Source organism: Pseudoalteromonas sp. S408 (genome assembly GCF_005886645.1).
In the GTDB taxonomy this organism is placed as follows: domain Bacteria; phylum Pseudomonadota; class Gammaproteobacteria; order Enterobacterales; family Alteromonadaceae; genus Pseudoalteromonas.
Genome location: NZ_PNDY01000004.1, coordinates 230,687 through 288,357, shown reverse-complemented (window position 1 = coordinate 288,357; position 57,671 = coordinate 230,687). Strand labels below are relative to the sequence as shown.

At 40.5% G+C, this 57,671-nt stretch carries 58 protein-coding genes and 1 riboswitch (2 of these 59 running past the window's edge); of the genes, 26 read left to right on the top strand and 32 right to left on the bottom strand.

The genetic code is table 11. From position 1 onward, the window contains the following. The 3 genes from recJ to xerD all read right to left on the bottom strand — a co-directional run. Positions 1-1,120, bottom strand: the 5' portion of a protein-coding gene (gene recJ / locus CWB62_RS05215; RefSeq protein ID WP_138529066.1) for a single-stranded-DNA-specific exonuclease RecJ. The gene continues 602 nt to the left of window position 1, outside the view; 1,120 of the gene's 1,722 nt are visible here — the first part of the coding sequence; it begins with the start codon at positions 1,118-1,120; its stop codon lies off the left edge, out of view. An 80-nt stretch (positions 1,121-1,200) separates the two neighbouring features. Then, positions 1,201-1,929 carry a bifunctional protein-disulfide isomerase/oxidoreductase DsbC gene (gene dsbC, locus CWB62_RS05210; protein ID WP_058405870.1) on the bottom strand — a complete coding sequence of 243 codons (729 nt, stop codon included), beginning with the start codon at positions 1,927-1,929 and terminating at the stop codon, positions 1,201-1,203. Between the two features lie 62 nt (positions 1,930-1,991). Further along, positions 1,992-2,918, bottom strand: a complete 927-nt coding sequence (gene xerD / locus CWB62_RS05205; RefSeq protein ID WP_138529068.1) for a site-specific tyrosine recombinase XerD — start codon at positions 2,916-2,918, stop codon at positions 1,992-1,994. A gap of 94 nt (positions 2,919-3,012) precedes the next feature. Between xerD and fldB the strand changes: the two genes are divergently transcribed. After that, the gene (fldB, locus tag CWB62_RS05200; RefSeq protein ID WP_138529158.1) at positions 3,013-3,534 is read left to right on the top strand and encodes a flavodoxin FldB; all 522 of its coding nucleotides are present in this window, start codon (positions 3,013-3,015) and stop codon (positions 3,532-3,534) included. A 92-nt stretch (positions 3,535-3,626) separates the two neighbouring features. Here the strand turns inward: fldB and CWB62_RS05195 are convergent, their stop codons facing one another. Both CWB62_RS05195 and CWB62_RS05190 read right to left on the bottom strand, forming a co-directional pair. Then, positions 3,627-5,636, bottom strand: a complete 2,010-nt coding sequence (locus tag CWB62_RS05195) for an alpha-amylase (RefSeq protein WP_138529070.1) — start codon at positions 5,634-5,636, stop codon at positions 3,627-3,629. Between the two features lie 151 nt (positions 5,637-5,787). Beyond that, complete coding sequence (locus CWB62_RS05190; RefSeq protein WP_138529072.1) at positions 5,788-6,489, bottom strand: tRNA1(Val) (adenine(37)-N6)-methyltransferase; 702 nt, start codon at positions 6,487-6,489, stop codon at positions 5,788-5,790. A gap of 75 nt (positions 6,490-6,564) precedes the next feature. Between CWB62_RS05190 and srmB the strand changes: the two genes are divergently transcribed. Both srmB and CWB62_RS05180 read left to right on the top strand, forming a co-directional pair. Beyond that, a complete protein-coding gene (gene srmB / locus CWB62_RS05185; RefSeq protein WP_058405865.1) occupies positions 6,565-7,791 on the top strand; it encodes an ATP-dependent RNA helicase SrmB in 1,227 nt (408 codons plus the stop codon). A 240-nt stretch (positions 7,792-8,031) separates the two neighbouring features. After that, entirely contained in the window at positions 8,032-8,352 is a 321-nt protein-coding gene (locus CWB62_RS05180) for a BON domain-containing protein (RefSeq protein WP_006793146.1), read from the top strand. Between the two features lie 770 nt (positions 8,353-9,122). Here CWB62_RS05180 and CWB62_RS05175 read toward each other — a convergent pair. Next, positions 9,123-10,079 carry a mechanosensitive ion channel family protein gene (locus CWB62_RS05175; RefSeq protein ID WP_058405895.1) on the bottom strand — a complete coding sequence of 319 codons (957 nt, stop codon included), beginning with the start codon at positions 10,077-10,079 and terminating at the stop codon, positions 9,123-9,125. A 125-nt stretch (positions 10,080-10,204) separates the two neighbouring features. Beyond that, entirely contained in the window at positions 10,205-10,984 is a 780-nt protein-coding gene (gene yaaA / locus CWB62_RS05170; protein ID WP_138529074.1) for a peroxide stress protein YaaA, read from the bottom strand. Positions 10,985-11,205: 221 nt separating this feature from the next. Between yaaA and tal the strand changes: the two genes are divergently transcribed. Together tal and CWB62_RS05160 are read left to right on the top strand one after the other, a co-directional pair. After that, on the top strand, positions 11,206-12,156 hold the full coding sequence (gene tal / locus CWB62_RS05165; protein WP_138529076.1) for a transaldolase: 951 nt from the start codon (positions 11,206-11,208) through the stop codon (positions 12,154-12,156). Between the two features lie 299 nt (positions 12,157-12,455). Beyond that, positions 12,456-12,644: a DUF3545 family protein gene (locus tag CWB62_RS05160; RefSeq protein ID WP_006793150.1), complete on the top strand. Its 189-nt coding sequence runs from the start codon at positions 12,456-12,458 to the stop codon at positions 12,642-12,644. A 69-nt stretch (positions 12,645-12,713) separates the two neighbouring features. On the opposite strand, the gene ung is transcribed toward CWB62_RS05160, so the two are convergent. The 8 genes from ung to CWB62_RS05120 all read right to left on the bottom strand — a co-directional run bounded on the left by ung (position 12,714) and on the right by CWB62_RS05120 (position 20,611). Continuing rightward, positions 12,714-13,376: a uracil-DNA glycosylase gene (gene ung / locus CWB62_RS05155; protein WP_138529078.1), complete on the bottom strand. Its 663-nt coding sequence runs from the start codon at positions 13,374-13,376 to the stop codon at positions 12,714-12,716. Continuing rightward, the gene (locus tag CWB62_RS05150; RefSeq protein WP_138529080.1) at positions 13,376-14,233 is read right to left on the bottom strand and encodes a cobalamin-binding protein; all 858 of its coding nucleotides are present in this window, start codon (positions 14,231-14,233) and stop codon (positions 13,376-13,378) included. The genes ung and CWB62_RS05150 overlap by 1 nt, the downstream gene beginning before the upstream one ends. Further along, positions 14,233-14,832: a cob(I)yrinic acid a,c-diamide adenosyltransferase gene (cobO, locus tag CWB62_RS05145; RefSeq protein ID WP_058405860.1), complete on the bottom strand. Its 600-nt coding sequence runs from the start codon at positions 14,830-14,832 to the stop codon at positions 14,233-14,235. The genes CWB62_RS05150 and cobO overlap by 1 nt, the downstream gene beginning before the upstream one ends. Beyond that, on the bottom strand, positions 14,825-16,306 hold the full coding sequence (locus CWB62_RS05140) for a cobyric acid synthase (RefSeq protein ID WP_058405859.1): 1,482 nt from the start codon (positions 16,304-16,306) through the stop codon (positions 14,825-14,827). Before CWB62_RS05140 ends, cobO begins: the two co-directional genes overlap by 8 nt. A gap of 2 nt (positions 16,307-16,308) precedes the next feature. Beyond that, a complete protein-coding gene (locus tag CWB62_RS05135; protein WP_138529082.1) occupies positions 16,309-17,313 on the bottom strand; it encodes a FecCD family ABC transporter permease in 1,005 nt (334 codons plus the stop codon). A 1-nt stretch (position 17,314) separates the two neighbouring features. Continuing rightward, the gene (locus CWB62_RS05130) at positions 17,315-18,115 is read right to left on the bottom strand and encodes an ABC transporter ATP-binding protein (RefSeq protein ID WP_058405858.1); all 801 of its coding nucleotides are present in this window, start codon (positions 18,113-18,115) and stop codon (positions 17,315-17,317) included. 76 nt (positions 18,116-18,191) lie between these two features. Further along, a riboswitch (cobalamin riboswitch) is annotated at positions 18,192-18,330 on the bottom strand. A gap of 311 nt (positions 18,331-18,641) precedes the next feature. Then, the gene (locus CWB62_RS05125) at positions 18,642-19,571 is read right to left on the bottom strand and encodes a porin (RefSeq protein WP_058405857.1); all 930 of its coding nucleotides are present in this window, start codon (positions 19,569-19,571) and stop codon (positions 18,642-18,644) included. Positions 19,572-19,756: 185 nt separating this feature from the next. Further along, positions 19,757-20,611, bottom strand: a complete 855-nt coding sequence (locus CWB62_RS05120; RefSeq protein ID WP_058405856.1) for a LysR family transcriptional regulator — start codon at positions 20,609-20,611, stop codon at positions 19,757-19,759. A gap of 91 nt (positions 20,612-20,702) precedes the next feature. Between CWB62_RS05120 and CWB62_RS05115 the strand changes: the two genes are divergently transcribed. Continuing rightward, entirely contained in the window at positions 20,703-21,077 is a 375-nt protein-coding gene (locus CWB62_RS05115; RefSeq protein WP_006793159.1) for a MaoP family protein, read from the top strand. 85 nt (positions 21,078-21,162) lie between these two features. Further along, positions 21,163-22,398 (top strand): GGDEF domain-containing response regulator, encoded by a 1,236-nt coding sequence (locus tag CWB62_RS05110; RefSeq protein ID WP_138529084.1) that lies wholly within the window; start codon positions 21,163-21,165, stop codon positions 22,396-22,398. 8 nt (positions 22,399-22,406) lie between these two features. On the opposite strand, the gene rarD is transcribed toward CWB62_RS05110, so the two are convergent. Then, a complete protein-coding gene (gene rarD, locus CWB62_RS05105) occupies positions 22,407-23,327 on the bottom strand; it encodes an EamA family transporter RarD (protein WP_058552426.1) in 921 nt (306 codons plus the stop codon). Between the two features lie 51 nt (positions 23,328-23,378). Continuing rightward, positions 23,379-23,834 (bottom strand): thioesterase family protein, encoded by a 456-nt coding sequence (locus CWB62_RS05100; RefSeq protein WP_006793162.1) that lies wholly within the window; start codon positions 23,832-23,834, stop codon positions 23,379-23,381. Between the two features lie 107 nt (positions 23,835-23,941). Between CWB62_RS05100 and recQ the strand changes: the two genes are divergently transcribed. The 4 genes from recQ to CWB62_RS05080 all read left to right on the top strand — a co-directional run bounded on the left by recQ (position 23,942) and on the right by CWB62_RS05080 (position 28,658). Further along, the gene (gene recQ / locus CWB62_RS05095; protein ID WP_138529086.1) at positions 23,942-25,765 is read left to right on the top strand and encodes a DNA helicase RecQ; all 1,824 of its coding nucleotides are present in this window, start codon (positions 23,942-23,944) and stop codon (positions 25,763-25,765) included. Positions 25,766-25,772: 7 nt separating this feature from the next. After that, positions 25,773-26,057 carry a DUF3630 family protein gene (locus CWB62_RS05090; RefSeq protein ID WP_138529088.1) on the top strand — a complete coding sequence of 95 codons (285 nt, stop codon included), beginning with the start codon at positions 25,773-25,775 and terminating at the stop codon, positions 26,055-26,057. Between the two features lie 198 nt (positions 26,058-26,255). Continuing rightward, the gene (locus CWB62_RS05085; RefSeq protein ID WP_138529091.1) at positions 26,256-27,965 is read left to right on the top strand and encodes a BamA/TamA family outer membrane protein; all 1,710 of its coding nucleotides are present in this window, start codon (positions 26,256-26,258) and stop codon (positions 27,963-27,965) included. A gap of 120 nt (positions 27,966-28,085) precedes the next feature. After that, positions 28,086-28,658: a mechanosensitive ion channel domain-containing protein gene (locus tag CWB62_RS05080; RefSeq protein ID WP_058405850.1), complete on the top strand. Its 573-nt coding sequence runs from the start codon at positions 28,086-28,088 to the stop codon at positions 28,656-28,658. 60 nt (positions 28,659-28,718) lie between these two features. Here CWB62_RS05080 and CWB62_RS05075 read toward each other — a convergent pair whose 3' ends face one another. The 3 genes from CWB62_RS05075 to CWB62_RS05065 form a co-directional block, all read right to left on the bottom strand. Continuing rightward, positions 28,719-29,777 (bottom strand): succinylglutamate desuccinylase/aspartoacylase family protein, encoded by a 1,059-nt coding sequence (locus CWB62_RS05075; RefSeq protein WP_058405849.1) that lies wholly within the window; start codon positions 29,775-29,777, stop codon positions 28,719-28,721. Then, positions 29,764-30,669, bottom strand: coding sequence for a 30S ribosomal protein S6--L-glutamate ligase (gene rimK / locus CWB62_RS05070; RefSeq protein ID WP_058405848.1), 906 nt, complete (start codon positions 30,667-30,669; stop codon positions 29,764-29,766). The genes CWB62_RS05075 and rimK overlap by 14 nt, the downstream gene beginning before the upstream one ends. Positions 30,670-30,742: 73 nt before the next feature. After that, a complete protein-coding gene (locus tag CWB62_RS05065; RefSeq protein WP_058552430.1) occupies positions 30,743-31,165 on the bottom strand; it encodes an ATP-dependent zinc protease family protein in 423 nt (140 codons plus the stop codon). A 268-nt stretch (positions 31,166-31,433) separates the two neighbouring features. Between CWB62_RS05065 and CWB62_RS05060 the strand changes: the two genes are divergently transcribed. Beyond that, on the top strand, positions 31,434-32,405 hold the full coding sequence (locus tag CWB62_RS05060; RefSeq protein WP_058405846.1) for a zinc transporter ZntB: 972 nt from the start codon (positions 31,434-31,436) through the stop codon (positions 32,403-32,405). A gap of 218 nt (positions 32,406-32,623) precedes the next feature. Here the strand turns inward: CWB62_RS05060 and rraB are convergent, their stop codons facing one another. The 9 genes from rraB to CWB62_RS05015 all read right to left on the bottom strand — a co-directional run bounded on the left by rraB (position 32,624) and on the right by CWB62_RS05015 (position 41,709). After that, entirely contained in the window at positions 32,624-32,959 is a 336-nt protein-coding gene (gene rraB, locus CWB62_RS05055) for a ribonuclease E inhibitor RraB (protein ID WP_006793171.1), read from the bottom strand. Then, positions 32,959-33,672: a 1-acylglycerol-3-phosphate O-acyltransferase gene (locus CWB62_RS05050; protein WP_058552433.1), complete on the bottom strand. Its 714-nt coding sequence runs from the start codon at positions 33,670-33,672 to the stop codon at positions 32,959-32,961. Before CWB62_RS05050 ends, rraB begins: the two co-directional genes overlap by 1 nt. A gap of 225 nt (positions 33,673-33,897) precedes the next feature. Continuing rightward, positions 33,898-36,195 carry a DNA topoisomerase IV subunit A gene (gene parC, locus CWB62_RS05045; RefSeq protein ID WP_058405844.1) on the bottom strand — a complete coding sequence of 766 codons (2,298 nt, stop codon included), beginning with the start codon at positions 36,193-36,195 and terminating at the stop codon, positions 33,898-33,900. A 10-nt stretch (positions 36,196-36,205) separates the two neighbouring features. Continuing rightward, on the bottom strand, positions 36,206-37,300 hold the full coding sequence (locus tag CWB62_RS05040; protein ID WP_138529093.1) for a PQQ-dependent sugar dehydrogenase: 1,095 nt from the start codon (positions 37,298-37,300) through the stop codon (positions 36,206-36,208). Between the two features lie 29 nt (positions 37,301-37,329). Then, positions 37,330-39,219, bottom strand: a complete 1,890-nt coding sequence (gene parE / locus CWB62_RS05035; protein ID WP_058552436.1) for a DNA topoisomerase IV subunit B — start codon at positions 39,217-39,219, stop codon at positions 37,330-37,332. Between the two features lie 42 nt (positions 39,220-39,261). Next, a complete protein-coding gene (locus tag CWB62_RS05030; protein ID WP_058405841.1) occupies positions 39,262-39,822 on the bottom strand; it encodes a YqiA/YcfP family alpha/beta fold hydrolase in 561 nt (186 codons plus the stop codon). Then, on the bottom strand, positions 39,807-40,592 hold the full coding sequence (locus CWB62_RS05025; RefSeq protein ID WP_138529095.1) for a metallophosphoesterase: 786 nt from the start codon (positions 40,590-40,592) through the stop codon (positions 39,807-39,809). Before CWB62_RS05025 ends, CWB62_RS05030 begins: the two co-directional genes overlap by 16 nt. Next, positions 40,579-41,037 carry a DUF1249 domain-containing protein gene (locus CWB62_RS05020; protein WP_058405839.1) on the bottom strand — a complete coding sequence of 153 codons (459 nt, stop codon included), beginning with the start codon at positions 41,035-41,037 and terminating at the stop codon, positions 40,579-40,581. The genes CWB62_RS05025 and CWB62_RS05020 overlap by 14 nt, the downstream gene beginning before the upstream one ends. A 33-nt stretch (positions 41,038-41,070) precedes the next feature. Continuing rightward, positions 41,071-41,709 carry an NUDIX domain-containing protein gene (locus tag CWB62_RS05015; protein ID WP_138529097.1) on the bottom strand — a complete coding sequence of 213 codons (639 nt, stop codon included), beginning with the start codon at positions 41,707-41,709 and terminating at the stop codon, positions 41,071-41,073. A gap of 151 nt (positions 41,710-41,860) precedes the next feature. On the opposite strand from CWB62_RS05015, the gene tolC reads away from it, so the two are divergent. The 3 genes from tolC to CWB62_RS05000 all read left to right on the top strand — a co-directional run bounded on the left by tolC (position 41,861) and on the right by CWB62_RS05000 (position 44,843). Next, a complete protein-coding gene (gene tolC / locus CWB62_RS05010; protein WP_138529099.1) occupies positions 41,861-43,201 on the top strand; it encodes an outer membrane channel protein TolC in 1,341 nt (446 codons plus the stop codon). 98 nt (positions 43,202-43,299) lie between these two features. Then, complete coding sequence (lpxL, locus tag CWB62_RS05005) at positions 43,300-44,226, top strand: LpxL/LpxP family Kdo(2)-lipid IV(A) lauroyl/palmitoleoyl acyltransferase (RefSeq protein WP_138529101.1); 927 nt, start codon at positions 43,300-43,302, stop codon at positions 44,224-44,226. A gap of 44 nt (positions 44,227-44,270) precedes the next feature. Next, complete coding sequence (locus CWB62_RS05000; protein ID WP_058405835.1) at positions 44,271-44,843, top strand: toxin co-regulated pilus biosynthesis Q family protein; 573 nt, start codon at positions 44,271-44,273, stop codon at positions 44,841-44,843. Between the two features lie 102 nt (positions 44,844-44,945). On the opposite strand, the gene glnE is transcribed toward CWB62_RS05000, so the two are convergent. Continuing rightward, positions 44,946-47,738 (bottom strand): bifunctional [glutamate--ammonia ligase]-adenylyl-L-tyrosine phosphorylase/[glutamate--ammonia-ligase] adenylyltransferase, encoded by a 2,793-nt coding sequence (glnE, locus tag CWB62_RS04995; protein ID WP_138529102.1) that lies wholly within the window; start codon positions 47,736-47,738, stop codon positions 44,946-44,948. Between the two features lie 77 nt (positions 47,739-47,815). Between glnE and CWB62_RS04990 the strand changes: the two genes are divergently transcribed. The 6 genes from CWB62_RS04990 to ruvX all read left to right on the top strand — a co-directional run bounded on the left by CWB62_RS04990 (position 47,816) and on the right by ruvX (position 52,429). Continuing rightward, positions 47,816-48,709, top strand: coding sequence for a DUF350 domain-containing protein (locus CWB62_RS04990; RefSeq protein ID WP_138529104.1), 894 nt, complete (start codon positions 47,816-47,818; stop codon positions 48,707-48,709). Between the two features lie 73 nt (positions 48,710-48,782). Continuing rightward, positions 48,783-49,259: a hypothetical protein gene (locus CWB62_RS04985; RefSeq protein ID WP_006793185.1), complete on the top strand. Its 477-nt coding sequence runs from the start codon at positions 48,783-48,785 to the stop codon at positions 49,257-49,259. A gap of 102 nt (positions 49,260-49,361) precedes the next feature. Further along, positions 49,362-50,096, top strand: a complete 735-nt coding sequence (gene rsmE / locus CWB62_RS04980; RefSeq protein ID WP_006793186.1) for a 16S rRNA (uracil(1498)-N(3))-methyltransferase — start codon at positions 49,362-49,364, stop codon at positions 50,094-50,096. A 76-nt stretch (positions 50,097-50,172) separates the two neighbouring features. After that, positions 50,173-51,123 carry a glutathione synthase gene (gene gshB / locus CWB62_RS04975; RefSeq protein WP_008132396.1) on the top strand — a complete coding sequence of 317 codons (951 nt, stop codon included), beginning with the start codon at positions 50,173-50,175 and terminating at the stop codon, positions 51,121-51,123. A 170-nt stretch (positions 51,124-51,293) separates the two neighbouring features. After that, positions 51,294-51,851, top strand: a complete 558-nt coding sequence (locus tag CWB62_RS04970; RefSeq protein WP_008132397.1) for a YqgE/AlgH family protein — start codon at positions 51,294-51,296, stop codon at positions 51,849-51,851. 128 nt (positions 51,852-51,979) lie between these two features. Continuing rightward, positions 51,980-52,429, top strand: coding sequence for a Holliday junction resolvase RuvX (ruvX, locus tag CWB62_RS04965; protein ID WP_006793189.1), 450 nt, complete (start codon positions 51,980-51,982; stop codon positions 52,427-52,429). A 73-nt stretch (positions 52,430-52,502) separates the two neighbouring features. On the opposite strand, the gene CWB62_RS04960 is transcribed toward ruvX, so the two are convergent. Both CWB62_RS04960 and CWB62_RS04955 read right to left on the bottom strand, forming a co-directional pair. Beyond that, a complete protein-coding gene (locus tag CWB62_RS04960; protein ID WP_138529105.1) occupies positions 52,503-53,633 on the bottom strand; it encodes a PilT/PilU family type 4a pilus ATPase in 1,131 nt (376 codons plus the stop codon). Between the two features lie 9 nt (positions 53,634-53,642). Continuing rightward, positions 53,643-54,683 (bottom strand): type IV pilus twitching motility protein PilT, encoded by a 1,041-nt coding sequence (locus CWB62_RS04955; RefSeq protein WP_006793191.1) that lies wholly within the window; start codon positions 54,681-54,683, stop codon positions 53,643-53,645. Positions 54,684-54,685: 2 nt separating this feature from the next. On the opposite strand from CWB62_RS04955, the gene CWB62_RS04950 reads away from it, so the two are divergent. The 5 genes in view from CWB62_RS04950 to CWB62_RS04930 are tightly spaced (at most 59 nt apart) and all read left to right on the top strand, a layout consistent with a single transcriptional unit that may run on beyond the window. Then, on the top strand, positions 54,686-55,399 hold the full coding sequence (locus CWB62_RS04950) for a YggS family pyridoxal phosphate-dependent enzyme (protein WP_138529107.1): 714 nt from the start codon (positions 54,686-54,688) through the stop codon (positions 55,397-55,399). Positions 55,400-55,416: 17 nt separating this feature from the next. Next, positions 55,417-56,238, top strand: coding sequence for a pyrroline-5-carboxylate reductase (gene proC, locus CWB62_RS04945; RefSeq protein ID WP_138529109.1), 822 nt, complete (start codon positions 55,417-55,419; stop codon positions 56,236-56,238). Between the two features lie 27 nt (positions 56,239-56,265). Beyond that, positions 56,266-56,799, top strand: a complete 534-nt coding sequence (locus CWB62_RS04940; RefSeq protein ID WP_006793194.1) for a YggT family protein — start codon at positions 56,266-56,268, stop codon at positions 56,797-56,799. 59 nt (positions 56,800-56,858) lie between these two features. Further along, positions 56,859-57,305: a DUF4426 domain-containing protein gene (locus CWB62_RS04935; RefSeq protein ID WP_138529110.1), complete on the top strand. Its 447-nt coding sequence runs from the start codon at positions 56,859-56,861 to the stop codon at positions 57,303-57,305. A 4-nt stretch (positions 57,306-57,309) separates the two neighbouring features. Further along, positions 57,310-57,671, top strand: partial view of an XTP/dITP diphosphatase gene (locus tag CWB62_RS04930; RefSeq protein ID WP_008132404.1) — the 5' portion only. 238 nt of this gene lie beyond the right edge of the window; 362 of the gene's 600 nt are visible here — the first part of the coding sequence; the start codon lies at positions 57,310-57,312; its stop codon lies beyond the right edge, outside the window.

The following is a 57,671-nucleotide window of genomic DNA, read 5'->3' as shown; positions in this document are numbered from 1 at the left end:
TTAAACGGCCAGCCAAAATACCAATAACGCCCTGATGCCAGTCATCTTGGAACAAACAGATAGCATCAGGAATGTTGTCGTCGGTAAAGGCGAGCCTATCAAGCACAGCTTGCGCTTCAGCTTGCATACCCTGCTCTATTTCACGCCTTGCATGGTTTAAGCTGTCGAGTTCGCCTGCAATACGCCTTGCTTGGTTTATATCGTTACTCAGTAAGCAGGCTATACCCAAGCTCATGTCGTCTAATCGCCCTGCTGCATTTAAACGCGGCGCAAGTGAAAAACCAAAATCGCTGGCACTTAGGCGTGCTGCATTTCGGTTAGCCACTTCAATAAGAGCTGTAATACCTGGGCGTGTTTTACCACTGCGAATACGCGCTAAACCTTGGTGTACTAGTGTTCGGTTATTTGCATCAAGCGCAACTACATCAGCTACTGTACCCAGCGCAACTATGTCTAATAAGTTTGCTAAGTTAGGCGGTGCTTGTTGCGTAAAATAACCTTGTTCGCGCATTAGGCTTCTTAGCGCAATTAATAAGTAAAACGCCACGCCTACACCAGCAATCGACTTTGACGGAAAGTTACATTCGTGCCTGTTTGGATTTACAATGGCGTCGGCATTTGGAAGCTGCTCACCTTGTAAATGGTGATCTGTAACCAACACTTTTATACCTACCGATTTTAAAATATCAATACCGGCAATACAGGATATACCGTTATCTACGGTGATCACTAAATCGGGTTTTATTTGTACTATTTGTTCGGCCAGTGCGGGGCTTAACCCATAACCTAAGCTAAAGCGGTCTGGAATGAGGTAATCTAAATTTTGAAAACCAAACATTTGCAACCCCTGCATTAAGGTTGCAGTACTGGTTGCGCCATCGGCATCAAAGTCGCCCACAATTAAAATCTGGCTTTGCGCCTTAAGCGCATCGACGAGTAATGCACTTGCCTTGTCGATGTCTTTAAACAATTTATAGTCGTGAAGCGTAGCAACACCGTTATCGAGCTCTTGGGCATCAACTACACGACGAGTCGCGTAAATTTGTTTTATAACCGGATGCAAATGGCTCGGTAAGTGCGAGTCGTTAACGTTTTCGCGCGCAATGATCAGTTTTTTCATGCAGGTTTTTTAACTTATTGAGTCGTACTAAAAAGACAAAAAAAGGCCATTAAGGCCTTTTTATAAACGTAAACACGTTATTAAGATGCTTTATTAGCATCTAACGCTGCTTTTAATGCAGCAGCAGGTTGGTAACCTGGGATCATTGTACCGTCATCTAAAATAATGGCTGGCGTGCCACTAATACCAAAGCTTTGGCCTAGCTGATAATGCTCAGCAATAGGCGCACTGCAACCTGCAACTACCGTGGTACTTTCACCTGCTTTAGCTTCTGTTAACGCCTCTTGTTGATCTTTCGCACACCATACATTCATTAAATCTGCGTAGCCCGAACCTTGTAAGCCACCACGTGGAAACGCTAAATACTTAACGGTAATACCCGCATCAAGCAAATCGTTTAGTTCACGGTGTAATTTACGACAATAACCACAGCTAATATCAGTAAATACAGTGATGCTGTGTTTTTCGTTTGGTGCTTTGTACACAATCATCGACTCTTCATAATCTGTAATACCTTCAGCACGCACGCTATTTAAAGCTTGCTCTGTTAGGTTACTACGATTTTCTAAATCGATTAACGTGCCTTGCATTAAAAACTGGCCGTCTGGGCTTGCGTATAACACGCCTTTGTTTGTGATTAGCTCTTTTAAACCAGCCACTGGGCTTGGATTTATTTGCTTAACTGTTACGCCAAGTGCCGCAAACTTAGTAACAATAGGATCATTAGCATTTGGCGTTACTGCAACGTCATTTGCCAATGCACTCATACTTGTGCACAACATGGCACCTGCTAACATTAATTTTTTCATAACTTCTCTCTATCCTAAAAATACTTAATATATTGACCGGCTTAATACTATTTTATTTCAAATTAAGCGCGCGGATGATGCTGCGCGTGTACCGATTTTAACCGTTCATTAGCAACATGAGTATAAATTTGCGTTGTTGATAGGTCGCTGTGTCCCAACATCATTTGTACGACACGTAAATCGGCCCCATGATTTAATAAATGCGTAGCAAATGCATGGCGCAATGTGTGGGGTGATAATGGCGATTCAACCGATGCCAAAATAGCATAGTGTTTGATTCTATGCCAAAAGGTTTGTCGAGTCATGCCTACACCACGCTTTGACGGAAATACAAAGTCGGTGGCGTGTTTGATCATTTGTGCACGCCCAACTTTTAAAAAAAGCTCAAGCCAATGCATGGCTTCTTCGCCCAGCGGCACTAAACGTTCTTTGTTGCCTTTACCTTTTACAAACACAACCGCTTGGCTTAAGTTAATTTGCTCCATACGTAGCCCAACCAACTCACTGACACGCAGGCCTGTGGCGTAAAGTAACTCAAGCATCGCCTTATCGCGCAGTCCCATTGGCTCTTCAGTATTGGGGGCGTTAAGAAGCGCTTCTACTTCGGCTTCAGAAAGTGTTTTAGGTAACGATTGCCCCGCTTTGGGTTGAGCAATGTTTAACATGGGTGTATCGGTAATCAGTTTTTCACGTACAAAATACTGATAAAACCGTTTTAACGCACTGATACTGCGCGCTGTACTGCGCGGCTTTAGGCCTAAGTCGACCCGGTGCGCTAAATAGCTTTCAATGTCGTGCCCTGTTACCGTCATTAAGTTTTCGCCTTTTAAAAACTGGCAAAACTTATCTAAATCGCTGCGGTAAGCACTTAATGTGTTTTCGCTTACACCTTGCTCTAAATAAAGGCTATCTAAAAAGGTTTCTAGGTAGTCGCTATTGGTGCTCATACTGCTTTTATTTTCTGAAAAATCGTCAGATAGCGTTGTCACATTATGCTCTCATGCTTTGCTAAGGTATCAATTAAAAATACCTTACGGTAAACTTGAGCCTATCATATCAGGCAATTACACAGTGATAAATACGATGCAAATTGGTTTATTTTTTGGCTCTACTACGTGCTACACCGAAATGGCAGCAGAAAAAATTCGTGACCTTATTGGTGACGATATAGTCAGCCTTCACAATATTAAAGACGAACCACTAAAAAATGCAGAGCAGTACGACTTTATCATCTTTGGTATTTCAACATGGGACTTTGGCGAAATACAAGAAGACTGGGAGTCAAAATGGGACGACATAAAAGATGTAAACCTACATGGTAAAACCATTGCATTATTTGGCATGGGCGACCAGCAAGGTTACGGACAGTGGTTTCAAGACGCTCTGGGTATGCTGCACGACGAAATAAACACACAAACATTTACACAACTTGGCCTTTGGCCAAACGACAGCAGCTACGAGTTTGAAGCTTCAAAGGCACTCACCCCCGATGGCAAACAGTTTGTAGGGCTCGCCCTTGATGAAGACAGCCAGTACGAGCTAAGCGATGAACGCATTGCGACTTGGGTTGAGCAAATAATGACCGAGTACGGCGAAACGCTTTAACTGCTTAAGCTCAATGGTTGCAGTAAAAAGCCAAACACGCTTAGGTGTTTGGCTTTAGTAGTAATGCACAAGGCTAAACTTAACGCATAAGTTTAAAAGCTACGAATATCTACATTTGAGCTGTTAAATTTAAACATATTAATTTTTCCGCACTGTGCCACATGGTTAGTGCTGGCATAGGGTGTATTGGCTTGGTTAATATTGCTTTCCCAACCTTGGCCATTTTTTACAAATGCTTTTACCTCAAACCACCCATTTACTGCTTTGCTGCAATCCATGTCTACATCTAGCATCCAATAGTGTTCGCCCCAAATATTAAGCGGTGTAACGCCAAAACCGTCGTTGGCCACTGTTTTTTGTGTACCATACGCATCTGGCCACACGTTTGTAGTCCAATCGGCTGCTGTCCCCTCTGCTTGCGTACTTTGCCCGCTTTCTATACCGTACCAATCTAGAAAGTTATCGTTTGCTTTCCATGGACTTGTAGTGGCATTTTTTAAATTGTTATGGCGAATAGGCATCGCGCATTCAACATTGGTTGTTTGGCAGTTTCTTCCTAAATTTGTATTGGCATAGGTATGATCTATTCCGCCACGTACAAACATATCTTGCCCACTTTGGGTTTGTGCGTTAATAAAAATAACAGTACGCTGCCAATCACCATTCGGGGTTGAAGTCGACCCTTGTGATAACTTAGCGTTTTTATGAATTGCCATGGCGTCCCACGGCGCCACATTTAAATTAATAGTGCCATTATTATTAACGGTTATAACCTCACCGCTACAACTTTTAGCATCGCCCGACAATTCACCTTTTAATACATTACAATATTGACCGGGTGCCATGTCTGTTTGCACAGTAGCATTAAGCGTTGAGTCTTCTTTGTTAATAGCCATATGACCTGAGCTACCGCGGCCAAATGAAATCTGATTATTCGTGTTATCCCACCAATTTGTCACAGCCCAGTTGTCGGCGGTGTTATTTCTAAAATCAACGCCACCAGCAATATATGACCACCGGTGTTCACACTTCCAATTGCTTGCAAAGCATTCTAAATTACCATTGTTATGAACGGGAACACTTGGCCCGCCTGCATCGGTATCACCATGAAAATCGTAACTCGACATCACTTTTGGGTAACCATACGGATACGCCAACATAAATACGTTAGCTAGGTCGTATAAACGGCCATCTTCAAAAGTAATTACATTACCCGCACCACCGTGCCCGCGCTGGTTATCGTGATTATCTACAAATACGACCGCCGATGAGCTTGGCATAAAGCCCCACCCTTCACCAAAATTACTTAGCCACGCAAGTGAGCCGTTTCTAAATGTATTACCAAGTTGTGTACTGTATTTAAACTCGGTAACAAGCCCTGTACTTAAATACTCAGAGGCATCAACGGCTTCTGTTCCCTGATCAATCACTTCATGAAAAACCAACGGCGAGCCGTTTATTTTAGCCATAAGGCTTTGAATATCGCTAGCGGCTACGTGTTTAGCCGCGTCAAACCTAAAGCCTTTTACTCCAATAGCTTGAAGGTCATTAATATAAGCCGCTATGGTATTTTGCACGTAATTTGAAGATGTGTTTAAGTCGGCAAGCCCTACCAGCTCACAGTTTTGAACGCGATAACGGTTATTACCGTAATCTTCTGGGTTAATTGAGCAGCTTTCGTGAAAATCTTGTGGGCTATAAATTGGGTATTGTTTATTCCCAAACGTGCTTCCCGCTACGCCATTCCCACTCCCAGCTGCCATGTGGTTAATTAGGGTATCTACATATATATCGACCCCTGCACTTTTACAACGGTTGACCATATCTATAAACTGCGTTCGGTTACCGCCTCGGCTTTGCAGTTGGTAGCTCACAGGTTGATAGCGAGTCCACCATTGGTTGCCTGTAATATGTTCGTTAGGTGGAGAAACCTGTACAGCAGCGTACCCTTTTGGTCCTAAAAACTGCTCACACTCTTGTGCGACATCGGGCCAACTCCATTCAAATAAATGAACAAACGTAGTGGGTGTAGCAGCTGCAAGGTTAGGTAAAAGCAAACCTAGGCTTAAACCGGCGGTGGTGACAATTTTATTCAGCTTCATAGTGTGTGTTTCCAAATGTTGGCGAGCTAAACAACATGCTCTTCGTTATTTACAAGTGGTTAACACTAGTCTTGAGATTGATTAAATAACAACTGAATACGTATGCATTATGGGTAAACTATCCTTTATTATTAGATAATCATCCATACAGTTACGTCATTTTTAAATAAAACGCCTTACACAAAGCAACGTAATCAGTGGTGTAATTGTTGTTTAACTCTCTAATGCATAGCGTTGAATTGTCGGTTTGTGATTGTAGGTAGCTAAATGTCATTAAACTGCGGCTTATAGGTTTACTAGGTGTCGCTTGCACTTGGCAATGTGCATTTAAATAAAGTCCATGTTTAACGGCAAGTTCAATAAATACCTCGGCCTCAGTGCTTGGCAGTATTAAACAAAATCGTGACTGTGAATGACTTAGTTGCCTAAACGCGTTAATTAACTCCTCAAAGCTTAAACCATCAGTGTGGCGTGCAGTGTTTCGGGCAGCATTATTGCCTTTTAGACTGTGATTAAAATAAGGCGGATTAGAAATGATTACGTCAAAGGGAGCATCACTATTAAAGCTTTGAATAGTTTGGTGCTGAATAGTTATATTTGGCCACGGACTATTTGCTACGTTTTGTAATGCTTGATTGTATGCGTTTTTATCTATTTCAATCGCGGTAATACTCAATGTTGGCCTGCGCTGCTTACACATTAACGCCAATAACCCTGTGCCTGTGCCAATATCTAATAACGTGTTTGCATCTGTTAAGTTTGCCCACGCGCCAAGCAAAATGCCGTCGGTTGAAACCTTCATTGCGCAATGGTCGTGTTCAACCTTAAATTGTTTAAATGCAAAACCAGACATTTTTTCACCTTTTCATTCACCAAGCGCAGCATAGCGCGTATAATCAACGTAATTGTCCACTATTTTAGACACTCTATGCAATTTTCTGAATTTGATCTTGATACCAAATTACTCGACGCCATTAATAAAATGGGTTACGAAACGCCGACCAGTATTCAACAGCAAGCTATTCCTGAAGCCCTTCAGGGACGTGATATTTTAGCGTCTGCGCCAACTGGCACAGGTAAAACAGCGGCATTTTTAATTCCTGCTATTCAATACTTATTGGATTTTCCGCGCCGTGAACCTGGTTTTGCTCGCGTATTAATAATGACCCCAACACGTGAGCTGGCTTATCAAATTCATGAGCAATGTGAGTTACTAGCAAAACGTACGCACCTGAAAATAGGTGTAGTAACCGGCGGTATTAACTACGGAACGCATAAAGAAATTTTTGAAAAAAATAACGACGTGTTAATTGCCACTCCAGGGCGATTAATGGAATACCTTGAAACTGAAAACTTTCATGCTGAACACGTCGAAATGCTTATTATTGATGAAGCCGACCGCATGCTAGACATGGGTTTCAAAAAAGAAATGAGCCGTATTTGTGACGAAGCTAAAAACCGCCGTCAGTGCTTTTTGTTCTCTGCTACCCTTGAGGGCGACAGCGTAGAGCGATTTGCAGAAACCACATTAAACGACCCAGCTCTATTAGAAGCTGAGTCGTCACGCAAAGAAAAAGCTAAAATTCACCAGTGGGTTCATCTTGCTGATGATTACCACCATAAACTAGAACTTTTAGTCAATACCCTTAACGGCCCAGACGTTAGTAAAGCTATTGTGTTTGTTAAAACCCGTGAGCGTTTAGAAACACTCATTGGTGAATTAACTAATAACGGCGTAAAAGCCGCCTGGCTGCGTGGTGAAATGCCCCAAGACAAGCGCATGAAAGCAATGGAAAACTTTCATAGCGGCCGCACTAAAATATTGATTGCAACAGATGTAGCCGCCCGAGGTATTGACGTATCTGACATTAGCCATGTTATTAACTTTGACATGCCACGAACAGCTGACGTATATGTACACCGAATTGGCCGTACGGGTCGTGCAGGTAAAAAAGGTATCGCTATATCATTAGTGGAAGCGCACGATATTGGTATTTTGTACAAAGTAGAACGCTACATTGAACAAAAGCTTAAACGTCGTGTAATTAAAGGCATAGAGCCGCAGCATAAAGAAGCTAAGCCACCCGCTAAAAAGCGTAAAGATCCGGTAAAAATGAAAGCGAAGAAAAAAGCGAAAGTTAAAAAGAAAAAATAACTTAGCATTTTTATCAAAGCCGGCGCATGCCGGCTTTTTAATACGCGTTACAAATGTAACCAGAGCATGTAACACCTACCCATTTAAATGTAATTATTGCCCACCTGAATTCCCACTTAATGAAATACCCTTATATTTCAATAAATTAACAATGGCACTGAACTTGTATTATTAGAGACAGAATAGCCAGAATACTTAATGGTTTGGCTAAATTTTTAATTGATATAAAAGGATTGAGTTATGAACCGCTTAAAGTTAACTATTGCTTTAGTTTCGTTTTGTTGTTTATTTTTGTTAGCATGTGCTACCAAAGTGAGTGCAGCAACGCACCTAGCCGTAGTGAGCAGCGTAGCAACTCAACCTAACCTACAACAAACCATTACCAGCACACTTCGTACTAACCCTAACTTTGCATTAAGCAATATTCGCGTTCAGGTTAAAGATGGCGAGGTAGTATTACATGGTCAAGCGCAAACAGGTTTTGAACGTGCGCTTGCACAAAAATTTTTAGAAAATATGGATGGGGTTAAAATCATTCGTAACAAAATTAGTGTTATTTAAATCACACTTTTATTAACTCAATTGATCCTAGGCGCAGCGCGCAACTCCGACACATGCTGCGCCTTTTTTGTGCCTGTAGTTACTTACAACTCACATTAACTACAAAAATAAACTTGCTTTAATTACCTCTTATTTACCGCCAAAGACCAATTGTAAATTGCATACCTTACAACCTGATATTTGCCTAAACAATTTACCCTTTAAATAATAAATTTATATTAAGGCTAGGCCTGTTTAACTGCCATTATTAAAGCGTGTTCTATCTAGGCGTAACATAACTAAGGTGCGCGATTTGTGACCCAGTAAGCTCGGTCCCTACTTCTGCATTATTTTAATGACTACGCCTATGTACTTATAACTTAAAGTCGTATACAGCTCATATGCCCTACTTGCTCTTTATGACCTATTCTTTAAGCAACAAGGAGAAGCAACCTATGGGGGGACCTCAAAGGTTACTGCATGTTTTATATTTATGCTGCGTTATCGTCGGTTTCGGGAAGTAACTACACAATAGCCTTAGCCTTATCGATATATTACATAGCCCGCTTCCAATTTCATCTCAAAAGGTAAGTAGACATAAATTTATAATTAGTTAACGTTGTTCTCACCTTCTCAAACATTTAAGTAGCCATAAAAAAATGCAGCTTTATAAAGCTGCATTTAGTTGTTGTGACTCGTAAGTCATTTTTTTCTTTAGCTAACGGCGCACATATAAATGTAAAAGTGCGCTAAGAGTGAGTAAATAATTCCCAATGGTATTAATGGCTCATTTATTCGTTTTGGCTTGAATCTGCTCCACTAGCGTTGCCTTTATTTGATGATTGCTGGCTTATTTTATCGCTGATCATGGCATCGAGTTTTTCACCGCCTTTAATACCAAAATCGAGCGTACGAATAGGAAATGGAATACTAATATCAGCTTCATCCAGCGCTTGTTTAACGGCGACTACACCTTTATGGCGCACTGTCATAAAGTCTGGTTCACCTGGGTATTTAATCCAAAACCACACCAATAAATTAATGCTACTGTCACCAAAGCCTTCGGCATAAACATCGGTTTCGTTTTTACGAATAACAAAGTCCAAATCGTTAATCTTATCTACAATAACTTCTTTCGCTTTTTCAATGTCGTCACCATACGAAATGCCTACCGGTACTTCTATGCGTCTAACCCCGAGTGTGGTGTAGTTTTTTAACACATTTCTAAATAATACCTTGTTAGGTACTAAGATTAACTGCCCGTAAAAGCTTTCTATTAGCGTGTTGCGCAGGTTTATTGAGTGTACTGAACCAAACACATCGTCGGTTTCTATTACGTCTCCTGTTTTAAAGGGTTTGCGTATACCCATTGCGATACCCGCAATCAAGTTTTCGGTCATATCTTGAAACGCAAAACCTATGGCTAAACCAACAATACCCGCACCGGCTAATAAAGAGGTAACCGTACCTTTTAACCCCACAAAATCCAGCGCTATAAACACCCCAACACACAGTACAATAACCTTAAATATAGAGGCCATTAAATCGGCTATTTGTTGTGAGTCGAGTGAACGGCGCAAAATGTTTTTCATTAGGTTGCCAGCAAAGCGCGCTAGCATTGAAAATATAATGGCAATAATAACCGCCACTATAAAATTAGGGATGTGACTTATAACAACATCAAACCAACCGCCGAGTTTTTCTTCGATAAGTTTTTCGGCTTCTGTTATCGAGGGTATGCTGATCATTTTTGTGCACCTATGAGTAAATAATAATGTGAATACTTTACTCATAGGTGCAAGTTTAGCGCCAGCATATAAAAAGCCATGCATTGCATGGCTTTTTAAATATATGTTTAGCTGTATTTAACACGTTAGCTTTGTTCGTCGCGCATAAATACAGGCTCTAACTCTTTAGTTGTTGTCTCAGCGCTAAAGTAATAACCTGCAACGGTAAATTCTTTTAGCTGACTTAACTGCGTTACTTGGTTTTCTATAATGTAACGCGCCATCATGCCACGCGCTTTTTTAGCGTAGAAACTAATGACCTTATATTGCCCATTTTTACAGTCTTTAAAGTGCGGCGTAATAATTTGCGCGTTAAGCGCTTTTTTATCTACCGCTTTGAAGTATTCGTTTGAAGCTAGGTTAACGAGATATTGTGCATCTTGTGCTTTTATTACTTCGTTTAGTTTGTCAGCAATAATACTGCCCCAAAACTCATACAGGTTTTTACCTCGCGAGTTTTCAAGCTTAGTGCCCATTTCTAGTCGGTACGCTTGCATTAAATCAAGCGGTTTTAATAAACCATATAATCCAGATAATATACGCAAATGGCTTTGCGCATAATCAAGGTCACTTGCAGTTAACGTGCTCGCCTCTAACCCACCGTATACGTCACCATTAAAAGCAAGCGCGGCTTGCTTGGCGTTATCAGAGGTAAAAGGTTGCGACCATTCGCTTAAACGCGCTGCGTTAAGGCCTGAAAGCTTGTCGCTAATTTTCATTAAACTGCCAATTTGCGCAGGTGTTAGTTCACGGCATACTTTCATGAGTTCCTCGCTATGCTCGAGTAATTCAGGCTGAGTGAACTTATCGGTTGCCGGTGGCGTGTCGTAATCAAGATTTTTTGCAGGTGAAATAACAGTGATCATAGTTAGCTATTGACTTGTAAATTATTTAATGTCAATTTCAACATTAAATGAAACGAAAAGCACGTTTTGTTTAAATAAATCCTCCCTTAAAAATTCATACATTGCCGTTTTTTAATTGATAAGGACATAAGACCTATCAAGCATTGTCACACTGTTGCAGTATGGATGTTATATATTAAGGGTAGATTATTCTTTTAACTTGCTTGGAATGAGGAAAGCAAATGACTTCAGCTCTACAAAGGCTAAAACAACATTCATCTATCGTAGCCGACACTGGCGATATTGAAGCGATCAAAAAGCATCAACCAGAAGATGCAACCACAAACCCGTCGCTTTTATTAAAAGCGAGCGAGATTGAAGCTTATAAGCCTTACCTAGATAAAGCTTGGAGCTATGCAAAAGAAACCGAGCAAGAGCCAGCTAAACAACTAGAACTTGCATGTGACTATTTTGCTGTATTACTTGGTAAAGAAATTAGTGAAATTGTACCAGGTTATATTTCTACAGAAGTAGATGCCCGTTTATCGTTTGATACTCAAGCAACCATTGCTAAAGCACACACTCTACTTAGCCTTTACGAAAAAGAAGGTGTAAGCAAAGACAAAATTTTAATTAAAGTTGCGTCTACATGGGAAGGTATTAAAGCCGCTGAGCAGTTAGAAAAAGAAGGGACTAAATGTAACCTTACTTTATTATTTAGCGACGCCCAAGCCCGTGCATGTGCTGATGCAAATGTATTTCTAATCTCGCCATTTGTTGGCCGTATTTTAGATTGGCACGTTGCCAACGGTATGGAAAAACCAACGGATCCACTACAAGATCCTGGTGTGCAATCAGTACGCAGCATTTTTGAGTTTTACAAACGCCATGATTACAAAACAGTGGTTATGGGTGCAAGTTTCCGTAACACGGGTGAAATTATTGCTCTTACAGGTTGTGACAAGCTAACTATTAGCCCTAACCTTTTAGAAGACTTAGCTAACCTTGAAGGCGCACAAGAATATTTACTAGAAAGTGATATTCCTAAAGAGCCAAAACCTGAGCCGCTTACAGAAGCGCAATTCCGTTGGTTACATAACCAAGACGCAATGGCCACTGAAAAGCTAGCTGAAGGTATTCGTTCATTTGCACAAGCACAAGAGCAATTAGAAGAACGCTTCAAGGCAATGTAATTTGCTGTAAAAAAATAAAAAAGCGCCGTATTATTTATGGCGTTTTTTTATGTCTGTAAAAAACGGGCGAATAAACCCACCTCCCTCACATCTTTTATCTATAGAAAAATAACTCTCATCGGCTTAAATTTTTCGTAAACTGTATTTCACGTGTTCATATTTAAAAACAATACTTTACTGGTATAAACCTTCATTTAACCATCACAATTTTGTAACATCTCTGTCACTTTTTTATTCTATTTTAGCTAGGCCTGTGGTATAGGTACTCTTGAGGTCAATAAAATCAATAGGAGAAGTTCATGGATAGCCTAAACGATATATTAGAGATACTAGAAGGTCCTGATGAAAAAAGAAAAACCTCTCAGAAGAACAAAAAAAGAAAATGGCGCGAAATAGAAGCAATAAAAGATAAACAACGTCTACGTAAAGAATTAGAGGAATTTGATTACTTTGCAGACACAATTGCAATTGATGAGCTAGATTTTTAATTTCTATACCCACCAATTACACAAAAGCCCTCATTTATGAGGGCTTTTTTAATGTTCAAACTTATTTAACTAAACCTGCCAATTTATGGGCTTTTTACCTTGCGCTAACAGTAGTTCGTTAGTTCGCGAAAAGTGCTTACAACCAAAAAAGCCTCGATGAGCCGACAGCGGCGACGGATGCGGACCACTCAAAATAGAGTGGCGAGTGCTATCTATGCCTTTTCCTTTTTTTTGCGCATGCGCTCCCCACAAAATAAACACAACCCCATCACAGTTCGCGTTAATATGAGCAATAACATTATCGGTAAATTGCTCCCAGCCTAAATGCTTATGCGAATGTGCTTGTCCTTGCTCTACCGTTAAAACAGTATTTAGTAAAAATACGCCTTGCTCCGCCCAGGTTTGCAAGTAACCATGTTCAGGTATAACAAAACCCTCAATATCTGTAGCCAGCTCTTTGTACATATTTTTAAGCGAGGGTGGTAATTTTTTTACCTCTGGCAGAACAGAAAAACATAACCCGTGAGCTTGCCCTTCACCGTGGTAAGGGTCTTGCCCTAAAATGACCACACGAATATCGTTTAGAGGCGTGACATTAAACGCATTAAATACGAGCGATTCAGGGGGATAAACAGCAACACCTTGCGCTCGGCGGTTTTCGACTGCGTTTAAGGTTTTCTGCATATAAGGTTGCTGTAACTCGTTGTGTATAAATGTATCCCAGTCGCTCATTACATACTCTTTATTTGTTTTCGTGACGCGTCTATTTTATCACACATATCCGCCAGTCCATCTAGCATACGCGGTGTAAAACGGTGAAGTAAATCGGCGTTAACGCGAATAAACTGATTATTTTTAACCGCAGGCACTTCTGGCCATGCCTTCCAATTAACATTTGGCTGCGGGGTATTAGACTTTTCGTCAGGAATAATAATCACCTGAGGCTTAGTAACAATGACATTTTCAATGCTGATTTGTGGGTACTGGGTCGTGCTATTAGCAAATACATTATTTACATGACAGGTACTTACTAATTGACCAATCCATGTGCTTTCACTGATGGTCATCATTGGCTCGGCCCATAACTGATAAAAACCAGATATAGGCAGCTTCCCTTGCTGGTTTTTTATAATAGCGGTTAACTTGTGCTTAAACACTTTGGCAACCTGTTGGCTTTGCTTTTCGTACCCTGTTAATTTACCAAGAGTGAGTAGTTCAGTTTGCACGCCTTCTATGCTTGTAGGGTTGCTTAAATGCACTTTGATACCCAAGCGCTCTATTTGTGCTATATCTTCCTGTTGATTTCCGCTTTTCCAGGCAATCACTAAATCAGGTTTTAAAGCTAATAATTTCTCAAGAGAAATGCCATAGTACCCGCCAATGCGAGCTATATTTTTTGCTTCATGTGGGTAATCAGCATAGTCAACGGTACCCACAATATCGCTACCTGCACCAATAGCAAATAGGTTTTCAACTATGTGTGGGGCAAGTGCAACTATACGTAGTTTTTTAGGCTCAGGCTCTGCGTTCGCCACTGCATTGCTCTGTAAACTAAACAGCATTAACCCTATAAAAAGCAATTTAATCACTAGTAATCAAACCCTTCTAGTGCTTTTACACCTGAATCGAATGCGTGTTTTACATTGCGCACTTCGCTCACTGTATCGGCAAGGTCAGTCAATGTTCTGTGCGCTGCGCGCCCTGTGATAATAACCGATTGCATAGCCGGGCGATTATTAAGTGCGCTCACTACTTCGTCTAAGTCGATGTAGCCATAAGTCACCATGTAAGTGAGTTCATCAAGTAGTACTAAGTTAATACTGCTGTCGGCAAGCATACGCTTTGCTTCTTGCCATGTTGCTTGCGCTGCTAAAGTATCAGCCTCTTTATTTTGTGTATCCCACGTAAAACCAGTATTCATTACAGCAAATTCAACACCTGCGCCTTGTAATAAATTACGCTCACCACATTCCCATGTCCCTTTTATAAATTGACACACAGCGGCTTTTTGACCATGGCCTACACAGCGTGCTACCACACCAAAACCAGAGGTCGATTTACCTTTCCCATTACCAGTAATGACTTGAAAAATACCTTTAACCTCTTGCGCAGCTTCAACACGGGCATCTACGTGTTCTTTTACTTTTTGCTGGCGCTGTTTATGCTTGTCGTTTGTCTGTTCAGTCATTATTGTGTCCTTTATAAATCGAGATAATTTGCGCTATATCTAAATGTGTTTCGCACATAGTTGCTAAACGCGCTAACTGCTGTTCGCGGTGTGTATCAATACTTATTGGGTCAAGCTGTAAAGTTGGTTTTACCCACTTTAAAATTTCCATAGTGGCGTTGGGCTCATCAAATAAACCGTGTAAATAAGTGCCCGCAATTGCGTTATCGTCACTTATAAAACCATCCGTTTTAAATCCATTTGGATGCTCATTAAAAGTTAAAAATGGCTTATTAAGCGCGGCCCCTTTGCTAATACCTGCATGTATTTCGTAGCCACTACACGGTGTTTGTAAATCATTTAACTGCATCGTCGCTGATAATTTAGAAAGTACTTTTTGCGCGCTCAGTGTGGTTTCAAAATCACATAAGGCCAACCCATTCACCCTTTTTAATGACGACTCAACCCCCTCTGGATCGTGGATAATATTACCCAGCATTTGCATGCCACCACAAATTCCAAGCACTTTACCCCCATAGCGTAAGTGGCGTTTTATTTGCCTATCCCACCCTTCATTTATTAAGAAAGTTAAATCGCCAAGTACGTTTTTACTGCCTGGTAAAATAATAAGATCAACATCAGGAATTACCTGCGTATGGCGTACATAATTAACATTAATATTTGGGTGTAAACGCAGTGCGTCAAAATCGGTATGGTTACTAATATGTGGCACTAATAATATTGCAATATTGATAGTTGCATGGGTGACGTTATTGCCTATTGCAACAGCGTCCTCCGCGTCGAGAGTCAAATCGTGGAGGTATGGCAGTACACCTAAAACAGGCTTATTTGTATAGTTCTCTAACCAATCAAGCCCTCCTTGCAGTAAACTTATATCTCCTCTAAAACGGTTAATTACAAACCCTTTTACACGTGCTTGCTCTGACTCGCTAAGTAATGCCAATGTCCCCACTAAATGAGCAAATACACCACCTTTATCTATATCGGCAATGATGATCACCGGGCAGTCTACTTTTTCAGCGTAGCCCATGTTAGCGATGTCGTTTTCACGCAAATTTATCTCAGCGGGGCTTCCCGCACCTTCCACCAATAACAACTCAAACCGTTTTGCTAAACGCTCGTGTGATGTAATGACGGCATCCATAGCGACTTTTTTATAATCGTGGTATTTACCCGCTTCCATGTTGCTAATCGCTTTACCATGAATAATAACTTGCGCGCCAGTGTCGCTATTGGGTTTAAGTAATATGGGATTAAAGTCAGTTTCGGGCTCGACTCTAGCAGCAATAGCTTGCAAAGCTTGTGCTCGGCCAATTTCGCCACCGTCGTTTGTCACTGCGCTATTAAGTGCCATATTTTGTGGTTTAAACGGTGCGACTTTTATGCCTTGATTTGCAAATACTCGACAAAGCGCAGCCACCAGGGTGCTTTTTCCTGCATCAGAGGTCGTGCCTTGTATCATAAGCGTTTTCATGGCTATACCTTCGATTTTCTAAAAAAGAGTAAACTTAAGAAAAACGCACTTCCCACAGCGGCCGTGATCACCCCAACAGGCAGCTCTTGATTTTGTAGTAAAGAACGTGACAGTACATCGACCCATACCATAAATGTGCCTCCTGCTGAGCTTGTTATTAATAGCCCTGCGACGGTTCCCTGCGAGATAAAAAAGCGCACAATGTGTGGCACCATTAACCCAACAAAACCAATACCACCACACATTGCCACCAGCACAGCGGTTATTAATGAGCTTAAAATTAGCATCAGTAACCTAAATCGTTTCACTTTAACACCAAGAGTTATGGCACTTTCATCACCTAATAACATGGCATTAAGTTGGCGCCTAAAGCTAATCATTACGCAGGTACACAATGTAATCACTAAAAATGGTATCCATAGTGTTGCCCACTGCGCACGTGCAAAACTACCCAAGGTCCAAAATAAAATAGCGGCAACGGCTTGCGGCTCACTCCAATAAAGTAACAAACTAGTAAATGCACTAAATAAAAATGAGAGTGCAACACCAGCTAACAACATCGATTCAACCTGCCCACCTTGTTGCCTTGTGGCTATTAATATAAGCAAGCTCATTGCTAATAAACTACCTAGTAGCGCCGCCGCAGAAAGGGCAACGCCCGCGCTAATACCCACAAATGCCATAAGGATAACTACACCAAACGAAGCACCTGACGATATACCAAATAAATAGGGATCGGCTAATGGATTACGTGTCACAGTTTGTAAAATTAGCCCCGCAATAGCTAAACCTGCACCGGCCAAAAACGCCAATAATGTGCGCGGCACTCTTAATTCAAAAATAATACGACTGGTCAGTGACGAATCATTAAAATGCACAAGACTGTTAAATACATCGTTTATTGACGTGTCTGTTGCGCCAAAGCTCAATGCTAAAAATAGACTTACTGTAGCAATGACAATAAACATAAATAGCGCCGCAGAATGGCGAAATCGAGAGGCCAGCATGTTATTTATAACCATAAAAATAAGTAATATGAGGTGTGCTTTTGCCAAGCTGAGGTTCTTGTGGGTGGCTATTTATCTGTGCGCATACACCAAATACATCATCAAGCATGTGCTCAGTGAGTACCTCTGCGGGCGAACCGGTATGCGTTATTTCTCCGTTTTTAATGACTACGAGCTCATCGCAAAGAGCCGCAGCTAAATTAAGATCATGAAATGAAGCAAACACCGTAACACCTAGAGACTTTGCCAGTTCCATAACCTGTATTTGGTACTTAACATCAAGGTGGCTAGTGGGTTCATCCATTATTAACAGTTGAGGTTGCTGAACAATAGCACGTGCAATGAGTGCGCGTTGTTTTTCTCCTCCAGAGAGCGATTCAAAATTTTGATTGGTGTGCTGCTCAAGCCCTACCGTTTTTATAGCTTTAGTGATCTGTGTTTTTTCGCTTTGCGATGTAGAGCTAAATAACGATTTATGAGGAGTGAGGCCAAGCGCCACAACATCAAATAACGACAAGTTAAAATGCGATGGTGCTTCTTGCAAAACAACAGCAACGCACTTTGCATATTCGTCACTTTTGAGCTGCCAAATATCTCGGTTATTAAACTTTACAACCCCTTCGCTTGGCTTATTAAAACGATATAAACAACGCATTAAACTCGATTTACCTGCACCATTGGGCCCTATTAAGCCAACAAATTTACCTGCAGGTATTTGCACATTAATATGTTTGAGAATAGATTTATTTGCTATTCCCCACGAAAGGTTTTGAACGTTTAATAATGGTGCTTTAGTTTGCAATACTCTGTCCTAGACACGAGTACCCACTTGTAATGCAACGACCAAAAAGGAGTACATTAAAATTAGCATGAGTAGGCCCGCTCATTAAAAATTGATTTGTATCTGACTTAAAGCAAAGTGCTAATTACAGTTGCGGGAACAGTTGAGGAATTGCACCTCATTCCAAATGAAGCTCTATTATGGGCGGGTAAGTAAATAATTTAAAGCAAAAAAACCGCGCTAATAACAGCGCGGTTAAAAAGGGAGTGTTTTAACTAGGGCGTGTTGACCTTTGTGGATTTAAATTTGTTCAATCTAGGGGCGATTAAATCGCGGCGCGAGGTTTGTAACCTAGTGGGCTAAGTAAAAACCGAGCAACAAAGAGTTAATAGTCCCTAGAAAGAACCCAGAGGGCAGCGCATGTTTGGTATTTATGCTACGTTATCGCCTATTTATGGGGAATAACCACATTGCACAGGCTCTGCCTTGCCTAAAAACCAAACATACTGCTGGAAATTCAACCACCAAAGTTCAACACGTCCTGCCGTTAAAACTTATATTCCATACCTAAACCTAAGTAATCTTGGTCTACGTTGTTGTCCATATCAAAGCTTGAGTAAAAGCCAAATACTTTAATGTTTTTGTTAAGCTTGTGATCAACACCAACCGAAATAGCTGTTTTATCATCGCTATCGTCAAAGTCCATTGCCTGATACTGAACCTTAAATGTATTTTTACCCATGCTGTATGCCGCATTTAATAAGTAACCGTCACCTTCAGCTGAACCGTCTACTTTTTCTTGAGTTTGGTACATAGCACCTAGTTTAAAGTCTTCAACTTTACCCTGGATTGATGCGCGCACTACATCATAACCGTTTACTTCGCTGTCAGCTGCAATTGAGGCATAAATTGCACTCTTTTTAAGCGCTGAATCACCGTATGTTACAGCCATTGAATAACCGTTATCTGCATCTACATCATCTTCAGCAATAAAAGTAGCAAGTACTTTAAAGCCTTCGTATGAGTTTGACGCATAAGAAATTGAATCACCTAAACGGTTTTCACCTTTGAATACGTTTTTAATATCGCCTTCAAGGTCATTAAATAAATCGAGTTTACCTTGCGCTTGTTTAAACGCCGTGTCGTTACGACCCACTACTACCTGACCAAATGAGCCTTTAACACCAACGTATTGGTTACGCGCAGAAATATTATCGTCGTCGCCTTTTGAGTCTGCATCAGTTACATCAACTTGAAACTCAAACTTATAAACTGCTTCTAAGCCATCGGTAATTTTTTCAGAACCTTTAAGACCAAAGCGAGATGCGTTACTTTTAATTTCAGTAAACGACCCTTCACCGTCATCTGTAGACTGCACAGTTACATTTGCTTTACCGTAAACATCCACGTCTGCAAGTACATTAAAAGATAAACCACTTAGCAAAGCGACACATAAGCTCGATTTTACAAATTTCATGTTATTTCCTCGATAATCACAAAAGACTAATTTTTAAAACGACTGCAGTTTGTCACCACTAAATGACAGAAATATTACAAATGAAATATTTTTGACTTTTAAAGTTAATAAAACTGCATTATTTTTGAAATCAAAAGGACACGAACACTAATCAAGCAAATATGTACCCACTTAACCTCCAACGTTTAAGCGTTAAGCTCAATAGTAGGAAGTAAATTTATTAGTGTTTCTATTAGTTCCTTTTGCTCGTTATCTCTATGGTAGGCTACAAATATATCTCTTGACGTATTTTCTACGTTTTTTACATGAAATAATTCACCATTTTCTAAATGTTGCTCTACTAAAACATGAGGAATAAATGCACTGCCACCACATTGCAAAATTAAATCGAGTGCAATTCGGCCGGTGCTTGTTCTAAAGTAAGGAGGGGTTTTACCGGTAAACTGGCGTGCATGCCAAAGCGAAAATGTCGTCCCCCAGTCAACATACACGTACTGATTATCAAAAAAATTCTCGTTTGTTGCCGTGTCATACCCACTCACAGGAATAATAGGTAGTTCACAAATACGCTCAACAACTAACTCATCCACTTTTGGTGGATCGAATAAAATGGCCAAATCAAGCGTGCGCTCAAGCAATAATCGCGTACTTTCTTGTTGGGCTTTAACTTCAGCCACCAAAGACACTCCCGGCATAGCCGACACGATATTAGTAATACCAAACTGCAAAAAAGCATCCCAGATATTAGGGGTGCCCGCTAAGCTAATTTGTTTATGCATGTTGTCGGCAAGGGCCACATCTACCTTCGCGCGCTGCATACCGGTTATGATCATTTGCGCGTGAGGTAATAACCGCTCACCAGGCGCTGTTAATTGAATATTATTACGCTGGCGAATAAATAAATTAACGCCAAGTCCTTGCTCTAATTGGCGAATACGAAAGCTTACCGCCGACTGCGTTATATATAGGTTTTCTGCGGCTTTACCGAAATGACGCGTGCGCACTACTTCAACAAATGTTTTTAATAAATCGATATCCACTTTTTTATCCTCACGATAAAAATAACTTGTTTAAAAAATTGCCAAACTTGCATCATACTCCAACTAATTAATAGGGTATGAGGATATAGCTATGAGCATTAACATTTCATTACTACGCCAAGCATTTGTTAGCCAACGTCAATTTTATGATGATCAAAATTTTCCACGTGGTTTTAGCCGCAGCGGAAATTTCACCTTATTAGAAGCCAGTATACTAGAACAACATGGCATTGTTTTAAAAGGTTTATATAGTAAGACGATTGAACCACAAAATGAGCACCAAGAAAATTTTGTAGCCGTAGTAACTGGCTCACAAGAACCAACTAATCCGATTGAGCGAGCATGGCTAAAATACCTAAAGCTTACGACGTGTAAAACGAAGTTTCATACCTTGTTTGGGCGCTCTAAAATATCGAGCCCTGCGCCAATAAATCATGAAAGTTATTCAGAATCTGACAGCTTATAAACACGTAACCAATTTGCTTTTTGGCGCTTTTACGGTTACAACATGTATTAAGCAGCATTTTTGCATAATATGATTTAGGTGTTCCGTGAAGCGAAAGATATTAATAGTTGAAGATACACCTGCTATAGCGCTTGTGCAAAAACACATAGCGCTAAAGGTAGGCTACGAGGTAGATGTAGCAGAAACGTTAGCACAAACAAAAGTATTGATTAGTCAAAACGATTATTTTTGTGCGGTTGTTGATTTTATTTTGCCTGACGCACCAATGGGTGAAGCGATTACCTGCACCGTTGACGCTGAAATTCCTACCATTGTTATGACGGGAAATATAGATAAAAAAACGCGTAACATGGTAGAAAAGTACCCTATTATTGACTATATAATAAAAGAAAATAAACAGGCCTATCAATATCTTGAAAAACAGTTAAAACGTTTACCTCGCAATGAAAATGTAAAAGTACTAGTTGTTGATGACTCTATATCTACCCGCCACTATGTTGTGAGCTTATTGTTACGTCACAAATATCAAGTATCTGAAGCTGAAGATGGAAAAAAAGCACTAGAAGTTCTTGCTAACTCACCCGATATCTCAGTGATCATTACCGACAACGAAATGCCCAATATGAACGGCGATGAGTTGTGTAGCGAAATTCGCAGAATTTACAGTAACGATGAAAAGGCAATTATTGGTATTTCTGGCGCTGATTCATCTGAGCTATCAAGCTTATTCCTAAAAAATGGTGCAAACGATTACCTGCATAAACCGTTTAATAACGAAGAGTTTTATTGCAGGCTAAGCCAAAACGTTGGCATGCTTGAACAAATAGCGACAATAAAACGCCAAGCCAACACAGATTACCTAACTGACCTCCCTAATCGTCGTTATTTCTTTGAGCAAGCAAATAACTCTCTTAAAGAGCTCAGTCTCAAAAAGGTAAACGGCGCGCTGGCCATGATTGATATAGATCACTTTAAATCTATTAACGACACTTATGGCCATGATGCAGGCGACCAGGTTTTAAAAGGGCTGGCTATCTGCCTTAAAAAATACTTTGAAAAATATTTAGTTGCGCGTTTAGGTGGCGAAGAATTTGCTGTTTATTTTGCAGATGAAACCCCGCAAGAAGCGCTTAAACGACTCGAAGGGTTTAGGTATTTTGTAGAGAATAACAGCCAAGAATTTAGTAAAGACAAAATAAAACTGACTATTTCAATAGGCTTTTCTACAGGGCCTGTTTATCAAATGGATACGTTATTAAAACAGGCCGACCAAAAACTTTACGAGGCGAAAGAATCCGGCCGAAATAAGGTAGTCAGTTAAACTAAAATTTAAGCAATTTCGGCGGCTGTAATGGCCGCTTTTTTACGCTTACGTGATTGATGGTAAGAATCCCAACTAAAAATAGCCAGTGCACTCCAAATACACGCAAAGGTAATAAGCCTTTCAGTATCAAATACCTCATCGTAAAACACCACAGCAAGTATAAACATTAAACTAGGCCCAATGTATTGGAAAAAGCCAAGGGTTGTATATTGCAGGCGTTTAGCCGCACCTGTAAAGCAAAGCAGCGGTAGTGTGGTAACAATGCCTGCGCTTATAAGTAATAAGTTGGTAAGCCAATCGTTATTAGGCAAACTTGATGTAGCAGAAGGTGTCATCATCCACCAGTAAACCAGTGCTACTGGCAATAATATTAATGCCTCGAGTAATATACCGGGTAACGCCTCAACAGGCAGCTTTTTTCGTAATAGGCCATACAGTGCAAACGATATAGCAAGTGAAAATGCCACCACAGGAAACGAGCCAAAGCTTACTAATTGAAGTATCACCCCAGAGAATGCCAACCCAACAGCAACCCCTTGAAATTTTCGGAGGCGCTCACCTAAAAAAAGCATGCCTAACAAAACATTTAAAAGCGGATTTATGTAATAACCTAAACTTGCATCAAGCATATGGTTATTGTTAATCGCCCATATAAATAAACCCCAGTTAAAACCAAGTAAACCAGAGGTAATAACTAACATTAGCATCAGCTTAGGCTGTATTATAATGTGCTTAATTTTACGCCAGTACTTTAAAACACTCACCACTAAAATTAAAAATACGACTGACCACACCACACGATGCATTAAGATTTCAAATGCGGTCACATGTTGGATTAACTTGAAATAAATGGGGGCAAGACCCCACATAACAAAAGCAAGACAAGCAAAAATTGCGCCTTTACGCTGCTCGGTAACAATTGGCATAGTAAACACTTAGTGATTTAAAAGGTCGCCAGTTTACTCGCCTAACAGATTTTATCCAACTAAATACGTGCCTGTTCCAAAAGCTATTTGCACTGATTGCTCGTTATGTAATTCCATTCTGCACACGCACACTTTATTACCTGAACGAATAAGCGTGGCACTGGCGGTAAACACATCCCCTTTTCCCGGGCGCAAATAATCAGTGCGTAAATCAATAGTGCCAAGTGTTGCTAATTTTTTTTGCACACTGTTCATATCTAAATCGGTTAGCTTGTCTATCACACTGGCCGCTGCAAGCATGCCGCCTACGTTATCAAGTACGGCTGAAATAATCCCACCATGAAGAATTTTTTGAGCTGGGTTACCTATAAAAACATCCTGCCAGGGAAATGTAATTTTAGCTTGTTCTGGGCTAAGTGATTCTACCGATATATTTAAAAATTGATTAAACGGCATGCCATTTACAAATAGCGCACCCACTTGTTCAATTAACATTTCTTTATTCATTATTATTCTCTGAAATTAATAGGTACAACGAGTAAAACATACCTTGTGTAAAACTACGAGCGTAAAGCTAAAGACATCTTATAAAAAAAACACTAAAATACCCGCCAATGAATACATCTACGCTTCCTTCAAGCACGTTAGTGCGAAAACCCGAGACTGTCCTCAAACAAGTGTTTGGTTACAGCGAATTTCGAGATGGCCAAAAAGCCGTTATTGATGCCGCTTTAAATGGTCAGGACACACTTGTTTTGCTACCCACTGGTGGCGGGAAATCTGTGTGTTATCAAATTCCGGCATTAGTTCTTGAAGGGGTTACTATTGTTATCTCACCACTTATTTCACTTATGCAAGATCAAGTTGCGCAGCTTCAAGCTTTAGGTGTAAAAGCGGCTTATGTGAATAACAGCCTAGCACGCGAAGAACAGCAGTCAGTTTATCAGCAACTTCACCAAGGGCTTATTAAACTATTATATGTAGCCCCAGAGAAAGTATTACAACGTGACTTTTTAGAGCGATTATCGCATTTAAAAATAAGCTTATTTGCCATTGACGAAGCGCATTGTGTGTCGCATTGGGGGCATGATTTTAGGCCGCATTATTTTCGCTTAAACGAACTTAAGCAGCGTTTTGCTCACGTGCCTATGATGGCCCTGACCGCCACCGCAGATAAAGCCACACGCTTTGATATTGTTGAACAGTTAAAACTTCAGCAGCCTTACATTCACACTGGCAGTTTCGACAGACCTAATATTCGTTACACCATAGAAGAAAAATTTAGACCTATGGTGCAACTGTTGCGCTACCTAAAAGAACAAAAAAACCAAAGTGGCATTATTTATTGCACTAGTCGAAAGCGTGTTGACGACATAGCAGAAAAGCTGGCCGATGCAGGCCTTAATGCAGCCGCTTACCATGCAGGGATGAGCAATGAGCAACGCCAGTTTGTGCAAACAGGGTTTGCCCGTGATGATATCCAAATAGTCGTTGCTACTGTGGCTTTTGGTATGGGTATAAACAAACCCAATGTACGCTTTGTACTGCATTACGACATACCTAAAAGCATAGAAGCGTACTATCAAGAAACAGGCAGAGCAGGACGCGACGGCTTAGCCGCAGAAGCAATCATGTACTTTGATCCTGCCGATATAGGCCGTGTAAGGCGATTTTTTGAAGACATTGACGATGAACAACGTCGAAGAGTAGAAGAGCAACGCTTTAATGCTATGGCAAGCTTTGCTGAGGCGCAAACGTGTCGTCGTCAGATACTGCTTAACTACTTTAGTGAATACCAACGAGAACAATGTGGTAACTGCGATATTTGCTTAAATCCACCTAAAAGCTTTGACGGAACGCTTGTTGCCCAGCAAGCACTTTCGTGTGTATACAGAGCTGAGCAGCGATTTGGTTTAGGGTACATTGTAGAACTATTACGCGGTGCCAACACGAGTCGTATTCGCGATAACAATCATCACCAGTTGAGCACCTATGGTATTGGTAAAGACAGAAGTAGTGAGTTTTGGCTGAGTATTTTACGCCAACTCATTCACCAAGGGTTACTAAGCCAAGATATAACGCAAGGCGCTTCGTTGCGATTAACCGAAGCCGCCCGCGCTATATTAAAAAGCGAATATGCACTGCAATTAGCTGAGCCTCGATTACAAGCAAAACACGTATACCAAGATAAGCTCGCGCAATTTAATTACGATAAAAAACTATTCGCTCGCTTGCGTTCATTACGCAAAGAGCTAGCCGATGCCGACGATGTGCCACCGTATGTGGTATTTAACGATAAAACGTTAGCCGAAATGGCGCAGCTCATGCCTACCAACGACAGTGAATTTTTAAAAGTGTCGGGGGTTGGTTTTACCAAATTAAATAAATATGGCGGTGCTTTTTTAACAGCAATTCGCAACTACTTAGCCACACAATAAGCATAATATGAGCAAAATAGATTACGACCACACACACCAATGCATCATCATTACCCCAACAGAGCCACCTCACGATGAAGACTTTGAGCTGTGGAGTACATTATTCCTACATTCAGACGATATCGCTATTAGCGAGTATTCGGCGGGAGCCGATAGGCATCAGGTGCGCTTTTCTTATAGCCAACAAACGTTTAATTTAAATTACGAGCATTACAGTCAAAGTATTTGGATTAACGGCGAAGGGCCTGAAGCAGAATATTTATTAGCCGCGTTGGCTTTTTATTTAAATTAACCCGATTTAGCGATGGATGAATAAACTGTTTTTATAATCGGGCAATAGTTAACACCTAAACGGCTCTTTTAAACAAATAGTTTTTAATAAACTAAATTAATTATTTTTTAACCCCTATGCTTTTTACTTACATTTAAATAACAATGATGTAAGCTAATATTACGGGTGTAGTTTACTACGCAGTAAATAAGGGGTTAAATGATCAGTAATACGTGGTTTTCACCCTGTTGTGTTGGGGTTATTGTTCTGTGTCTATTAATGTCTAATGCTTATGCAGAGCCATTTCCTACAAACACAGGTACCTGCCCGCTTGAATCATCAATACATTTGAGTGAAGAAAAATTACGTCGCCAACTCAGCGATGAAACGCTACTGTTTGCTACAAAACCAAATGCTAGAATAGCCACTATTACGCTAGAACAACTCAATGTATTTAATACTGCGCTGGAAGAAGAAAATAACGCACTGTTTAGATTTGCTAACCGCGCGCACATTCAAACCGAACCTGAAGTAATCAAAAACCTACTGCTTTTTAACTCTGGCGACCTTTACGATGCTAAAAAACTTTCTGAATCGGAGCGCCTGCTGCGAAAAGAAAACTACCTTTACGACGCACAAATTAGCGCAACAGAAAACTGTGATGGCGATATAGATGTTAAAGTAATTACCCGTGATTTATGGACGCTCTTGCCAGAAATAAACTTTAGCCGCAGCGGTGGAGAAAATAAATCGAGTATTGGTTTTAGAGAATCAAACTTGTTTGGCTGGGGAAAAAGATTGTCTTTTTCTCGCACAACCGACAGCGACCGCAGCGGTTACTTATTTGTTTACGACGATCCTAATATTTTTTCTAGCCGCTACCGTGGTCGCATAGAGTATGCCGATAACAGCGATGGTAAGCGTCATTTACTTGAGCTTACTTATCCATTTTATGCCATAGACACACCTTACAGCTACGGTATTTTAAGCTATTCAGAACAACGAGAAGAGTCACTATATCGGCGTGGTAAAGAAATTAGTGAATTTGATCAAACAACCGATCTCAATCGCATTTTTATTGGTCATTCTAAAGCACTCAGTAATAGCTGGACTCAGCGAATTAGCTTAGGTTATGTAGATGAGCAGCATACATTCAGTGCCATTCAAACCACATTTGAGCCTTTAGCTAAAGATAGAAGCTACAGTTATCCCTATATTAGCGGCCATTGGTTTGAGGATAATTTTATTAAGGTACGAAATTTTGACAGTATTTATCGCACTGAAGATTTAAACCTAGGTTGGAATGCAAAAGCACTGCTGGGTTATTCAGATGAATCGTTGAGTAACGATGATAGCCGCCTTGTTTATTCGCTTAATGTGAAAACAGCGCATTTTTCTGGCGATAATACGCTTTGGCGTTTTAGCACGGATTTAGAGGGATTTTGGAACGAAGAACAAAAGCAACTCGAAAACTTTAAAGCGACATCGCAAGTACAATATTATCTAAATACAAGTGTTGATCAATCTTGGTATGTAAAAGGCCGCGTGCAATACACAAAAAACCTAACTGCCGACCAACAGCTTACCTTAGGTGGCGAAACAGGCCTGCGTGGCTACCCTATGGATTACCAACATGGCGACCGTAGCTTTTTAGTGAGCCTAGAAAAACGCTACTACTGGGAGTACGATTTACTACAACTATTCAAAGTAGGTGGCGCGGGCTTTATAGATATTGGTAGAGCATGGTTTAATAACCAAACAAATGGCGAAAATAATCATGTACTCAAAAATGTGGGCGTTGGTTTGCGCCTAGCGCCGAGTAGAGCAAATGCAGGCACTATGATCCATCTTGATATAGCCGCTCCCATAGATAGCGCTGACGATGTCGACTCTGTGCAGTGGCTTGTCAGTGTAAAAAAATCTTTTTAAATTGCTACTTAGCGCCAAAATAACACGCTAAACTAAGGCCTTTAAGCTAGTTGAAATTCAACCTAACGTGTTGCTTTATTTACTACTTTTAACTACCACATAACTGTAAAAGGCGCTATTTTGGAATTTTTAGATGTTTTAGAATTACTCACCGATCAATATAAACTCATCGTGACCGTTATTGCCTTGTTACTTTTTCCAGTGCTATTAAAGCTAACTAAAAAGCTACTTGAGCAAGCCATTAAAGGTAAAGTAGATTTACATCGTAAATACCGCGCAGAGTTACTACTTAAAATTATTCTCGCCTTTGTCATGTTATGTTTAGTGTTAGTATTTTGGGGTATTGAACTACGAGGGCTACTGGTTCTGGGCTCGTCACTCTTTGCAATGTTAGGTGTCGCGCTATTTGCAGCATGGTCATTACTGAGCAATCTAACCGCATTTTTATTAATGTTTATTCAAAACGACTGCCGTGTTGGTTTTTGGGTACGTATTATTGACGGCGCAAATCATGTTGAAGGTAGAATTGTCGAGATGGGCTTAATGAATGTTGTACTTGAACATATTGATGGGCACCGCGTAATTTACCCAAATAATTTATTTGTTACGCGCCCTGTACTCGTTTTAAACGCAGAGCCTAAACCATCAAAAGCGCCGGTAATTAAGCGAATTATAGGCCCTAAAAAATCATAAATTTTGCATAAAAAAAGCCGTTTTAGTAACTAAAACGGCTTTTTAATAGCTGCTAAAGGGTTAGTTATTTAACTCTGCCGTTTTTAGTTCTTCATCTAAATCATTTATTTCATCAATAAATGTTTCTAATTGCTGCTCAACCAAGCTATTAGCATGAGCAAAATAAGCAATATGAAAAACTGCATCACCTTCATTAACCAATGGCATAGTTTGCTGACCAATTACAATACCACTTCGTGGTGCTAGTAACTCAAGTTCAGAGTCACCAAGCGGGCTACTTATATAAGCAAGTATTTGCCCTTTTGTTACGCGCTCACCCAGCGACACTTGAGCACGTACAATGCCATCTACTTCAGCACGTACCCAGCTTGTAGAGCTTGCAATAACAGGCTCTGGTAGTTTTTTAGGGCGTTTGCCGCGCATCATTTTTAAATGGCGCATTACATAGTCAACCCCTTGCACGCCGGCGGCTATTGCAATTGGGTCAAAACGCAGTGCCTCACCCGCTTCATAAGTAATAACCGGTATGCCTAAATTAGCCGCTTCACTTCTTAGTGAGCCATTGCGTAGCGAGGCATCAATCACCGCCGGTGTACCAAAGGCTTTGGCCATCTGCGCAGTAGCTTCATCCGCCAAATTTGCACGTATTTGTGGCAAGTTTGTTCGGTGAATAGCCCCTGTATGTAAATCAATAATATGCGTGCAATGCACCGCAACTTGATTGAAAAACATATAAGCCATACGACCCGCTAGCGACCCTCTTTCAGAACCAGGGAAACTGCGGTTCATATCGCGACGGTCAGGTAAATAGCGCGACTTATGAATAAAGCCAAACACATTCACAATTGGCACAGCGATAAGCGTGCCACGTAACTGGTTTGGATCAATTTTAGCCAGTAATTGACGAACAACTTCTACCCCATTTAGCTCATCGCCATGGATAGCGGCACATACCATCAGTACAGGGCCTTCCATTACGCCATTAACAACCTCTATAGGAATATTAAGGGGTGAGTGGGTATAAAGTTTTGCAGCTTCTAAAGCTAACGTTTTACGTTCACCAACACCAATACTTTCACCTAGTAAAGTGAAAGGGCGGTTAATTTTAACCTTTGCCACGAGTTGCGGTTCCTTTACTTGAGGCATTCTTTTCGATGAAATCAATCACCATACCTGCAATATCTTTACCTGTTGCTATTTCAATACCTTCAAGACCTGGTGATGAGTTAACTTCCATCACTAAAGGCCCACGAGATGAACGAAGTAAATCCACACCCGCTACGTTTAATCCCATCGCTTTAGCAGCAGCAACTGCTGTTTTACGCTCTTCAGGAGTAATACGTACTAATGTTGCGCTACCGCCACGATGAAGGTTTGAACGGAACTCACCTTCTTGTGCTTGACGTTTCATTGCTGCAATTACTTTATCACCTAATACAAAACAGCGAATATCCGCACCACCCGCTTCTTTAATGTATTCCTGAACCATAATGTTAGCTTTTAAGCCCATAAATGCTTCAATTACACTCTCTGCAGCTTTACGCGTTTCAGCCAGTACAACACCAATCCCTTGTGTACCTTCGAGTAATTTAATAACAACCGGTGCACCACCAACCATTTCTAACAAATCTTTTACATCATCTGGTTTACTCGCAAAACCTGTAACAGGCATGCCTACGCCCTTGCGTGACAATAACTGCAATGAGCGCAATTTATCGCGCGAACGAGAAATAGCCACAGATTCGTTTACTGGGTATACCCCCATCATTTCAAATTGGCGTAAAACTGCACAGCCGTAAAAGGTGACTGATGCGCCAATACGCGGCACAATTGCATCAAAATCTTTTAAATTTTCACCACGATAGTGAATTTCTGGCTGTTCAGAGTTTATATTCATGTAAGAGCGAAGTGCGTCTATTACTTTCACTTCGTGCCCACGAGCCTCTGCAGCCTCGATTAAGCGACGTGTTGAATATAACTTTCTGTTACGAGATAAAATACCGATTTTCATAGTTAAAACCTTAACTAAATTTTACAGCATTGTTGCTTAATGGCTGCTTTTTGCAGCATAAGCCCAATACTTTTTATAATAAATGAGATAATGCCGTGTCAACAACGACACGATTCTCCATGGCTGTTCGACCTAGCAACATTCTAAACTTCATGGTTGCGCGGCTTGTGAGGGTGACTTCAATAGGCCAGCTATGTTCACCCGCGTGTAATGTTGTTTCTATAAAATAACGCAATTGCTTTTCACCACTAGAGCTGGTTACGTATTTCATTTTTTTCACTTTAGCATTACAAGTAATCTGAGTCTCTTCGTCATCTTGTAATGGTTGAGCTATAAATTTAACCCACTTTTCGCCATCAACTTCGTATTCTTCAATGTTAATAGCATGAATACATGAAGTACGTGCTCCGGTGTCAACTTTAGCCTTGATCCGCTCAATACCAAGCTCAGGTAAACTTAACCACTCACGCCAACCTATTGTTATTTTTGTCGTCATAAATGTGCCCTTAGTAAAAAAGAGGTTTATACGCTATAGAAATAAAAAGACCAACAAAATAAATTTATCTTACCGATGAATCAATTTGATTGATCTTTAATGCCTATTAGTCTCACAATGCACGTCTTGCTGCAATATAATTAAGCCAGTATTTAGGCTAGAGCAATAATTTAAAAAGTATCTTAACTTATTAAAAGTAAATATGTTTTGGTCAGTTAGATACACTATAGTTTATAGTATTAAAATTACACTATTATGAGACATTATTATGATTAACGGTTTGCTTCACGCCCTAGTGCTTGATGAAAAAGGCGGTGCTCGCGCTATACAAAGCAGCGAAGATCTTCACAACTGGCAACCTGAGCAAGGTAAGTTATGGGTCCATATGGATTATAGCCAAACCGATGTTGTGAACTGGCTCAAACACTGTGAGCTTTTAACCGATTACGAATTAGAATCGTTTATAGCTGATGAAACACGCCCACGTATTACTCAATCTACAAATGGGCACTTGCTGTTTTTGCGCGGTGTAAACTTAAATCCGGCGCAAAGCCCAGAAGACATGGTGTCGGTGCGTTTATTTATTAACGAAAATATCGTCATCACTTCGCGTAAGCGTCGCCTTTTATCTATTGACGATGTACTCACTTCATTAAAAGATAATAAAGGCCCGTGCTCTATATCTGAGCTTGTGTGCGCTATTACACAAAAACTGACTTCACGCATGCAAAGTGTTATTGATTCTTTAGATGAAACACTTGATGACTTTGAAGAAGAAATTGACGAGCCAAGTAAGCGCTTTGACAACCAAGCGCTATCGCAGTTACGCCGCCAAACTATTGCGCTAAAACGTTATTTAAAACCTCAAAAAGAGGCGCTCACTACAATGGTAAACGGTAATTATGAGTGGCTTTTGGATGACGATAAAGCAAAACTAAACGAAACCACTAACCTACTAATTCGCTACCTTGAAGAGCTAGACAGCTCAATAGAGCGCGCACAAATTATTCAACAAACAGTAACTAACCATGTTTCTGAGCAGTTAAACCAACGTATGTATGTGATGTCAGTAGTGGCAGCCTTGTTTTTACCTTTAGGCTTTTTAACTGGTTTGCTTGGGGTTAACGTAGGCGGTATACCTGGAACAGACAACCCTTACGCATTTACGCTATTTATTGTGTTTTTAGTGATACTTACCGGTGGTATTGGCGTGTATTTTAAAAATAAAAAATGGCTCTAATAGTATTAAGTAATCTATCTTGAGGCTGAAAAATCATGTCATGACAGGGCAAATGTTTAGTTATTCTAAATACCTAAGTTTAAACCATGGCCTCCTAGATTTAGCCCTTCAAGTTTATTAAGTATTGATATGAACCTGATATAGCAATCAATTAAAAACTAAAAAGGCGCGCATTGTTAAATGCTCGCCTTTTTTATTTTTTATACTTAAGTCACTAATTACTCTTGAAAGTATGTGCCCCAACCGTCGTACTCAACGTCGCATTCAACAGCAAGCGCCGCTAGTTTATCAACGTCTTCCATAATGACGTCTACGTCTAGCTCAGCTTCTACTACTATGTCGAAGCTCCAAATTTTGCTGCCATCTTCAAGCTCAAGCTCTGCTGGCTCTTCAACATCGTAACCTAGTTTAAAAGCAGCCAATGCAGCTTGCTCTAGCTTAGGGAAGTCTTCACACACAAAGTGGTGTTCTACTTCATAAAGTATTTCAGGATCTGATCCATCTTCAAGTAATGAACTTACGATGTCTTCACTTATTTCGCGCCAGTTTTCCATTATTTCTCTCTCACTTGAGCATCTAATTCGTTTATTTTAGCAGCCATAACAGTATGTACGTTTTGAGCGTGCTCTCGCGCACTTATACTTTTATCAAGTGATATAGGCGCTAACATTTCGATGTAAATTGTACCATTATCCCAACGATTTAGCTTAATGCTTTTGTGCGTTGTATTCATACATACGGGAACCACTGGCACATCGGCGCTCATAGCGGTATGAAAAGCACCTGTTTTAAAAGGCAATAAACCGCGCCCATAGCTGCGAGTACCTTCAGCAAAAACCCAAACCGATAAACCATTTTTCTTTATTTTTTCAGCTGCTTTTGAAATAGTACCAGCCGCTTTTGAACGATTTGCTCTATCTATTAAAATATTACCTGACAGCCAATAAAGCTGACCAAAAAATGGGATCCACTTTAAGCTCTTTTTACCAAGGCTTACACAGTTTTTTGGTACCATTGCTGGTACTGTAAATAAATCATAGCTATTTTGATGATTAGCAACGTACACTGCAGGGCCAATATTTTCAGCATCTTTATGGCGTGTAAGCACTAATTTAACACCGATCATTTTGGCCATAGAACCAAACCAACCTGCAATTATGTGAACATTATTTGGGTGAAAGGGCCTAACTAATGAAAGCAATAAACCAAAAATACAACTCAATAATATAAACATAAACATAATAAAAACACGTATTACAGCTAACAAACTCGTTCTCCAAATCAATTGTGTGCGGTGCGCATGTCATTACGCACTATGACACTATTATAGCGTTATTTTGTGACACAGACGAGACAATAGCGAACAACTGTACGCTGAAATAGAGTCGATACTAAAATTAATTGCCTAACACAAAACAATAAGATGATAAAAATAGAGTTCTATAAACAAAAACGGCCTGCAATTGCAGGCCGTAATAGTTTAACTCAACGCTTATGATTCATCTGTTGCACTTTCAACAGGCTCTTCATCTTGAGGTGTTAACTCAACAACGGCTTCATCAACACGTTGCAAGCCTCGCGGTAATTTGTTACCTCGACGACCTCGCTCTCCATGGTAATGCTCTAAATCTGTTGGTTTAAGGGTTAGCTTGCGTTTGCCGGCATGTAATGTAACGCTACTTCCAAGCGGAACAACAGCCAGTACTTTCACAAACTCTTCTCGAGCCTGTACCTTTGCACCAGGAATAGAAATAATTTTATTGCCTTTACCTTTACCTAGCTTAGGTAAATCGCGCAGTGGAAATAAAAGCATTCGCCCTTCATTAGAAATAGCCATACAGTAATCGCTAGCTACATCGCTCACTCTAATTGGCTGTAGTAAAATACCGCCTTTAGGCACACTCACTAACGCTTTACCGTTTTTGTTTTTACTCACAAGATCTTTAAAATCAGTGATAAAACCATAACCGGCATCTGACGCCATAAGCAGCACTTGGTTATCTTCAGCCATAACAACATGCTCAAAGTTAGCACCCGATGTTAAGTTAAAGCGCCCCGTCATAGGCTCGCCTTGGCTACGTGCCGACGGTAAACTATGTGCGTCAGTAGCAAACGCACGCCCAGCTGAGTCTAAAAATACAGCGGGCTGATTACTCTTACCACGCGCAGAAGCCCTATAGGCATCACCCGAACGATAACTTAAGCCTTCTGCATCCAAGTCATGCCCTTTACCGACACGTGCCCACCCTTTGTCTGAAAGAACAACAGTCACTGACTCTGATGGTATTAAATCTTTTTCGTTAAGGGCTTTAGCTTCGCTACGTTCAATAACTGGTGAACGGCGATCGTCGCCATACATTTCTGCAGCTTCTTGAATTTCTTTTTTAAGCAGCGTTGACATACGACGATCTGAACCTAGTGTTAGTTCTAACTTATCACGCTCTTTGGCAAGCTCATCTTGCTCGCCACGAATTTTAAACTCTTCTAGTTTAGCTAAATGGCGAAGTTTTAACTCTAAAATAGCTTCTGCTTGTATATCGGTTAAATCAAAGCGCTGCATTAAAATAGGCTTTGGCTTATCTTCACTACGGATAATCTCAATCACTTCATCAATATTTAAGAACGCTGCTAATAAGCCTTCTAAAATATGTAAGCGTGCAAGTACTTTATCTAAACGATACTGCAAACGACGACGAACAGTTTCGCGCCTAAACATGAGCCATTCACTTAAAATACTACGCAGGTCTTTGACTTGCGGGCGGCCATCTAGCCCGAGCATGTTTAAGTTAACACGGTAGTTTTTCTCTAAATCGGTGGTCGCAAACAGGTGAGCCATTAATGGCTCAGCTTTAATACGATTAGAGCGCGGTATAATCACTATACGTGTTGGATTTTCGTGATCTGACTCGTCACGTAAATCAGCAATCATAGGCAGTTTTTTCGCGTTCATTTGCGCTGCTATTTGCTCAAGTACTTTACCGCCTGAACACTGATGCGGAAGCGCGGTGATCACTATATCGCCTTGCTCTTCGGTATACACCGCACGCATTTTAATTGAGCCTCGACCGGTTTTATATATTTTATGAATGTCGGCTTTTGGGGTAATTATTTCTGCATCGGTTGGGTAGTCAGGTGCGTGTACTAGCTCTAATAATTCATCAAGTTCTGTTTTTGGTTTATCGAGTAATAAACAACATGCACTGGCAACTTCTCGCACGTTATGCGGCGGAATATCAGTCGCCATACCAACAGCAATACCGGTAATGCCGTTAAGTAAAATATGCGGTAAGCGCGAAGGTAATACTAAGGGCTCATCCATTGTGCCATCAAAATTTGGCGTCCAATCAACAGTGCCTTGGCCAAGCTCTTTTAGTAGTACTTCTGAAAATTTAGATAAACGCGCTTCTGTATAACGCATTGCAGCAAATGATTTAGGATCATCAGCAGCGCCCCAGTTTCCTTGGCCGTCAACAAGTGGATACCGATACGAAAACGGTTGCGCCATAAGTACCATCGCTTCGTAACAGGCACTATCTCCATGCGGGTGATATTTACCGAGTACGTCACCCACGGTACGGGCTGACTTTTTATATTTAGCAGCGGCCGATAAACCTAATTCGCTCATCGCGTAAATAATACGACGCTGCACGGGTTTTAAGCCATCACCCACATGGGGTAAAGCACGATCCATGATCACGTACATGGAATAGTTTAAATAGGCGTCTTCAGTAAAGCGCCCCATTGTTTGTTGCTCTATTCCTTGCATCAGCAAGGTATCTGTATCACTCATTAAAGCTTACCTAGTTTTTCTTATAGCTTACGCGGTAGATTACATTGGCGTAATCGTCACTTACTAACAGACTGCCGTCACCTAACTCTGCAAATGCAACTGGGCGTCCAAATGTTGTTTCGTCTTTCATAAAGCCGGTAATAAACGGTGTGTATTTAGTCACACGGCCTTGCTCTATGTTTGCTACAGCAACTTTGTAGCCTGCTTTTTTACTACGATTCCACGACCCGTGCTCGGCAACAAACAATTGCTCTTTATAGCTTGCTGGGAATTGTTTTGCATTGTAAAAATGAATACCTAATGGGGCAACATGGGCAGGGAGTGCCAGCGCAGGAGAAGTGTAATCAGCAATATTTTTACCTTCACCAAATTCAGGATCAACAATTGCACCGGCGTGAATATAAGGAAAACCAAAATGCTCACCTTCAGTGCTAACGCGGTTTATTTCATCGGGTGGAATATCATCGCCCATCATGTCGCGGCCATTATCACTAAACCACAAAGCCTGAGTACTTGGATGAAAATCAAATCCAACCGAATTGCGAACACCTTGCGCTACAGTTTTAATTTGTTTGGTTTCTACATTAAGTGAGAAAATACGACCGAAACGCTCATCTTCAGCACAAATGTTACAGGGCACACCAACCGGAATGAGTAATTCCCCTGTGGGTGTAAAGCGTAAAAACTTCCAGCCATGGTGGCGCTCTGATGGAAGTGCACTGTAAATCACATCAAATTTTGGATCTTTTAATTGGGTATCAATATTTTTAAATCGAATTATACGGTGCACCTCAGCAACGTATAAATCCCCCTCTTTAATTGCGAGCCCTGATGGCATGTTTAAGCCACTCGCTACCACAATTTTTTTGTCTGCTACACCATCACTATTATGATCTATTAATGCATACACATTGCCCGCTTTACGAGAGCCCGCATAAACAATACCTTTTTTAGATACCGCAATTTGACGCGCATTTTCAACGTCATCTGCAAATAAGCTAAGTTCAAAACCAGGTGCTACAGTGAGCTTATCGAGTATATTTTTAGCCATAACAGGGGCACTTGTTATAAACAGCAACAATACACTTGCTAGTAATTTATTCATTTATATCTCCTAATGACAAACACCAGTAATTATACTTGCGCCTTATTACCATGATCTTCGAGCCATTGGCGTCTGTCTGGTGAACGTTTTTTAGCAAGCAACATATCCATCATTTCCATAGTTTGTGCTTCTTCATCCAGTGTTAATTGAACTAAGCGTCGGGTATTTGGATCCATGGTGGTTTCGCGAAGCTGCAGTGGGTTCATTTCACCCAATCCTTTAAATCGCTGTACGTTAACTTTACCGCGTTTTTTCTCTGCCTCAATGCGCGCTAAGATGCTTGTTTTTTCCTCTTCATCAAGAGCGTAATATACCTCTTTACCAATATCGATTCTAAATAATGGTGGCATTGCTACGTATACATGACCCGTTTTTACTAACTGCGGAAAGTGACGAACAAACAAGGCGCACAGCAAAGTGGCAATATGAAGACCATCAGAGTCTGCATCAGCCAAAATACAAATTTTATTATAGCGTAGCCCACTCATGTCGGCTGAGTCGGGGTCGATACCTAAAGCAACCGAAATATCATGCACCTCTTGTGATGCTAGTATTTGCCCAGACTCTACTTCCCACGTATTTAAAATTTTACCACGCAAAGGCATAATTGCCTGAAATTCACGGTCACGGGCTTGTTTTGCCGAGCCACCAGCAGAGTCACCCTCTACTAAAAATAGTTCGGTGCGGTCGTTATCGGCTGCACTACAGTCGGTAAGTTTACCCGGTAATGCGGGGCCTGCTGTTACGCGTTTACGCACTACTTTTTTAGCGGCTTTTAAACGACTTTGTGCATTAGATATACACAGTTCAGCTAACAACTCTGCTGTATCTGTGTGTTCATTTAACCAAAGGCTAAATGCATCTTTTACAACGCCCGAAACAAGTGCCGCACACGTGCGTGATGATAGTTTTTCTTTTGTTTGGCCTGCAAACTGAGGGTCTTGCATTTTAACCGAAAGCACATAACTACAGCGCTCCCATATATCGTCTGGGGTAAGCTTTACACCACGAGGTAATAGGTTTCTAAATTCACAAAACTCTCGCATGGCTTCAAGTAAGCCTTGGCGTAAACCATTAACATGCGTGCCGCCTTGCGCAGTAGGGATTAAGTTTACGTAGCTTTCAGCGATAGATTCACCGCCCTCTGGCAGCCAGACTACGGCCCAATCAACGCCTTCAATAGCACTTTTAAACTCACCTACAAATGGGTCTTGTGGCAGCGTTTCAAAACCTTTAACCGCTTCAATTAAGTAATCTTTTAAGCCGGTTTCGTAAAACCACTCTTGGGTTTCTTTTGTTTGTTTATTAACAAATTTGATACGCAAACCAGGGCAAAGTACCGCTTTAGCTTTCAATAAATGATTAAGCTTGGTTATGGAGTAATTAGCAGAGTCAAAATAGCTGGCATCGGCCCAAAAGCGCACGGTAGTCCCGGTGTTGCGTTTACCGACAGTGCCTATAACGTTTAGATCCTCAACTTTATCGCCGTTTTCAAACGCCATTCTATATTGCTGTGCATCGCGGCGAACGGTTACTTCTACACGTGTAGATAATGCATTTACAACCGAAATACCTACCCCGTGTAAACCACCTGAAAACTGGTAGTTTTTGTTTGAGAATTTACCACCGGCATGCAGCTTAGTAAAAATAAGCTCTATCCCAGGAATACCTTCTTCTGGGTGAATATCGATTGGCATACCACGGCCGTCATCACTGACTTCAAGCGAATTGTCTTCGTGTAGAATTACGTCAATTTTAGTTGCATGACCCGCCATAGCTTCATCGACACTGTTATCGATAACCTCTTGGCCTAAATGGTTTGGACGTACAGTATCGGTGTACATCCCTGGGCGTCTTTTTACCGGATCTAATCCATTGAGTACCTCAATGGCTTCGGCGTTATAATTTTGATCACTCATAGTTTTTATCTTTATATGCGCTAAGGCTATGCTTAACTAGTTTTACGTGATTTTAAGAAAATCTACAATACTTGCAAAGGTTTGTTCAAAACCAAGGTAGCTATGATCGCCACCAAACTCGACCCTTTGTTTACATTGCGAATAATAATTTACTGCGTGCTGAAAATTTAATACTTCATCGCCTGTTTGCTGTAATAAATACAGCAATTCAGGGTGTTTTAAGTCATCTACAGCCAATGCTTTTAAAGCCGCTATGTGGCTGTTATTCAATTCATAATGATAATCTTGGTACGGATTATAATTTAAACCAAGCAACGGCTTTAATAAACTATATGGCGCAACCGCGGGATTTATAACCACTGCAGGAATTTGATAACGCTGCGATAAATACGTGGCAAAAAATCCACCTAATGAGCTTCCTAATAAAACAGTATTAGGTGTAAGTAATTGCTCAAGCGCTATGATGGCTTGTATGGGCTCATGGTTTAGGCACGGTACAAAATAGTCAACGTCATAGTGTGCCATAAGCTCGCCAAAGCGCACAGCTTTATATGATTTATCTGAGCTATTAAAACCATGAATATAGATTACCCGTTTAGCCATACTACTTCCATATCTGTGCTTATATTATCTTTTTTCGTGCTTATACATATCAGCCTGTATGCTGGCCCTATGTCTTGTTGTATCCAATCAGGACTGTGTTTTTTAAACTGTACCGAGCTGGCAGGAGTCGCGTAGATGGGGAGCGTTCTAAATGTTTGCATGTATTCATTGTGAACATGGCCGTGAAACAAACCAAAAACGTTTTCGCTATTAACTAATATATTAAGTAATTGTGGCCCGTTTTCCAGCATGTGTTTGTCTAAGTAGCCATTAATGGGGAGTGGGTTATGGTGGCAAAATATTATTTTGGGGCTAGAAGATGCGATAAGGCGCTCGGTCATTTCGTCCAAATGTGCCCCACTCACCCACCCTGCAGGGGTTGGCCCTTTTGAATTAATAAGTAATAACTCAACGCCATTTGCGACTATATGTTTAGCGCGATTTATTTGCCCACCACTCATTCTGTTGAGTAACATGATGTCATCGTGATTACCCGGCACCCAAAAAACAGGGCATGTTAAATCGCTTTGCTCAATAAGCTCACTAAACAAAAAATAGGACTCTGCACTGTGATCTTGCGTAAGGTCGCCGCCAAATATTACAAAATCAAGGGATTGTTTAGCCATATGAGCCAGCGCATGTACAAAATAATGTGCGGTATTTACGCCAAAGTACTCACCCGTTTTATCAGAAAATAAATGGCAATCGGTAATGTGTGCTATGCGTAGCGACGATTTATCAATGCGATAAGGGTCATCAAACCAAGCCATTGTTTACATCCCAATTTAATGTTGCTTGTCCATGCTCTACACAGGCGACAAGCCAGTCGTATAAAAATGCATTAAGTTGGTACTTTTCATCTTTTTGATGCATTTTGGGATTAGGATAACCATAAGAAGGCTTAATGCGCTGATGATAATCGTGATGAATAATTTCAGCCACTTTAGCATCGTGATACAACCTAACCGTTAAATAAAGCGGTGCAATCCCTTTTAGCATGCCGCTTAGCTGCTTAATCGAAATATCCATGGTGTATTTTGCACTACCATCAACTTTAGTCGCAAACTCACTGCTGCCCAGCTTTACTTCTCGGCTGTTGCCAACCGTTCGCTCAGGCGGTAATAATTTTAAAAGTCGTAAGTAATTGTGCTCACAAAGCGTTAAATACTTTGGGAGGCTTTGGATATATCGATTTGTTGCTAATTGTACTGTCAAAATACCACCATTATACTGTTAGCCCATTTGCGGCTATGAAGAAGAGTCTGTCCACTTGTGTTTCATTTTTTCATGGTTAAGCGCAAGCCACTGCATACAAATAACCGTTGCGGCATTATCCATTTCACCGTTATTGAGGCGAGTTAGTGCATCATCAACGCTAAGTACGTGAGTTTTTATATCTTCACCCTCGGTTTCAAGGCCATACACACCAGATTCAACCTTACTTAAATCGGCTCGTGCAAGGTACAAATGTAGTCGCTCTGTTGTACCACCGGGGCTTGAAAGATACGAAAGCATAAATTCAAGTTCTGTTAAATTAAGCCCAGCCTCTTCATACGCCTCTTTTTTTACTACCGATTCGTAATCGTCACTGCCATCAGTCATGCCAGCAATACATTCTAGTAGCCAGGGAGAATGCTTGCTTTTAATAGCCCCTATACGTATTTGCTCTATTAAAAGCACAGTATCTGACACCGGATCGTAAGGCAGCACGGCAATGGCGTCTCCACGCTCTAAAATCTCGCGACTAATAAGTTTTGATTTACCGCCCGCAAACAAGGCGTGTTCAAACTGATACAAATCAACCTGAAAAAAGCCTTTATACAAATTTTTAACCGGCTTTACGCTGACATCTTTATGCGTAAACTGAACAAGTTTTTTATCTGGCACGTAAGCATCCTCTACTTATTAAAAACTTTGAAGTACGTTAATATATTCTGTTACATTTCGACGCACTGTTTTACTCTTTTTATTTTTAGTTATTACGTAAAACAGGTTACCATGGTTTTAGTATAAAAATTGTCTAAGGACCGAACAACACATGAAAAAGAACATTCTTGCGGCGCTAGTTAGTTTATCATGCGCATTAGGCACAACAGCAGCAAACGCTGAAGATTTACTACAAGTTTTTGAAATTGCAACGGCCAACGATCCTACCGTTTTAAAAGCAAAAGCCCAAGCAGATGCACAATCTTATCAAGTAGATACTGCAATGGCTGCATTATTGCCGCAAATTGGTTTAACAATGGGTTACACAAAAAGTGACTCAACCTCTTTTGAAAGTGCGGACGAAAAAGTTGAAAGTGACTCTGAGCAGTTCACACGTGGCCTTAGCTTAAGCCAAACTTTGTTTGATTTAGGCGCATGGAACTCATTAGACATTGCAGATAAACAAGCTTTGCAAGCAAACGCTCAATACGATTCAGCTAAGCAAAACTTAATTGTTCGCGTTGCTGAAGGCTACTTTAACGTTTTAAGTGCTATTGATAACCTTGAATTTATTAAAACGGAAAAACGCGCCATCGAGCGCCAGCTTGAACAAACTAAACAACGTTACGCTGTTGGTTTAACGGCAATTACCGATGTACACGAAGCACAGGCACAGTTCGACAATTCAGTTGCACAAGAAATTATTGCTAATAACTCAGTAGAAACAGCGCGTGAGCAACTACGAGAAATTACGGGTAAATACCACGCAAAGTTAGACTTTTTAAACACAGAGACATTTTCTACCACTAAGCCTGCTCGAGACTCTAGCGACTTTTTAAATATGGCTAAAGATAAAAATATTAGCTTGCAAGTTGCTAAAGTAACGGTAGATATAGCGCAAGATCAAATTAAACTGGCAAGGGCGGGGCACTATCCAAAACTGACTCTAAACGCAAGTTATGGCGACTCTTTAACAGATACAGATATAAATGGTACAAGCCTAACTAAAACACCTCGTGCAGATTCTGCCTCAGTAGGGCTTAACTTTAGTCTCCCTCTATACTCTGGGGGTGCAACAGTTGCAGCTACCGATCAAGCACGTGCATTTTACGTTGCTGCTAGCCAAGATTACGAAGCCAATTACCGCGCAATTACCCGCACGGTTATAACGTCTTACAATCAAGTAGTGTCTGACATAGCAACCTACAAAGCATTAGAACAAGCTGTTGTATCTGCCCAAAGTGCTTTAAAAGCAACAGAAGCGGGCTTTGAAGTAGGCACACGTACAATTGTTGATGTACTTGTAAGCACACAAAACCTATACAATGCTAAACGTAATCTTGCTGATGTACGTTATCGTTATGTGCTGTCTACTCTGCGTTTAAAGCAAGCGGCGGGTACACTAACAAGCAAAGACCTAGCAGCTATAAATCAGGGTTTAAAAGCAGCCTAAACAGTCACAAAACACATACAAAGCCAGCTACATGCTGGCTTTTTGTATTTTGCAGCGCTTAGCGTTAAACTAGCGTTTTTAATTTTAGAGCAATTTTTGTGGTCACCTCATCTCCTTTTAAAGCATCTTTTTTAGGCCCTCGATACTGGCTGACGTGGATTGGCGTTTTTTTCTTATACCTAATTTCTTGGCTTCCGCAAAAACTTCAATTAGCCTTGGGCAAACTACTTGGCCGTTTAGTTCATAAATACATGAAACGCCGCCGACACATCGCCGAAGTAAACATTAAACGTTGCTTTCCTGAAATGAGTGACGAAGATCAAAAATCATTAGTGCTAAAAAATATGGAAAACACTGGCATTGCGATGGTTGAAACCGGAATGGCATGGTGGTGGCCAAAGTGGCGTGCACAAAAAGCGTTAGGGTCTTTAAAAGGGCTTGAACACTTTGAGCGAGTGCAGCGCTCTGGCAAAGGGGTTTTATTATTAGTACCCCATGTTTTACACCTTGAAATGGCAGGCCGATTAATGGGATTAGGCTGCATGGGCGTTGGTTTTTATCGCCCGCACAATAACCCGTTAATGGAATACTTTACGACTAATGGTCGCCTTCGCTCCAATGAATATTTGGTCGGTAAAAAAGACGTAAAAGGCTTACTAAAAGCGTTAAAAAATAAAAAGGTGTGTTACTACTTACCCGATCAAGACTACGGCCGTAACCGCTGCGAATTTGTGCCTTTTTACGCTGTACAAGATACCGCAACCACGACCGGTACGCTGATGTTTGCTGGCAGTAAAAATTGCGAAACAATGAGCTTAATTACTCGCCGAGACGAAAATGGAAAGTACCATTTAGAAATTATCCCAGAGCTTGAAAACTTCCCAAGCGGTGATGACAAAGCCGATGTTACACGCGTAAACCAACGCATGGAGCTCTCAATTAATGCAGCGCCAGAGCAATATATGTGGCTTCACCGCCGCTTTAAAACACGACCTGATAAAAATACTCCTTCATTTTACAAGTAGTAATGGTATAACAATAATAAGAAAAAATAAGGGTGGTCGTTGTAATGTGGTTTTGGATTAGATATTTGTCATTTGCGGTAATATTAATAGCGCTTGCGGCCTATTTTTTAATGGGAAATGTGCCTACATTGGATTTAAAAGAATCTAAAAATGCTGCTGCCGAAGGATTATCCCGCTTTTACGCCTCTATTCGAAATCAAGTTAAAAGCAACAAAGAACGCGATCAATACGTTTTGAGTTTAAAAAAACCAGATCAAACTGTCGATAGAGTTTTAGCTGAGCGCACGCGCACTGTTACCCCCATGCCGGCGAGTTGGACAGGGAGTGTGGAGCCTAGACGCTTCGAAAACGGTTCAACATTAAAAGATGTTTTAATTGAATACGCTAAAAGTGAAGGTATTGAGCTTTATTGGTACTTAAGTAAAGACTATGTCGTTAAAGATCATTTTAGGGTCGACAGTAATTTCACCTCAGCCCTGTACCAAGTGGGCAGAGCTATAAATGATGACTTTGAACACGAGGTCTATACCTACTTTTGTAATAAGCAAAGAGCGGCTGTTATAACTGAGTTACCCTCTGAATATGTGCGCGCTAACTGTTTAAAACTCAATATTTGAGTTGTATAAAAAATCACGCTTTTGCGTGATTTTTTTCATAAGCACATCACTAAAACTTATTTGCTTACAAAGCGAATGAATATGATTAAAAAATCCATATCACTACAGTTCAAAAACCGCTTTCCAAATTGCAGTTACATTCGTTATATCTTGTAAAAACTGTTCGCGTTCAACTAGCTTTCCTTGCTGATTTAAGCTTAATACGTGGTAGCACGAACGGTAGTCAATATACGCTTTAATTAACTGCTGCTTTTGCTCTTTTGTAATACTCCCTATTTTAGCAGCATCAGTCAGTATTCTTACATTGTCAGAAAATACACTTAGCTGCTCGTTATCATGTGCATTTTTAAGAACAAGGTATTGCGTAATAAATTCAATGTCGGCCATGCCACCCGCATCTTGCTTTAAATCAAATTGCTGGCTGTTGCCTTTAGCAAGGTGACCGCGCATTTTTTCTCGCATTTTAATGACATCATCTTTTAACATAGCCGTTTCACGCGACTGGCAAAGTATATTTTTACGAATTTGTGAAAAGCGCTCGGCTAACTCATCTTGACCTAAAATAATACGAGCACGAACCAGCGCTTGATGCTCCCATGTCCACGCTTGTGTTTGTTGATAGTGATTAAAGCTTTCTAAATTGATAGCAAGCAACCCCGAGGCACCTTCAGGGCGAAGACGCGTGTCTAACTCATATAAAATACCCGATGCCGTTCGCGTATTAAATAAGTGCATTAAACGTTGGGCAAGCTTTAAATAAAACTGGCGTGAATCAATTGCTTTATCGCCACTGGTTTGACTAGAACCATCGTGATTATGCACAAACACAAGATCTAAATCTGAATCGTAGCCCACTTCAAAACCACCCGTTTTACCATAGGCAATAACGGCAAAGCCTTTATGCTCGTGGTCGGTATTGGGCGGCATACCAAAGCGCTTTACTGTGTTGTGCCATGCAATATTTACCGCCTGCTCAACTATAGCTTCTGCCAATGCAGTTAAGTGATCGCTTACTTTCATTACATCAAGAACACCGGTTGCATCTGCTGCGGCAATACGTAATTGATGAGTTTGCTTAAATTGCCTCAACGACTCCATTTGTAGCTCTAAATCGTCGTGTTCTATTCGTAAAAAATACTGACGAATCTCGTCTTTATAGGCGCTTAATGGTGTTGGCTTATAAAGCACGGCAGGGTCAATTAACTCATCAAGTAAAATAGGATAGCGAGAAATATGTTCGCCAATCCACTTACTGTGGCAGCATAAAGAAACCAACTGCTTTAACGTGCCTGGGTTTTCATAGAGCAACTCTAAGTAAGCCGTGCGGGAAATAATTTTATTAAGAATTTGGCACACAGTACTAAATACGCTTGCACTGGCATTAAAGTCGCTCAGCTGTTTAAGCATGGCAGGCATGAGTTTGTCGAGTATTTCACGCCCTCTATTTCCTACTTTGACTTTAGACAAACGAAGCTTAAAGTCTTGTAAAGGAGCTTGCCATTCGTCTTTAGGCTCATTTAAAAAACTAACATCGCCATGATCCCACGCACTTATAAAGGCGCCTTCATTGGTATCTAGCGGCTCGGTCTCTTCCCCTATTACCTGTATAAACTCATTATGCACCTGCCCCATTACCCGCTCTATGTCGTTTACTAAGGCAGCAAAGTCTGGCTTTGCTAATAAGTAATTTAACCGCTGCTGGTTTATGTCATCATCTGGCAGAGTTTGCGTTTGTTGATCGTCAAATATTTGCAAGTATTGCTCTACTTTTCGTAAATAAAGATAATTACTTTTTAACTCTTTTGCTTCGCTATCATCAATAACTTGGTTTAACGCTAATTGGTTTAACGCATTGAGTAACGATTGCGTTTGTAAATTAGCCTCTCGCCCACCGCGCACCATTTGCAGTGCTTGAACAATAAATTCAACTTCTCGAATCCCGCCAGCCCCCAATTTTATATTATTGGTTAAACGTTTACGGCGGACTTCTTGCGCAATCATAAGTTTCATTTTACGAAGCGATTCAATCACCGAAAAATCAATATAGCGCCGGTATACAAAAGGTTTAAGTAATTGATTAAATTCATCCCAGTAATGATTAGGCGTACCAATTAAACGGCTTTTGAGCATGGCATAACGCTCCCAATCACGCCCTTGCTCTTGGTAATAATCTTCAATGGCGTTAAAACTCATGACCAGCGGGCCACTTTCACCAAACGGTCTAAGGCGCATATCGACCCTAAATACCTGTCCATCCCCTGTGGTTTGATTAAGTGCAGCTATTAGCTTTTGGGCTACTTTTGTGTAAAACACCTGCGCCTCGATACTTTTTCGGCCGCCTTGAGTTTTAACACTGCGAGGGTATGCAAAAATAAGGTCGATATCGGAAGAATAGTTAAGTTCTTTACCGCCTAACTTGCCCATACCAAGCACCATTAAAGGCAAAGCGTGTCCTTGCTCATCTAAAGGCTCACCATTGAGTGCGGCTACTTGCGCGTGCGCCCATTCGTTAGCGCTTTGGATTAATTTATCTGCAAGTAGGCTAATATATTCAATGCTATCTGCAATCGGGTTGTTACAACATAAATCTAGAAAAGCGACTTTTAGCCAGTATTTTTCACGATATTTACGAAGTATCTGATGACATTGTGCTTCGTTTATATCTGACAATGTTAAGTTTTCAAAGGGAGAAGGTATGTCTCTGCTTTTAATTTCTGCTTCGCATAGTAACCCGCTTTTTAAATCAGGCTGCGACTGAATACAGCGCCAAGCAAAGTCGCTTAACGCTAATAACCTTACAACTTCATTTTCTATCGTGTGCTGCGGGTAAAGCTGTTCATAACGCTGCAGGCCAAGTTTTTGTAATTGAATAGGAAGTTGTATTGCGTTACTCATCAATCCTCTCTTTTATATCATCAGTAACCGTACTAGAATGATTAAAACCTTTAAGGTTAACTCTAATTAGGACAACCATGTCATATTTATCTTTATCTAACACTAGTTTTGTTGCGATTACTATTAGTTTTGTTGTTATTTGCTTAACTATTTTTTCATTAAGAATAATAACTCAAATTAAATTAAAACAAGCGCTTAAAGATGAATTAGCCCAGCATGATAACTTTGCCATGGGGATCAATTTTGCTTCAGAGATTTCGGTTGTTATTGCAACTATTGCCTTTTTATTTGATGAAATAAGTGTAAGTACCGCACAATCTAATCCACTTAAAGTAGCGATATTAGTGTTGCTGTTGTTTTCATTTATAAAAGTGGGACATTTGATTCACCGTAAGTGGATTTTGCATCGTTTTAACGAAGAAGCGGCCATTTTAAAACAAAATGTATGCGCCGCCTTAGTAGACTCTGGCATGCTAATAGCTAATTTCATTATGACCTTAGGCCTTTACACATGGACCCACACTCAAGGCTTCAGTAACTTATTAATCGCGTTAGTCAGCTTTTTTTTACTGCAAGGTATGTTTGCACTTGATAGTAAAATACGCGAACATCGTTTTGCAAAAGCCAATCAAGGCGCTTCGCTACAAAGTAATTTTAATTTAGAAAATACCTCTATTGGTATTCGCTATGCTGGTAAATCAATTGGTTTAGCGCTTGCCTCGTATGCAGGCTTGTCGAGTGCTACGTTTCAAAACGGTAAAATGGTTGAAAACCTATTTACACTGGTAATGCATTGCGGTGTAATGTGGATACTGTTGTATGCGTTAACATTTATTGTAAAAAAAATATCACTACCCAATATTGATGCAGCACTTGAAGTTGATCATCAAGACAACATAGGTATTGCTTGTATTGAATTTGCTGTTTTTTGTGCAATAGGCTATTTACTAATTAGCATGTTTTCTATTTAACATTAAACACTTTTCGCTTGGGCTTACACAAAACTTGCTTACAAAACACTTTGCTTAATTGCACTGGGACATTATGCCATTTGAAGTTACTAACTATCTATTAATCGATATAGATAACGAATTTAGCAGAGCGTTTGCTGGTCACTATTTTAATAGTGCAAAGCGAGATGCCCCAAGTACCTTAGTCATTGCAGGTGCCAATACTCGCCAGTTAGTTAAAATGATGTTTGATGAACTCATTAAAGATTATTGTTATTGCGATTTTGAAAACGAAATTAGCGTTTCTGAGCTTGCCAGTTATTTGCATGAACATCACGACATTAAAGGTGTATTGTTTAATCAAACCGATTATTTACTGGCTGATGAAAAACAACGTTTTATTTATAACTCACTGCATGAAAAACGTTTTTTAGTCACTCAAGATGAAAGTGGTTTTGCTTTTAGCCCTGTAAAAGACGAAGGCTTTTCAAACCACCTATCTTGTCACACCGACATAGCCGATACATCAGTCGATATAATTGAGTTAACAGAGTTACTTAATAAACAATAAACAATAAACAATAAACAATAAACAATAAATAATTGCACCTAGCTCGCAGCTTACTTAACATAGTGGTATATAACTTTATCGCCAACTTATAAGTGAAATCACATGCGAGTTCCTCATATTTACCAAGCGTCTTCTATTACACTAAACACTCCCGTGTCACTCGATGACGATGCAGCTGGCCACATAGGCAGAGTACTTCGCATGAAAGTAGGCGAACATGTGTCTATTTTTAATGGCGAAGGTGGTGAATACCTAAGTGAAATTATAGAAGTGAGTAAAAAAAATGTAGTGGTTATGCCACAGCAGTTTAATCCTCACGACGTAGAATCACCATTAAAAATTCACTTAGGCCAATGCGTATCGCGTGGTGATAAAATGGACTTTACAATTCAAAAGTCAGTTGAGTTAGGTATTACCGAAATCACCCCTATTTTTAGTCAGCGCTGTGGCGTAAAGCTCATTGGCGACCGCCTTGATAAAAAGCATCAACAATGGCAAAAAATAGCGATTGCGGCAGCCGAGCAGTCGGGGCGAAATTATGTACCGGTTGTTCACCCCCCTATAGACATAAAACAGTGGCTTGAGCAATCAACTAACGCGATAAAGCTCACGCTTCACCCTCGCGCAGAACACAGCATTAAAACCATTACTGTACCTGAAGATGGCGTTCGGTTTTTAGTCGGCCCAGAAGGCGGCTTTACTGACGAAGAAATGGCACAAACTAAACAACAAGAATTTGTTGATATTCGTTTAGGGCCACGTGTTTTACGAACTGAAACCGCCGCTTTAACGGTCTTAAGTGCATTACAGCTACAATTTGGTGATTTAGCTAATTGAAATAGCTAAAAACACCCTCATATCAAAGCTATTAGTAAACTCTAGTAGTAATTACACATAGATTAAGGCACAGCGCATGGCAATTAAATTAGGTATTATTTCAGATCCTATTAGTGGGTTTAACATCAAAAAAGACACCGGCTTTGCAATGATGATGCAGGCGCAAGAGCGTGGCTACGAAATTTACTATATGGAGATGGATGATTTATCACTTCGTAAAGGTAAGTCTTATGCCACCGCTGCCAAAGCGCGTGTATTTAACAACGAAGAAAAATGGTACGAACTAGAAGAAAAAACCACCATTGCCCTTGCCGATCTTGATGTAATTTTAATGCGCAAAGATCCGCCGTTTGACACTGAATACATTTACGCAACGTATCTTTTAGAGCGCGCTGAAGATGAAGGCACGTTAATTATTAATAAACCACAAAGCTTGCGTGATGCTAACGAAAAGCTGTTTACTGCATGGTTTAGCGAACACACGCCAGATACCTTAGTTACGCGCAGCCAAAAACAAATTCGTGAATTTTTAGCTGAGCATAAAGACATTATTTTAAAGCCACTTGACGGTATGGGCGGCGCATCTATTTTTCGTGTTAAAGAAGATGATGCAAACATAGGTGTTATTTGCGAGACCCTAACCGAGCATGGCAGCCGCTATGCCATGGTACAAAATTATGTTCCTGCTATTACACAAGGCGATAAACGCGTTCTTGTGGTTGACGGTGAAGTCATTCCCTACTGCTTAGCGCGTATTCCACAAAACGGTGAAACTCGCGGAAATCTAGCCGCAGGCGGTCGTGGTGAAGCTCGCCCATTGAGCGAGTCAGATATGAGAATTGCACAGGCTGTTGCGCCCACGCTTAAAGAAAAAGGCCTTGTATTTGTTGGCCTTGATATTATTGGCGACAAACTAACCGAAATTAACGTAACAGCACCTACGTGTGTGCGTGAAATTGAAGCCGCGTATGATATATCAATCACAGGTATTCTTTTTGATGCTATTGAGAGAAAATTAGCTAAATAGTCTAGCCTCAGGTTAAATAAATTAAAGTGACTGAACACAATGCGTTTAACGTTTAAATATTAATGCAGCACTTGCTGTATTAATATTTTAATAAAATCAGTTAACTTATTTAGTTATAAAATACAGGGTTGTGCCATACTCAAAATTCATTAACTGAAAGGGTGAAATCTATGCAGTCATTAGAAAATCATTTTTTAATCGCCATGCCGTCAATGCAAGACCCTTTTTTTAAACGTGCTGTTACGTATATTTGCGAGCACAATGAAGATGGGGCAATGGGATTGGTGATAAACCAACCCATCAACGTAACCGTTGGTGAGCTACTTGATAAAATAGAAATCGATAACGACAAAACCCAGCAAGCAGCTAAAGTGGCTGTGTTTGCAGGTGGTCCAGTTAAAACAGATAGAGGTTTTGTGCTTCACTCCCCTAAGCTCGGGTATACCTCAAGCCAAAAGCTCAGTAGTGATATTATGATCACCACCTCCAAAGATGTGCTAGCAAGTTTAACGACAGCACATGCCCCTGAGCAGTTTATTATCACCTTAGGGTATGCAGGTTGGGAACAAGGCCAATTAGAACAAGAACTGCTTGATAACAGCTGGCTAATTATAGAAGCAGATCCGGCCATTATTTTTAACACGCCCGCTGAAAAACGATGGGAAAAAGCCGTTTCAATGCTTGGCTTTGATATAGGCCAACTAAGCCCTGAAGCCGGGCATGCTTAAATATCCCCTTTCTAAATTAAGTTCATAATATAAATTCACTTGGAAATAGATACGCTATTACAAGTGAATTTTTTTATGTAAACCTTTAACATAACGGCTTGAAAAGCAGCCTAAGTAAAACATTATCAATGACAAAAAGAACATTTAAGCCACAAGGCGAGCGCACCGTAATGGGATTTGATTTTGGCACTAAAAGTATTGGTATTGCCGTAGGGCAAGAACTCACCGGCAGCGCATCAAGCCTTAAGGCCGTAAAAGCGCAAGATGGTATTCCAAACTGGGATCATATCGCAGTACAAGTAAACGAATGGCAACCAGATTTAATGGTGGTCGGTTTACCGCTTAATATGGATGGCACTTCACAAGAGGTGACATTCAAAGCTAAAAAGTTTGCTAACAGGTTACATAATCACTATGGCATTCCTGTACAAACACAAGATGAGCGCCTAACAACTGCTGACGCAAAAGCCCGTTTATTTGAGCAAGGTGGTTATAAAAATTTAGGTAAAGGAAATGTAGATAATATGTCTGCGGTAATTATTTTAGAAAGTTTTTTTGAATCATTTTACGGTGAGTAACGCTGTAATTAGGTGTGTTAAATACTAAAAAAGCGCGGCTGGAAAGTCGCGCTTTTTTAAAAACAATAACTAATTAGTTATCGTCATCCCCCATTCCATCAATAGTGACACCTTGTAAAAAGCCCGCACCTTGTTGTTCGTTATTGCGCAGTTTAATCATCAAGCGTAAGTCATTTGGTGAGTCAGCATGATGCAATGCATCTGCATAGTTAATACGTTGCTGCCTGTATAACTCAAAAAGGGCTTGGTCAAAGGTTTGCATGCCCATATCGTTAGATTTAGCCATAGCCTCTTTAATGCCGCCAATATCGCCGTTTTTAATCAGCTCTGCCACCATAGGTGAATTAAGTAATATCTCTATTGCGGCAACGCGTCCTTCGCCATCTGAGGTAGGTATTAATTGTTGAGCTACAATGGCACGTAAGTTAAGTGCTAAATCGTATTTAAGCTTGTCATGCTTTTCTTTTGGTACCAAATGCATAATACGGTCAATGGCTTGGTTGGCATTGTTGGCATGCAGTGTAGCCACACATAAATGCCCTGTTTCAGCAAAGCTTAATGCGTATTCCATGGTTTCTTGCGAGCGTATTTCACCAATTAAAATAACATCAGGAGCTTGACGTAATGAGCTTTTAAGCGCCGACTCAAAACTATCTGTATCGAGCCCTACTTCGCGTTGGGTAATAATACTTTTGCGGTGCTCATGAACAAACTCAATAGGATCTTCAATTGTTAAAATATGACCTCGTTGGTTTCGGTTTCTGTAGCCAATCAGGGCTGCTAATGAGGTCGACTTACCGGTTCCTGTTCCACCAACAAACAAAACTAAACCGCGCTTAGCCATAATGACGTCGGTGAGTGTCGAGGGTAGGCCCAAATCACTGATATCAGGGATCTGTGTCACAATTCGGCGAATAACCATACCTGCTCTATCGCGCTGCCAAAACGCAGAAATACGAAAACGCCCTTCGTCGGTTGCAATAGCAAAGTTACATTCTTTAGTAGCATGAAACTCCGCTTTTTGCTTTTCGCTCATCGCAGACTCAACCAACTGCAAAGACTCTTCGTCAGTGAGTTTGTCATCGTCCAATTGAATTAGTTCACCGTTTATTTTTGCACTAACAGGTAAACGGCTAGATACAAATAAATCAGAGCCTTTTTTCTCAATCATAGTGATTAAGTAACGGTTTAAAGATAAAGTCATTCTAATTCCTTAACCACCAAATTGTGTTTTGTCTTGCGCTTTAGCTTGCGCTGCGGTGTTGGTCACAATGCCTCGGTTAACTAAGTTTGTTAAACATTGATCCATTGTTTGCATACCAATTGATGCCCCCGTTTGAATAGACGAGTACATTTGTGCAATTTTGTCTTCTCGAATTAAGTTACGTATGGCGGGTACACCAATCATAATTTCATGAGCAGCCACTCGCCCACCGCCAATTTTTTTAAGGAGTGTTTGTGAAATAACCGCACGCAATGACTCAGACAACATAGAGCGTACCATTGCTTTTTCTTCACCAGGGAATACATCAATAATACGGTCAATGGTTTTGGGCGCTGAGGTTGTATGCAACGTACCAAACACTAAATGACCGGTTTCAGCAGCGGTCATCGCTAGGCGAATAGTTTCTAAATCACGCAACTCACCCACTAATATAACATCGGGGTCTTCACGCAGCGCACTACGTAGTGCGTTTGAAAAACTGTGTGTATCACGATGTACTTCACGTTGGTTAACTAAGCTTAACTTGTTATCGTGAACAAATTCGATTGGATCTTCAATCGTTAAAATATGATGATGCTTATTTTGATTTATGTAATCAACCATGGCCGCAAGTGTTGTTGATTTACCCGACCCTGTTGGCCCGGTAACAAGCACTAACCCACGCGGGTTGTCTGATATTGTTTTAAAAATATCTGGCGCGCCTAAATCATCAAGTGTTAATACTTCACTCGGTATAGTACGAAATACTGCCGCGGGACCGCGGTTTGAATTAAAGGCATTAACACGAAAGCGAGCAAGATTAGGAACCTCAAACGAAAAATCCACCTCAAGGTTTTGTTCGTAATCTTTGCGCTGAGTATCATTCATAATATCGTAAACTAAACTGTTTACGTCTTTATCTGCAAGGGCTGGTATATTAATGCGGCGAACATCACCATCTACGCGTATCATAGGTGAAACACCCGACGATAAATGTAAATCGGATGCATTGTGTTGCACACTAAACGCTAATAATTCGGTAATATCCATTTATGACTCCACAACTGGCTGATAATTATATGGTTACAATAGCAGAACGACTCACTTGCGCCTACGCAAGAATTTCAAACGCGGCAAAAAACACGCACAGAAGCAAAGATGAAATAACCTTGCTGGCGGTGTCTAAAACCAAACCTAGCGACGATATCGTTGCTGCCTACGATTATGGCCAACGCCAGTTTGGTGAGTCTTATGTTCAAGAAGCTGTAGATAAAATAGCTCAACTGCACACATATAGCGATATCATTTGGCATTTCATTGGCCCTATCCAGTCAAATAAAAGTGCTTTAGTGGCAGAAAATTTTGATTGGGTACAAAGCGTCGATCGAATCAAAATAGCCAAACGCCTCAACGCTCAGCGCCCAACCAGTAAACCACCACTTAATGTACTTATTCAGGTAAATATTAGCGCCGAGGAGGCAAAGTCGGGCTGTCATCCGGATGACATCGCTAGTCTTGCTGAGTTTATTAGCCAATGTGATCAGTTAAGATTACGTGGTTTGATGGCTATTCCTGCAAAAAGTGACGATCCAACTACACAAACTCAATATTTTGAGCAATTACAAACTTGCTTTGATAAACTAAAGACCCAATATCCACAGTTAGACACTCTATCTATGGGTATGAGTAATGACGTTGAAGCCGCAATTAGTGCAGGCTCAACTATGGTGAGGATCGGAACAGACATTTTTGGAACACGAACTTAAAAGGTAAAAACAGATTTATGTCAGATAAAAAAATCGCATTTATAGGCACAGGTAACATGAGCTACGCTATTATTGGTGGCATGGTAAAAAACGGCTTTGACGCAAACAACATCATTGCGACTAACCGCAACCAAGAAAAGCTTGCAAAGGTAGCAGCCGATTTCAAGGTGCAAACCACCAGTGACAATAACGAAGCCCTACGCGATGCTGATGTAATTGTTTTGTCTGTAAAGCCACAAATGATGGGCGATTTATGTAAATCGTTTCAAGAGTCTGGCATCGATTTCAGTAATAAACTATTTATCTCAGTAGCTGCTGGTTTAACAGTAAGCCGCTTGCGCGAAATGTTAGGGCAAGATGTAAAAATTGTACGTTGCATGCCTAATACGCCGTCTTTATTAGGGCGTGGCGTGTCAGGCTTATTTGGCGCTGGCGAAACGCAGCAAGAACATGAATTTGTTCAACAAGTATTTGAGTGCACAGGTATTGTGGTGTGGGTCGAACAAGAAGCGCAAATTAACGATATCATTGCAGTAACAGGTTCATCACCAGCTTACTTTTTCTTATTTATGGAAGCCATTGAAGAAAAAGCAAAAGCGCTTGGCTTTAATGATGAAGATGCTCGTCGTTTAGTACAACAAACAGCACTTGGCGCAGCAGAAATGGCATTAAGCCAACCAGAAATTAGCATTTCTCAGCTACGCGCAAACGTAACATCTAAAGGCGGTACTACACATGCCGCAGTTGAGCATTTAAAAGACGAAGGCTTAACTAAAATCGTTGGCGATGCGATGGATGCGTGTATTGCTCGAGCGATGCAAATGGAAAAAGAACTTTAAAACTACTTTACTATTAAAGGTTACACTATGAATGCCATGCAATTTTTGATCAGTACTCTGTTTGATTTGTTTTTAATGGTGGTACTACTGCGTTTTTGGCTACAGTGGGCAAAAGCCGATTTTTACAACCCAATGAGCCAATTTGTGGTTAAAGCAACGTCGTTTGCAGTCAACCCTTTACGTAAAATTATACCCGGGTTAGGTGGGCTTGATTTAGCCTCACTATTGCTGGCATTTATTGTAGCTATTGCCAAAATTAGTACTTTAATGTTGGTAATTTACGGCGCATGGGCTGCGCAACCCGTGTTTATTCAAGCCCTAATTACCGTAATAAAAGAAGGCTTAAACTTAGTATTTTGGGTATTAATTATCCGCGCAATTCTCAGCTGGGTAAGCCAAGGCTACAACCCTATTGAAGCGGTTTTCCATCAGCTTACTGAGCCAATGCTCAAGCCACTTCGTAAAATTATTCCACCAATGGGTGGGTTAGATTTATCAGTACTTGTATTAATTATTGGTATTCAGTTTTTGCAAATGCTGTTAATGGACTTTTTAGCTTAAGCTTTTGTTTTAAGTAAAAGAGGCCTTATGGCCTCTTTTTTATATTTTTGGAGTGAACAATGAATCGGTTAATTAAATTTTGTTTTATTGCTTGTTTAACATTCGCATTTAACGCACACAGCGAACAAACATTGGGCGGGCAATATAAAGAACTTGGCCCGTGGCAAGTACATTACATTGCTTTTCCATCAACCTTTATTCAGCCACAAATTGCCAAGGCTTACGGGCTTGAGCGCAGTGGCTATAAAGGGATTGTTAATATTTCTGTGTTAAAAAACAATACAGGCAATACAGCTCAAAAGGCCGAGTTATCTGGCACAGCCAGAAACCTACTTGGCAACAAACAAACGCTTAACTTTAAAGAAGTAATTGAAGGCGAGTCAGTTTATTATCTTGCCCAAGTCGATTTTACAAACGAAGAAATACTGCGCTTTGAAATTGAAATACAGCAAAGTAATCAATTTCAAACACTGCAATTTCAGCAAAAATTTTACGTAGATAAATAATATTATGAACAAAACTTTAGTCCTTGCCACGGGTAACCCTGGCAAAGTAAGTGAGCTGGCCAACATGTTAAGCCCACTTAATATTAATGTAGTTCCACAAAGTGATTTTAACGTTAGTGAAGTAGCCGAAACCGGTACTACCTTTGTTGAAAATGCCATTATTAAAGCCCGCCATGCAGCTAAAATTACGGGTATGCCAGCCATAGCTGATGATTCCGGCTTAGAGGTTGATGGTTTAAATGGTGCACCGGGGGTTTACTCTGCTCGCTTTGCTGGTGAGAGCGCAAGCGATCAAGACAACATAGATAAACTACTTAATGATTTAGGTAATAACCCAAATCGTAAAGCGCGTTTTTGGTGTGTATT

Excerpts from the sequence above, each read along its gene's own strand:
- dsbC (WP_058405870.1), bottom strand. The coding sequence starts at position 1,929 with ATGAAAAAATTAATGTTAGCAGGTGCCATGTTGTGCACAAGTATGAGT.
- fldB (WP_138529158.1), top strand. The coding sequence starts at position 3,013 with ATGCAAATTGGTTTATTTTTTGGCTCTACTACGTGCTACACCGAAATG.
- CWB62_RS05195 (WP_138529070.1), bottom strand. The coding sequence starts at position 5,636 with ATGAAGCTGAATAAAATTGTCACCACCGCCGGTTTAAGCCTAGGTTTG.
- CWB62_RS05190 (WP_138529072.1), bottom strand. The coding sequence starts at position 6,489 with ATGTCTGGTTTTGCATTTAAACAATTTAAGGTTGAACACGACCATTGC.
- srmB (WP_058405865.1), top strand. The coding sequence starts at position 6,565 with ATGCAATTTTCTGAATTTGATCTTGATACCAAATTACTCGACGCCATT.
- CWB62_RS05180 (WP_006793146.1), top strand. The coding sequence starts at position 8,032 with ATGAACCGCTTAAAGTTAACTATTGCTTTAGTTTCGTTTTGTTGTTTA.
- CWB62_RS05175 (WP_058405895.1), bottom strand. The coding sequence starts at position 10,079 with ATGATCAGCATACCCTCGATAACAGAAGCCGAAAAACTTATCGAAGAA.
- yaaA (WP_138529074.1), bottom strand. The coding sequence starts at position 10,984 with ATGATCACTGTTATTTCACCTGCAAAAAATCTTGATTACGACACGCCA.
- tal (WP_138529076.1), top strand. The coding sequence starts at position 11,206 with ATGACTTCAGCTCTACAAAGGCTAAAACAACATTCATCTATCGTAGCC.
- CWB62_RS05160 (WP_006793150.1), top strand. The coding sequence starts at position 12,456 with ATGGATAGCCTAAACGATATATTAGAGATACTAGAAGGTCCTGATGAA.
- ung (WP_138529078.1), bottom strand. The coding sequence starts at position 13,376 with ATGAGCGACTGGGATACATTTATACACAACGAGTTACAGCAACCTTAT.
- cobO (WP_058405860.1), bottom strand. The coding sequence starts at position 14,832 with ATGACTGAACAGACAAACGACAAGCATAAACAGCGCCAGCAAAAAGTA.
- CWB62_RS05140 (WP_058405859.1), bottom strand. The coding sequence starts at position 16,306 with ATGAAAACGCTTATGATACAAGGCACGACCTCTGATGCAGGAAAAAGC.
- CWB62_RS05135 (WP_138529082.1), bottom strand. The coding sequence starts at position 17,313 with ATGCTGGCCTCTCGATTTCGCCATTCTGCGGCGCTATTTATGTTTATT.
- CWB62_RS05125 (WP_058405857.1), bottom strand. The coding sequence starts at position 19,571 with ATGAAATTTGTAAAATCGAGCTTATGTGTCGCTTTGCTAAGTGGTTTA.
- CWB62_RS05115 (WP_006793159.1), top strand. The coding sequence starts at position 20,703 with ATGAGCATTAACATTTCATTACTACGCCAAGCATTTGTTAGCCAACGT.
- rarD (WP_058552426.1), bottom strand. The coding sequence starts at position 23,327 with ATGCCAATTGTTACCGAGCAGCGTAAAGGCGCAATTTTTGCTTGTCTT.
- CWB62_RS05100 (WP_006793162.1), bottom strand. The coding sequence starts at position 23,834 with ATGAATAAAGAAATGTTAATTGAACAAGTGGGTGCGCTATTTGTAAAT.
- recQ (WP_138529086.1), top strand. The coding sequence starts at position 23,942 with ATGAATACATCTACGCTTCCTTCAAGCACGTTAGTGCGAAAACCCGAG.
- CWB62_RS05090 (WP_138529088.1), top strand. The coding sequence starts at position 25,773 with ATGAGCAAAATAGATTACGACCACACACACCAATGCATCATCATTACC.
- CWB62_RS05085 (WP_138529091.1), top strand. The coding sequence starts at position 26,256 with ATGATCAGTAATACGTGGTTTTCACCCTGTTGTGTTGGGGTTATTGTT.
- rimK (WP_058405848.1), bottom strand. The coding sequence starts at position 30,669 with ATGAAAATCGGTATTTTATCTCGTAACAGAAAGTTATATTCAACACGT.
- CWB62_RS05065 (WP_058552430.1), bottom strand. The coding sequence starts at position 31,165 with ATGACGACAAAAATAACAATAGGTTGGCGTGAGTGGTTAAGTTTACCT.
- CWB62_RS05060 (WP_058405846.1), top strand. The coding sequence starts at position 31,434 with ATGATTAACGGTTTGCTTCACGCCCTAGTGCTTGATGAAAAAGGCGGT.
- rraB (WP_006793171.1), bottom strand. The coding sequence starts at position 32,959 with ATGGAAAACTGGCGCGAAATAAGTGAAGACATCGTAAGTTCATTACTT.
- parC (WP_058405844.1), bottom strand. The coding sequence starts at position 36,195 with ATGAGTGATACAGATACCTTGCTGATGCAAGGAATAGAGCAACAAACA.
- CWB62_RS05040 (WP_138529093.1), bottom strand. The coding sequence starts at position 37,300 with ATGAATAAATTACTAGCAAGTGTATTGTTGCTGTTTATAACAAGTGCC.
- parE (WP_058552436.1), bottom strand. The coding sequence starts at position 39,219 with ATGAGTGATCAAAATTATAACGCCGAAGCCATTGAGGTACTCAATGGA.
- CWB62_RS05030 (WP_058405841.1), bottom strand. The coding sequence starts at position 39,822 with ATGGCTAAACGGGTAATCTATATTCATGGTTTTAATAGCTCAGATAAA.
- CWB62_RS05025 (WP_138529095.1), bottom strand. The coding sequence starts at position 40,592 with ATGGCTTGGTTTGATGACCCTTATCGCATTGATAAATCGTCGCTACGC.
- tolC (WP_138529099.1), top strand. The coding sequence starts at position 41,861 with ATGAAAAAGAACATTCTTGCGGCGCTAGTTAGTTTATCATGCGCATTA.
- CWB62_RS05000 (WP_058405835.1), top strand. The coding sequence starts at position 44,271 with ATGTGGTTTTGGATTAGATATTTGTCATTTGCGGTAATATTAATAGCG.
- glnE (WP_138529102.1), bottom strand. The coding sequence starts at position 47,738 with ATGAGTAACGCAATACAACTTCCTATTCAATTACAAAAACTTGGCCTG.
- CWB62_RS04990 (WP_138529104.1), top strand. The coding sequence starts at position 47,816 with ATGTCATATTTATCTTTATCTAACACTAGTTTTGTTGCGATTACTATT.
- CWB62_RS04985 (WP_006793185.1), top strand. The coding sequence starts at position 48,783 with ATGCCATTTGAAGTTACTAACTATCTATTAATCGATATAGATAACGAA.
- rsmE (WP_006793186.1), top strand. The coding sequence starts at position 49,362 with ATGCGAGTTCCTCATATTTACCAAGCGTCTTCTATTACACTAAACACT.
- gshB (WP_008132396.1), top strand. The coding sequence starts at position 50,173 with ATGGCAATTAAATTAGGTATTATTTCAGATCCTATTAGTGGGTTTAAC.
- CWB62_RS04970 (WP_008132397.1), top strand. The coding sequence starts at position 51,294 with ATGCAGTCATTAGAAAATCATTTTTTAATCGCCATGCCGTCAATGCAA.
- ruvX (WP_006793189.1), top strand. The coding sequence starts at position 51,980 with ATGACAAAAAGAACATTTAAGCCACAAGGCGAGCGCACCGTAATGGGA.
- CWB62_RS04960 (WP_138529105.1), bottom strand. The coding sequence starts at position 53,633 with ATGACTTTATCTTTAAACCGTTACTTAATCACTATGATTGAGAAAAAA.
- CWB62_RS04955 (WP_006793191.1), bottom strand. The coding sequence starts at position 54,683 with ATGGATATTACCGAATTATTAGCGTTTAGTGTGCAACACAATGCATCC.
- CWB62_RS04950 (WP_138529107.1), top strand. The coding sequence starts at position 54,686 with ATGACTCCACAACTGGCTGATAATTATATGGTTACAATAGCAGAACGA.
- proC (WP_138529109.1), top strand. The coding sequence starts at position 55,417 with ATGTCAGATAAAAAAATCGCATTTATAGGCACAGGTAACATGAGCTAC.
- CWB62_RS04940 (WP_006793194.1), top strand. The coding sequence starts at position 56,266 with ATGAATGCCATGCAATTTTTGATCAGTACTCTGTTTGATTTGTTTTTA.
- CWB62_RS04935 (WP_138529110.1), top strand. The coding sequence starts at position 56,859 with ATGAATCGGTTAATTAAATTTTGTTTTATTGCTTGTTTAACATTCGCA.